This is a genomic window from Pseudomonas syringae group sp. 26L6, from assembly GCF_032587815.1.
GTDB lineage: Bacteria > Pseudomonadota > Gammaproteobacteria > Pseudomonadales > Pseudomonadaceae > Aquipseudomonas > Aquipseudomonas amygdali.
Map to the genome: position 1 here is coordinate 115,344 of NZ_JAWHPJ010000010.1, position 54,267 is coordinate 169,610.

Annotated in this window: 60 protein-coding genes and 1 pseudogene (1 of these 61 cut by a window edge); 27 read left to right on the plus strand and 34 right to left on the minus strand. The window is 57.1% G+C overall.

The window, feature by feature from the left end; genetic code table 11:
* Positions 1–26 precede the first annotated feature (26 nt).
* Positions 27–212 (minus strand): hypothetical protein, encoded by a 186-nt coding sequence (locus tag RYA97_RS04440; protein WP_004664555.1) that lies wholly within the window; start codon positions 210–212, stop codon positions 27–29.
* 1,184 nt (positions 213–1,396) lie between these two features.
* Between RYA97_RS04440 and rbsK the strand changes: the two genes are divergently transcribed.
* Genes rbsK through RYA97_RS04455 form a run of 3 tightly spaced genes read left to right on the plus strand, consistent with a single transcriptional unit; the run spans position 1,397 to position 4,748 of the window.
* Entirely contained in the window at positions 1,397–2,323 is a 927-nt protein-coding gene (rbsK, locus tag RYA97_RS04445; RefSeq protein ID WP_316891954.1) for a ribokinase, read from the plus strand.
* 29 nt (positions 2,324–2,352) lie between these two features.
* Entirely contained in the window at positions 2,353–3,684 is a 1,332-nt protein-coding gene (gene fucP, locus RYA97_RS04450; RefSeq protein ID WP_057401569.1) for an L-fucose:H+ symporter permease, read from the plus strand.
* Positions 3,681–4,748, plus strand: a complete 1,068-nt coding sequence (locus RYA97_RS04455; protein WP_316891955.1) for an aldose 1-epimerase family protein — start codon at positions 3,681–3,683, stop codon at positions 4,746–4,748. Before fucP ends, RYA97_RS04455 begins: the two co-directional genes overlap by 4 nt.
* A gap of 5 nt (positions 4,749–4,753) precedes the next feature.
* Here the strand turns inward: RYA97_RS04455 and deoR are convergent, their stop codons facing one another.
* Positions 4,754–5,524, minus strand: a complete 771-nt coding sequence (deoR, locus tag RYA97_RS04460; RefSeq protein WP_057404817.1) for a DNA-binding transcriptional repressor DeoR — start codon at positions 5,522–5,524, stop codon at positions 4,754–4,756.
* 102 nt (positions 5,525–5,626) lie between these two features.
* Between deoR and deoC the strand changes: the two genes are divergently transcribed.
* The gene (gene deoC / locus RYA97_RS04465; RefSeq protein WP_003436656.1) at positions 5,627–6,307 is read left to right on the plus strand and encodes a deoxyribose-phosphate aldolase; all 681 of its coding nucleotides are present in this window, start codon (positions 5,627–5,629) and stop codon (positions 6,305–6,307) included.
* Between the two features lie 34 nt (positions 6,308–6,341).
* On the opposite strand, the gene RYA97_RS04470 is transcribed toward deoC, so the two are convergent.
* The 3 genes and pseudogenes from RYA97_RS04470 to RYA97_RS04480 all read right to left on the minus strand — a co-directional run bounded on the left by RYA97_RS04470 (position 6,342) and on the right by RYA97_RS04480 (position 9,613).
* Positions 6,342–6,590, minus strand: a complete 249-nt coding sequence (locus tag RYA97_RS04470; RefSeq protein ID WP_005783010.1) for a hypothetical protein — start codon at positions 6,588–6,590, stop codon at positions 6,342–6,344.
* A gap of 375 nt (positions 6,591–6,965) precedes the next feature.
* Positions 6,966–8,009 carry a HEPN domain-containing protein gene (locus RYA97_RS04475; RefSeq protein ID WP_316891956.1) on the minus strand — a complete coding sequence of 348 codons (1,044 nt, stop codon included), beginning with the start codon at positions 8,007–8,009 and terminating at the stop codon, positions 6,966–6,968.
* A gap of 231 nt (positions 8,010–8,240) precedes the next feature.
* Positions 8,241–9,613 (minus strand): annotated as a pseudogene (locus RYA97_RS04480) (transposase).
* 280 nt (positions 9,614–9,893) lie between these two features.
* On the opposite strand from RYA97_RS04480, the gene RYA97_RS04485 reads away from it, so the two are divergent.
* The gene (locus RYA97_RS04485) at positions 9,894–10,598 is read left to right on the plus strand and encodes a DUF6602 domain-containing protein (protein WP_316891957.1); all 705 of its coding nucleotides are present in this window, start codon (positions 9,894–9,896) and stop codon (positions 10,596–10,598) included.
* A gap of 583 nt (positions 10,599–11,181) precedes the next feature.
* Here RYA97_RS04485 and RYA97_RS04490 read toward each other — a convergent pair.
* The 3 genes from RYA97_RS04490 to RYA97_RS04500 all read right to left on the minus strand — a co-directional run bounded on the left by RYA97_RS04490 (position 11,182) and on the right by RYA97_RS04500 (position 15,014).
* Positions 11,182–12,567 (minus strand): hypothetical protein, encoded by a 1,386-nt coding sequence (locus tag RYA97_RS04490; RefSeq protein WP_316891958.1) that lies wholly within the window; start codon positions 12,565–12,567, stop codon positions 11,182–11,184.
* Complete coding sequence (locus RYA97_RS04495; protein WP_316891959.1) at positions 12,564–14,228, minus strand: VPA1262 family N-terminal domain-containing protein; 1,665 nt, start codon at positions 14,226–14,228, stop codon at positions 12,564–12,566. The genes RYA97_RS04490 and RYA97_RS04495 overlap by 4 nt, the downstream gene beginning before the upstream one ends.
* A 528-nt stretch (positions 14,229–14,756) precedes the next feature.
* The gene (locus RYA97_RS04500) at positions 14,757–15,014 is read right to left on the minus strand and encodes a DUF1652 domain-containing protein (RefSeq protein WP_004661336.1); all 258 of its coding nucleotides are present in this window, start codon (positions 15,012–15,014) and stop codon (positions 14,757–14,759) included.
* 214 nt (positions 15,015–15,228) lie between these two features.
* Here RYA97_RS04500 and RYA97_RS04505 point away from each other — a divergent pair, with 214 nt between their 5' ends.
* The 3 genes from RYA97_RS04505 to RYA97_RS04515 all read left to right on the plus strand — a co-directional run bounded on the left by RYA97_RS04505 (position 15,229) and on the right by RYA97_RS04515 (position 16,959).
* Positions 15,229–15,732 (plus strand): cupin domain-containing protein, encoded by a 504-nt coding sequence (locus RYA97_RS04505; protein ID WP_219171198.1) that lies wholly within the window; start codon positions 15,229–15,231, stop codon positions 15,730–15,732.
* Between the two features lie 261 nt (positions 15,733–15,993).
* Positions 15,994–16,524 carry a hypothetical protein gene (locus RYA97_RS04510; RefSeq protein WP_316891960.1) on the plus strand — a complete coding sequence of 177 codons (531 nt, stop codon included), beginning with the start codon at positions 15,994–15,996 and terminating at the stop codon, positions 16,522–16,524.
* Between the two features lie 66 nt (positions 16,525–16,590).
* Positions 16,591–16,959 carry a c-type cytochrome gene (locus RYA97_RS04515; RefSeq protein WP_316891961.1) on the plus strand — a complete coding sequence of 123 codons (369 nt, stop codon included), beginning with the start codon at positions 16,591–16,593 and terminating at the stop codon, positions 16,957–16,959.
* 52 nt (positions 16,960–17,011) lie between these two features.
* Here RYA97_RS04515 and RYA97_RS04520 read toward each other — a convergent pair whose 3' ends face one another.
* Positions 17,012–17,182: a DUF6021 family protein gene (locus RYA97_RS04520; RefSeq protein WP_316891962.1), complete on the minus strand. Its 171-nt coding sequence runs from the start codon at positions 17,180–17,182 to the stop codon at positions 17,012–17,014.
* A 151-nt stretch (positions 17,183–17,333) separates the two neighbouring features.
* Here RYA97_RS04520 and RYA97_RS04525 point away from each other — a divergent pair, with 151 nt between their 5' ends.
* Positions 17,334–17,753, plus strand: coding sequence for a DUF4124 domain-containing protein (locus RYA97_RS04525; protein ID WP_005782994.1), 420 nt, complete (start codon positions 17,334–17,336; stop codon positions 17,751–17,753).
* Between the two features lies 1 nt (position 17,754).
* Here RYA97_RS04525 and RYA97_RS04530 read toward each other — a convergent pair whose 3' ends face one another.
* On the minus strand, positions 17,755–18,084 hold the full coding sequence (locus RYA97_RS04530; RefSeq protein WP_316891963.1) for an EthD family reductase: 330 nt from the start codon (positions 18,082–18,084) through the stop codon (positions 17,755–17,757).
* A 162-nt stretch (positions 18,085–18,246) separates the two neighbouring features.
* Between RYA97_RS04530 and RYA97_RS04535 the strand changes: the two genes are divergently transcribed.
* The 3 genes from RYA97_RS04535 to RYA97_RS04545 all read left to right on the plus strand — a co-directional run bounded on the left by RYA97_RS04535 (position 18,247) and on the right by RYA97_RS04545 (position 20,451).
* The gene (locus RYA97_RS04535) at positions 18,247–18,540 is read left to right on the plus strand and encodes a DUF6388 family protein (protein WP_004664517.1); all 294 of its coding nucleotides are present in this window, start codon (positions 18,247–18,249) and stop codon (positions 18,538–18,540) included.
* A gap of 125 nt (positions 18,541–18,665) precedes the next feature.
* Entirely contained in the window at positions 18,666–19,355 is a 690-nt protein-coding gene (locus tag RYA97_RS04540; protein WP_005744361.1) for a crotonase/enoyl-CoA hydratase family protein, read from the plus strand.
* A gap of 124 nt (positions 19,356–19,479) precedes the next feature.
* A complete protein-coding gene (locus RYA97_RS04545; RefSeq protein WP_004664514.1) occupies positions 19,480–20,451 on the plus strand; it encodes a magnesium and cobalt transport protein CorA in 972 nt (323 codons plus the stop codon).
* A 40-nt stretch (positions 20,452–20,491) separates the two neighbouring features.
* Here the strand turns inward: RYA97_RS04545 and RYA97_RS04550 are convergent, their stop codons facing one another.
* On the minus strand, positions 20,492–21,220 hold the full coding sequence (locus RYA97_RS04550; protein WP_316891964.1) for an amidotransferase: 729 nt from the start codon (positions 21,218–21,220) through the stop codon (positions 20,492–20,494).
* Between the two features lie 608 nt (positions 21,221–21,828).
* On the opposite strand from RYA97_RS04550, the gene RYA97_RS04555 reads away from it, so the two are divergent.
* On the plus strand, positions 21,829–22,200 hold the full coding sequence (locus RYA97_RS04555; RefSeq protein WP_002552861.1) for a rhodanese-like domain-containing protein: 372 nt from the start codon (positions 21,829–21,831) through the stop codon (positions 22,198–22,200).
* 59 nt (positions 22,201–22,259) lie between these two features.
* Here RYA97_RS04555 and RYA97_RS04560 read toward each other — a convergent pair whose 3' ends face one another.
* The 8 genes from RYA97_RS04560 to RYA97_RS04595 form a co-directional block, all read right to left on the minus strand.
* Entirely contained in the window at positions 22,260–23,090 is an 831-nt protein-coding gene (locus RYA97_RS04560; protein ID WP_002552860.1) for a transglutaminase domain-containing protein, read from the minus strand.
* On the minus strand, positions 23,087–24,046 hold the full coding sequence (locus tag RYA97_RS04565; RefSeq protein ID WP_003371559.1) for an alpha-E domain-containing protein: 960 nt from the start codon (positions 24,044–24,046) through the stop codon (positions 23,087–23,089). The genes RYA97_RS04560 and RYA97_RS04565 overlap by 4 nt, the downstream gene beginning before the upstream one ends.
* Positions 24,047–24,058: 12 nt before the next feature.
* A complete protein-coding gene (locus RYA97_RS04570) occupies positions 24,059–25,468 on the minus strand; it encodes a circularly permuted type 2 ATP-grasp protein (protein ID WP_002552858.1) in 1,410 nt (469 codons plus the stop codon).
* A 461-nt stretch (positions 25,469–25,929) separates the two neighbouring features.
* Entirely contained in the window at positions 25,930–26,271 is a 342-nt protein-coding gene (locus tag RYA97_RS04575; RefSeq protein ID WP_002552857.1) for a ribonuclease E inhibitor RraB, read from the minus strand.
* Between the two features lie 247 nt (positions 26,272–26,518).
* Positions 26,519–26,755, minus strand: a complete 237-nt coding sequence (locus RYA97_RS04580) for a hypothetical protein (RefSeq protein ID WP_002552856.1) — start codon at positions 26,753–26,755, stop codon at positions 26,519–26,521.
* A gap of 192 nt (positions 26,756–26,947) precedes the next feature.
* Positions 26,948–29,035: an LTA synthase family protein gene (locus RYA97_RS04585; protein WP_005782986.1), complete on the minus strand. Its 2,088-nt coding sequence runs from the start codon at positions 29,033–29,035 to the stop codon at positions 26,948–26,950.
* Between the two features lie 262 nt (positions 29,036–29,297).
* Positions 29,298–30,158 carry a polyamine aminopropyltransferase gene (speE, locus tag RYA97_RS04590; protein WP_005731500.1) on the minus strand — a complete coding sequence of 287 codons (861 nt, stop codon included), beginning with the start codon at positions 30,156–30,158 and terminating at the stop codon, positions 29,298–29,300.
* Between the two features lie 189 nt (positions 30,159–30,347).
* Positions 30,348–30,539 (minus strand): PLDc N-terminal domain-containing protein, encoded by a 192-nt coding sequence (locus RYA97_RS04595; RefSeq protein ID WP_002552853.1) that lies wholly within the window; start codon positions 30,537–30,539, stop codon positions 30,348–30,350.
* 152 nt (positions 30,540–30,691) lie between these two features.
* On the opposite strand from RYA97_RS04595, the gene RYA97_RS04600 reads away from it, so the two are divergent.
* Entirely contained in the window at positions 30,692–31,618 is a 927-nt protein-coding gene (locus RYA97_RS04600) for a ZIP family metal transporter (RefSeq protein ID WP_004665830.1), read from the plus strand.
* Here the strand turns inward: RYA97_RS04600 and RYA97_RS04605 are convergent.
* Entirely contained in the window at positions 31,615–32,133 is a 519-nt protein-coding gene (locus RYA97_RS04605) for a hypothetical protein (RefSeq protein ID WP_316891965.1), read from the minus strand. The genes RYA97_RS04600 and RYA97_RS04605 overlap by 4 nt on opposite strands.
* Positions 32,134–32,228: 95 nt before the next feature.
* Positions 32,229–32,774, minus strand: coding sequence for an ankyrin repeat domain-containing protein (locus RYA97_RS04610; protein WP_316891966.1), 546 nt, complete (start codon positions 32,772–32,774; stop codon positions 32,229–32,231).
* A gap of 346 nt (positions 32,775–33,120) precedes the next feature.
* On the opposite strand from RYA97_RS04610, the gene RYA97_RS04615 reads away from it, so the two are divergent.
* Positions 33,121–33,399, plus strand: a complete 279-nt coding sequence (locus tag RYA97_RS04615) for a DUF3509 domain-containing protein (protein ID WP_002552849.1) — start codon at positions 33,121–33,123, stop codon at positions 33,397–33,399.
* Between the two features lie 109 nt (positions 33,400–33,508).
* Here the strand turns inward: RYA97_RS04615 and RYA97_RS04620 are convergent, their stop codons facing one another.
* The 6 genes from RYA97_RS04620 to aroC all read right to left on the minus strand — a co-directional run bounded on the left by RYA97_RS04620 (position 33,509) and on the right by aroC (position 38,712).
* Entirely contained in the window at positions 33,509–34,231 is a 723-nt protein-coding gene (locus RYA97_RS04620; protein WP_316891967.1) for a helix-turn-helix transcriptional regulator, read from the minus strand.
* Positions 34,232–34,487: 256 nt separating this feature from the next.
* Positions 34,488–35,171: an acireductone synthase gene (mtnC, locus tag RYA97_RS04625; RefSeq protein ID WP_316891968.1), complete on the minus strand. Its 684-nt coding sequence runs from the start codon at positions 35,169–35,171 to the stop codon at positions 34,488–34,490.
* 16 nt (positions 35,172–35,187) lie between these two features.
* The gene (locus RYA97_RS04630) at positions 35,188–35,733 is read right to left on the minus strand and encodes an acireductone dioxygenase (RefSeq protein ID WP_316891969.1); all 546 of its coding nucleotides are present in this window, start codon (positions 35,731–35,733) and stop codon (positions 35,188–35,190) included.
* An 82-nt stretch (positions 35,734–35,815) separates the two neighbouring features.
* Complete coding sequence (locus RYA97_RS04635; RefSeq protein ID WP_005731490.1) at positions 35,816–36,430, minus strand: methylthioribulose 1-phosphate dehydratase; 615 nt, start codon at positions 36,428–36,430, stop codon at positions 35,816–35,818.
* Positions 36,427–37,590, minus strand: coding sequence for an MFS transporter (locus RYA97_RS04640; RefSeq protein WP_010197160.1), 1,164 nt, complete (start codon positions 37,588–37,590; stop codon positions 36,427–36,429). The genes RYA97_RS04635 and RYA97_RS04640 overlap by 4 nt, the downstream gene beginning before the upstream one ends.
* A gap of 30 nt (positions 37,591–37,620) precedes the next feature.
* The gene (gene aroC / locus RYA97_RS04645) at positions 37,621–38,712 is read right to left on the minus strand and encodes a chorismate synthase (RefSeq protein ID WP_316891970.1); all 1,092 of its coding nucleotides are present in this window, start codon (positions 38,710–38,712) and stop codon (positions 37,621–37,623) included.
* Between the two features lie 141 nt (positions 38,713–38,853).
* Here aroC and RYA97_RS04650 point away from each other — a divergent pair, with 141 nt between their 5' ends.
* Both RYA97_RS04650 and RYA97_RS04655 read left to right on the plus strand, forming a co-directional pair.
* Positions 38,854–39,882: an alpha/beta hydrolase gene (locus RYA97_RS04650; RefSeq protein ID WP_002552842.1), complete on the plus strand. Its 1,029-nt coding sequence runs from the start codon at positions 38,854–38,856 to the stop codon at positions 39,880–39,882.
* A 101-nt stretch (positions 39,883–39,983) separates the two neighbouring features.
* Positions 39,984–40,787, plus strand: a complete 804-nt coding sequence (locus tag RYA97_RS04655; RefSeq protein WP_004665837.1) for a hypothetical protein — start codon at positions 39,984–39,986, stop codon at positions 40,785–40,787.
* 44 nt (positions 40,788–40,831) lie between these two features.
* Here RYA97_RS04655 and prmB read toward each other — a convergent pair whose 3' ends face one another.
* On the minus strand, positions 40,832–41,740 hold the full coding sequence (gene prmB, locus RYA97_RS04660) for a 50S ribosomal protein L3 N(5)-glutamine methyltransferase (RefSeq protein ID WP_005744348.1): 909 nt from the start codon (positions 41,738–41,740) through the stop codon (positions 40,832–40,834).
* 262 nt (positions 41,741–42,002) lie between these two features.
* On the opposite strand from prmB, the gene RYA97_RS04665 reads away from it, so the two are divergent.
* The 5 genes from RYA97_RS04665 to RYA97_RS04685 all read left to right on the plus strand — a co-directional run bounded on the left by RYA97_RS04665 (position 42,003) and on the right by RYA97_RS04685 (position 45,115).
* Positions 42,003–42,593, plus strand: a complete 591-nt coding sequence (locus RYA97_RS04665) for a cysteine hydrolase family protein (protein WP_002552839.1) — start codon at positions 42,003–42,005, stop codon at positions 42,591–42,593.
* 154 nt (positions 42,594–42,747) lie between these two features.
* Positions 42,748–43,065 (plus strand): hypothetical protein, encoded by a 318-nt coding sequence (locus tag RYA97_RS04670; protein WP_002552838.1) that lies wholly within the window; start codon positions 42,748–42,750, stop codon positions 43,063–43,065.
* 45 nt (positions 43,066–43,110) lie between these two features.
* Positions 43,111–43,668, plus strand: a complete 558-nt coding sequence (locus RYA97_RS04675) for a Smr/MutS family protein (protein ID WP_005755898.1) — start codon at positions 43,111–43,113, stop codon at positions 43,666–43,668.
* A gap of 448 nt (positions 43,669–44,116) precedes the next feature.
* Positions 44,117–44,662: a GTP cyclohydrolase I FolE gene (gene folE, locus RYA97_RS04680; RefSeq protein WP_002552836.1), complete on the plus strand. Its 546-nt coding sequence runs from the start codon at positions 44,117–44,119 to the stop codon at positions 44,660–44,662.
* A gap of 75 nt (positions 44,663–44,737) precedes the next feature.
* Positions 44,738–45,115, plus strand: coding sequence for a glutathione S-transferase N-terminal domain-containing protein (locus RYA97_RS04685; RefSeq protein ID WP_004658436.1), 378 nt, complete (start codon positions 44,738–44,740; stop codon positions 45,113–45,115).
* A gap of 21 nt (positions 45,116–45,136) precedes the next feature.
* Here the strand turns inward: RYA97_RS04685 and RYA97_RS04690 are convergent, their stop codons facing one another.
* Genes RYA97_RS04690 through RYA97_RS04700 form a run of 3 tightly spaced genes read right to left on the minus strand, consistent with a single transcriptional unit; the run spans position 45,137 to position 47,361 of the window.
* Complete coding sequence (locus RYA97_RS04690; protein ID WP_005782962.1) at positions 45,137–45,523, minus strand: lysozyme inhibitor LprI family protein; 387 nt, start codon at positions 45,521–45,523, stop codon at positions 45,137–45,139.
* 30 nt (positions 45,524–45,553) lie between these two features.
* A complete protein-coding gene (locus tag RYA97_RS04695; RefSeq protein ID WP_002552833.1) occupies positions 45,554–46,156 on the minus strand; it encodes a glutathione S-transferase family protein in 603 nt (200 codons plus the stop codon).
* 38 nt (positions 46,157–46,194) lie between these two features.
* Positions 46,195–47,361: a PLP-dependent aminotransferase family protein gene (locus tag RYA97_RS04700; protein ID WP_005782957.1), complete on the minus strand. Its 1,167-nt coding sequence runs from the start codon at positions 47,359–47,361 to the stop codon at positions 46,195–46,197.
* A gap of 82 nt (positions 47,362–47,443) precedes the next feature.
* Here RYA97_RS04700 and RYA97_RS04705 point away from each other — a divergent pair, with 82 nt between their 5' ends.
* Both RYA97_RS04705 and RYA97_RS04710 read left to right on the plus strand, forming a co-directional pair.
* Entirely contained in the window at positions 47,444–47,914 is a 471-nt protein-coding gene (locus RYA97_RS04705) for a MarR family transcriptional regulator (RefSeq protein ID WP_004658431.1), read from the plus strand.
* A gap of 116 nt (positions 47,915–48,030) precedes the next feature.
* Entirely contained in the window at positions 48,031–49,224 is a 1,194-nt protein-coding gene (locus RYA97_RS04710) for a benzoate/H(+) symporter BenE family transporter (protein ID WP_046832702.1), read from the plus strand.
* A gap of 30 nt (positions 49,225–49,254) precedes the next feature.
* Here RYA97_RS04710 and RYA97_RS04715 read toward each other — a convergent pair whose 3' ends face one another.
* Entirely contained in the window at positions 49,255–50,190 is a 936-nt protein-coding gene (locus tag RYA97_RS04715) for an LD-carboxypeptidase (RefSeq protein WP_316891971.1), read from the minus strand.
* Positions 50,191–50,421: 231 nt separating this feature from the next.
* Between RYA97_RS04715 and RYA97_RS04720 the strand changes: the two genes are divergently transcribed.
* Positions 50,422–51,429, plus strand: coding sequence for an NADP-dependent oxidoreductase (locus RYA97_RS04720; protein ID WP_010197167.1), 1,008 nt, complete (start codon positions 50,422–50,424; stop codon positions 51,427–51,429).
* 67 nt (positions 51,430–51,496) lie between these two features.
* Here the strand turns inward: RYA97_RS04720 and pyrF are convergent, their stop codons facing one another.
* Positions 51,497–52,195 (minus strand): orotidine-5'-phosphate decarboxylase, encoded by a 699-nt coding sequence (gene pyrF, locus RYA97_RS04725; RefSeq protein ID WP_031599498.1) that lies wholly within the window; start codon positions 52,193–52,195, stop codon positions 51,497–51,499.
* Between the two features lie 291 nt (positions 52,196–52,486).
* Here pyrF and eat point away from each other — a divergent pair, with 291 nt between their 5' ends.
* Both eat and RYA97_RS04735 read left to right on the plus strand, forming a co-directional pair.
* Complete coding sequence (gene eat, locus RYA97_RS04730) at positions 52,487–53,851, plus strand: ethanolamine permease (RefSeq protein WP_005782953.1); 1,365 nt, start codon at positions 52,487–52,489, stop codon at positions 53,849–53,851.
* Between the two features lie 119 nt (positions 53,852–53,970).
* On the plus strand, positions 53,971–54,138 hold the full coding sequence (locus RYA97_RS04735; protein WP_002552826.1) for a DUF2897 family protein: 168 nt from the start codon (positions 53,971–53,973) through the stop codon (positions 54,136–54,138).
* Positions 54,139–54,174: 36 nt separating this feature from the next.
* Here RYA97_RS04735 and RYA97_RS04740 read toward each other — a convergent pair whose 3' ends face one another.
* Positions 54,175–54,267 carry the 3' portion of a substrate-binding periplasmic protein gene (locus RYA97_RS04740; protein ID WP_005782951.1) on the minus strand. It continues 744 nt past the right edge of the window, so only the last 93 of its 837 coding nucleotides appear in the window; the start codon falls outside the window, past its right edge; the stop codon is at positions 54,175–54,177.

The window sequence follows — 54,267 nt, forward strand, 5'->3', positions numbered from 1 at the left end:
CGCATATCGCGTGTATCGTAAAAAACTCAACCTTCGCCGCCACCGCCGCACGAAATCAGTTCAATAAGTCCCATTTGATACCATTTATTCTGGCAACTCCACCCGTGTTCAAATGTAAACGCACTTGCAGTGCCGCTGAATGCAACGCCCAATGCGAGCGCCAAGGCGATTCCAATATTTCGCGAACGCACTTTCTTCATATTGTCTTTCATAAATGCTCCATAGTTTTAGCAGGTAATGCGAGCCTGTAAAGGCTGCATGAACGTCACAATACCCTACCGACTTTAACGCTTTATTGTCGGCACTCAAGGTACACTGCAGCGGCCCTAAACTGTGACCAGGCAAACAGCGACCCTAAGTCAGCTGTATGATTTTTGATTTAGAGATGCGCTTCTCTATGGCACATTTGAGTACTGAAACCCAATACGATCAATAGCACAAATGGGCTAATAGCCTCATGCCACAAGGTCAGGCAGCACACGCGTCCCGGTGTCAGAATATTTGTCGCCTCTCCGGTTTTTCCTAGGGTTTTTCTGAAAAGTACTAGATTGCCGTCAGAAATCGCGTCCACAAGCTTTTCTGATTGTCAGATCCTGTTTCTGCCGTCTTGGCTGCACCGCTTTGCGGATCTAGAAGATGACGTACTACGGCCCCGATGGATCGTTGAATTGCAGGGTGTATGCCCAATTTCGTAGCGCCTTGGTCTGGCTCACTTTGCACTTCGGTGAATCAGACCAAGGATCAATACTGGCAGCTGCTTGGGCAGCCGATAACGGATCGGACAGAATGTGCGTGGTCGCTGGCTGGTCGGATCAATAATCGGTTCGCCGGCAGGATGTTTCTCCGCGCTGTATTTGCGCGAAAAGCAGTGATATGAAAACGTGACGTGCACTGCAAAATTTTCCTGGCCAACCTACTGACGATTTCGAAGAAAAACGACATGTTCAAAAGAGTCGACCAAAAGCTGTCGGTCAGATGTGTCCAAGAAATTGTTGACGACTTAAAAAGCGGTCAGGTGCAACCGACTAAAACATCCAAGTTGCACTAATTTAGACACCCTTTTCCTTCCGAGGTCTATATCGGGCAGGTTCGAATCCCTGCTTCACCGCCATACTTGAAACACACAAAACCCCTGAATTCGTTTAAGAATTTCAGGGGTTTAGTGGTTTCTGGGCCTGAAAAAATGGTCGTGGGATCGATTGCTTAGCAGCAGGCCTCACACGCGGCACACCCCCTTTCTCCGATCCGGAACGGCCACCGAAACGCCCAGCAGGCGTTTTGATAGCGCACGTTCACATCAAAAAATAAAGATTGAATTATCACAAAAAATGTTATTTAAATAACATAAATAAAGGCCGCCGATGCTTCCGTCGGCGCTGGTGAGGTCAAAATAACAATGAGCAAGATTGCAGTCATCGGCAGCAACATGGTCGACCTGATCACTTACATCGAACGCATGCCAGCCCAAGGCGAAACGCTCGAAGCACCGCGCTTTGCCATGGGCTGCGGTGGCAAGGGCGCCAACCAGGCCGCCGCTGCGGCGCTGTTGGGTGCCGACGTACTGATGCTCAGCAAGGTCGGCGACGATGCTTTTGCCGATACCACCCTGGCCAATTTTCAACGGTTGGGCATTGATACGCGCTTTGTCGAACGGGTGCCGGGCGTGTCGAGCGGCGTGGCGCCGATCTTCGTTCAGGAGAACTCCCACAACAGCATCCTCATCGTCAAAGGCGCCAATGCCCACCTGAGCCCGGCCGATATCGACCGTGCCGAGGCGCAGCTGCGCGATTGCGCTTTGATTGTGCTGCAACTGGAAGTCGAGCTGGCGACCGTTTACCACGCCATCGCCTTCGCTCACCGGCATGCCATCCCGGTACTGCTCAACCCCGCCCCAGCCTTGGCCGGCCTGAGCCGCGAGCACTTGGCGCAGCTGGATTTCCTGATCCCCAACGAAAGCGAGCTGGCACTGATCAGCGGCCAGCCGGTCACGTGCGCCGAGGAAGCGGCTCAGGCTGCACGCCAATTGGTCGCGCTTGGCGTGCGCCACGTCATCGTCACCCTGGGCGAACAAGGGGCGTTGTACGTCGGCAACGAAGGCGAATGGCAGGTGCCAGGGGTCAAGGTTCAGGCGCGTGACACCACCGGTGCCGGTGACGCTTTCATTGGCTGTTTCGCCCGACACTGGAGCCAGGACGGCAATATTCGCCAGGCCATGCAGCAGGCGGTGGCCTACTCCGCCTGCTCGGTCACCGGCCTCGGCACGCAATCTTCTTACCCCGATGCGTCCACGTTTGCGCGATTCCTCGATGCATCGGCCAACTGACACTCACCAGCATCTCGCGGAGAACAATAATGAATAAGCCTGCGCTGCAACAAACCCCGGACGGGTTCTACCTGAACCGCACGCCGTGGTTCGCCTTCCTCCTGCTCTGTAGCATCTTCGCCCTTTGGGCGGCGGCCGCGAGCATGAACGACGTGCTGATCGCGCACTTTAAGAAAGCCTTCATGCTCAGCGACTTCCAGACCGCTTTCGTCCAGTCGGCGTTCTACCTGGGCTACTTTTTCGTCGCCATTCCGGCGGCACTGGTGGTGCGCCGCTTCAGCTACAAGACCACCATCCTCATCGGCCTGATGCTGTACCTGTTCGGCTGCGCCCTGTTCTTTCCGGCGGCGTCGACCGCCAAGTACGGCATGTTCCTGATGGCGCTGTTCGTCATCGCCGCCGGCCTGTCGTTTCTCGAGACCGCGTGCAACACCTATTCGACACTGATGGGGCCACGGGAAACCGGCACACGGCGCCTGAACATCTCGCAGACCTTCCACCCGTTCGGTGCCATGACCGGGGTGTACGTCGGCAGCTTCGTGATGTTCAAGGACACCGACGCCACCAGCGAACAGCTGGCCCAGATGAGCGCCAGTGAGGCAGCGGCGCAGCAATTGCAGATGATCCAGTCGACCCTGCTGCCGTACAAATGGATGATCGCGGTACTCATATTGATGTTCATTCTGATCGCCATCACCCGCTTCCCCGCGTGCAAGGGCAACAGCACAGTCAGCGAACCGCGGACCAGCATCGGCCAGAGCCTTGGCCGTCTGCGACGCAATCCGCGCTTCTGCTTCGGTGTACTGGCGCAGTTCCTCTACGTCGGCGCGCAGGTCGGGGTGTGGAGCTTCACTATTCGCCTGGCCATGCAAATGGGCGGCATGAACGAGCGCAGTGCCTCGTGGTTCCTGCTGACCACCTTTGCCGCCTATTTTATCGGCAAGATGATCGCCAACCTGCTGATGCGCAAAATGCACCCGGCCAAAGTTCTCGCGGTGTATGGCGTGCTGTGCATCGTGCTACTGGCCTACACCATTCTGGTGCCGAACATCACCGCAGTGTATGCCGCCGTGGGGGTCAGTGTGTTTCTCGGGCCTTGCTGGCCGACCATCTATGGTCTGACCATCGACGGGCTCGGCGAGGACACCGGTGTCGGCGGCTCGTTGCTGGTGATGAGCATCGTCGGCGGTGGCGTGATGCCGATCTTCCAGGGCCTGCTCAGCGATGCCAATGGCGGCAACATGCAGATTGCCTATAGCGTGCCGCTGCTGTGCTTCGTGGTCATCGTGATGTACGCAGTGCACTGCATGCGTCAGCCGCAACCGGTGCTGGGTGGCTCGGCCACGGCGGTGGCACAATGATTAGCGAAACGTTGCGCCTGCCGCTCTACCCACAGCTCTGGGACCAGACCAGCAGGCTGCTGCTCGAGTCAGCGAATTTCAGCGTGCGTGCCTGGACCTACCCCAGCGGCGTCAAGGCGCTGTCTCTGGAAAACAGCCGCGGCAAGCTGGTAATCCTGCCCTGGCAGGGGCAAATGATCTGGTCGGCCGAATTCGACGGCGTTGATTTGACCATGCTTAATATGTTCACCCAGCCGCGGCCCAGTGCCAGCGTGATCGGCACTTACGGCTGCTTCATGTTTCACAGCGGCCTGTTGCGCAACGGTTGCCCGGGGCCCGAGGATGATCATGCGCTGCACGGCGAAATGCCCTGCGCACCGATGGACGATGCCTGGCTGCAAGCAGGCGAAGACGAGCACGGCGCTTATCTGCGCCTCGGCGGCACCTGTGAATACGTGCAGGGCTTTGGCGACCATTACCGAGCCAGCCCGAGCGTGACCCTGCGCCCGGCCAGCGGGCTGTTCGAGATCGACATGCAGGTGGTCAATCTGGCCGGCAAGGCCATGGACCTGATGTACATGGCGCACATGAACTACGCCTACGTCGAAGACGCCCTCCTCACCCAGCCGCTGGGCTGCGAGCGCACACGGGTGCGCACCAGCGTGCCGGCCCATGTGCGGCCGACGCCGGCCTGGAGCGCCTACATCGCCGAACTCAGCCAAGACCCGACTCGCCTCAAGGTGCTCGACTCGCCCGCGCTGTATGACCCGGAGATCGTCTGCTTTTTCGACGATGTGCGCAGCGACGCCCAAGGACAGGCACACTTCTTCCTTGATCATCCCGACGGCGCGGCGTTCTACACCCACTACACCCCCCGACAATTTGAACATGCCGCGCGCTGGATCCTGCATAACACCGATCAGCAGGTGGCGGCCTTCGTCCTGCCCGCCACCTGCGAACCGGAGGGCTACCGCGCTGAACTCGCCAAAGGCAACGTGCGCAGCCTTGCGCCCGGTGCCAGCGCCGAGTTCAGCGTGACCACAGGTTACCTGAGCGCAGCCGAACGCCGGGCGCTGCAACCGTGATGTCTCTAGATTACAAGCTGCGCCCCGCCAGCCTCGATGGCCTCGCGGTAGCTACGCGGGATTTTCTTGTCGCTGACCACGCAATGGAAATCGCTCAAGGCACCGAAGTGTGCAGTGCGAACGGCGTCGAATTTGGAATTATCAGCCAGCAGCAGGCTTTGCCGGGCCTGGCGCATGACCTTCTGCTTGACCTCCACCTCGTGAAAATTGAAGCAGGTGACGCCGCAGTCCAGGCTGACCCCGGCCGCCGAGACAAAAGCCCAGGTCAGGCGCACACCATCGAGGATGCTGGTTTCGGCATGGCTCTCGAACACCTGGTTCTTGCGGTGGAATACACCGCCGCACAGGACGATGCTGCAGTTGGGTTTCTGCTGCAGCTTGAGCAGCACGTTGAGCGAGTTGCACACCGCGGTGAACTCCAGCTCGTCGGGGATGAAGTCGACTACGAAAGGGATCGTCGTGCCACAGTCGAAAAAAACCGTGTCGCCAGGACTGATGAAAGCAGCGGCCAGCTTGCCGATGCGGCGCTTCTCCTCGACATGGCGGGTGCCCTGCTCGCTGACCCGGTAATCCCCCGGTTCAGGATCATCGTGGGCACGGGTGATGTAGCCGCCCAACAGCCGTAACTGCCCGGGGTGTCGGCTGAGGTCGCGACGCAAGGTCATTTCGGACACATCGAGCAGCGCCGCCATCTCCCGCAGATGGATGGCTTTCTGATCCTGGAGGGCCTGTTGAATCTGTTTGATGCGGTCGGTTTTCTTGACGTCCACGGGCATCCCGGCAATCCGTTGTTGGTGTCGCTAGAGTAACACCAAGTGTTAATTTTATAACTTACGGGTATCCACCCAAGTGTTTTTAATGATGACAGGAATCCTTTGATGAATTCACTCGAACCCGCTGCACTGGCCCAGGCCATCGACCACACCTTGCTGGCCGCGGATGCCAGCCGAGAGCAGATTGCCACACTTTGCGCCGAAGCCCGGGAACACGGCTTCTACTCGGTGTGCGTGAACTCCAGCCAAGTGCCTTTTGCCGCTCGACAACTGGCCGGGTCTGCCGTAAAGGTCTGCGCGGTGGTGGGCTTTCCGCTGGGCGCCGGGCTGAGTGCCAGCAAGGCGTCGGAAGCAGCCCTGACGATCGCCGCTGGAGCGCAGGAAATCGACATGGTGCTGAACATCGGCTGGCTCAAGGACGGCCTGTTCGATGAGGTCCGCGATGATATCGCCGCGGTGCTACAGGCCTGTGGCAAGGTGCCTCTCAAGGTGATCCTGGAAACCTGCCTGCTCGATGAGGCGCAAAAGGTCCGCGCCTGCGAGATCTGCCGCGAGCTGGGCGTGGCATTCGTTAAAACCTCCACAGGCTTCAGCCGCAGTGGCGCAACGCTTGAGGATGTGGCACTGATGCGCCGCGTAGTAGGCCCCGACATCGGCGTCAAGGCGTCTGGCGGAGTACGTGACGTGGCCACGGCCAGAGCGATGATCGAAGCCGGCGCAACACGCCTGGGCACCAGTTCCGGGATTGCGATCGTGACAGGCGCGGGTACGGGGGCAGGCTATTGAGTCCGCGGGCTTTGAACATCAAAGCCCGCTGCACTTAGCTCAGATCGATCACGCCGGTCATAGCCGTGAAATGGCTTTGCTTGTGCTGAACCTTGTCGAGAACCTGCGCAGGGGTCGACTCACGGAACACCACCATGTGCCCGACGTCCTTGCCGCCCTCGGTCACGCGCTCGATATCGTTGATCATCCAGGTGGTCAGCTCTTCGGCAGTAATGCCCAGTTCGGACGCCACTCGTTGGTGTAGGCGCTCGGCGTCGTGTTGATTGAGTTGATCGCTGTTCATGGGGCTGGCTCCTTAAAGGGATGTTAGGTTCAGTCCCCGTGGGGGCTTCACAGTTCAGTCGGTTTTGAGCGGGATGGGAACGATCTGTCATTTCGGCTTTGCACCAGGCTCCCGACACTCCGGGTATTTGCATATTTATCTTGCGCCGGGAGGCTTCAGGGAGGCTGTAAACCGAGAAAGCAATCAGCCGGAAGACCATCTTAATTCCATGACTGCGATACTGACTCATGGCCGATCAACTTCAGCTACAAGCAATGTCAGCTTTGGATCGTTTGTGGCCCCTCGCGACATGCAGCAATCGGTCAAAAGCGGACCTAACGGAATGCCTACCAAATTGGGGGCTATTCATGCTGTAAAATTGGAAATCAAGACCCTCTACACGGAAAAATCATCTGGCAACACGCCAGAAATTTCCTCTTTAATTTTGAGTCCGTACCAACCATTCTCCACTAAGACTTGCAGTGACAAAACAACTAAATTGAAGCCGAATTGCGATACATCAAGAAGCTTGCTGAAATCCTCGTTTAATCTTTGATCCATGATTTCATTTTTCATAGGGTGGTGCACTCTGTACCCGCCGTGCACAAAAGAACTTCGGTAGTCGTACATTTCACGCAAGCGTTTCTTCAATATTCCTTTGCCATGAGTATCTAGCTTTAAGAGTGTTGAGATCCGCTCAACTAGATTAGTAAACCCTTCTCCTACTTTTGTACCATAAATGGCCTCTAACGCATGAAAGGCCCAAATAATCCAAACTACATCGACATCTGTCCCGCAGCAAATATGCAAAACTGAAAAAATTGCTTTCTCTACGCCAGACTCGGCTCTTTGCCTGCCCCCCACATTAAGTTTCTTGTACCAATAAAAAACCGATGATAGAGGTAATATTCGAGGAGCGAACAGTGAGTCCCCTGCCAGAAAACTTCTAAAGCCTGATTCAAAACAATCTGCTGAAAGTCGCAACTCAGTAACTGACCCTCTTCCTGCATCGATACGTACACCAAGAAAATCGCACACACCTGGACGGGCAATATTTAGGACAAAAAAAACATCATATAGAAACTGCTCAACAAAATAGCCGACATACCATTGTTGCCGACCGAGATTCTCACCACCCTCCAAAGTTACCTTTACCACAAACTCCAATTCTGGAAACAAAGCAGATTCGATTTGTTCTATTGATAAATTACGACTTAGCCCCACAACATTGAGCGATTCCGTATTGGTTTTGTACACCTCGAAAAAAGGGAAAAAGTCGCACTCGACTTTAACTTTTACGTCGCCATGCATATAGTACCAAGGCCCAATCACGCTGATGGCTTGCCTAAATAATTTCATATCTCCAGACTTAACCTCCTCCCGCTGCTCATGCTCATCCAGTCGCCCCCATCCGCTGCTGCGAACCGTCACTAATGACATCACTACGCTCCCCCCCATATCGCAAGTCATAATTTAGAAGATATCAGACACTACGAGAGGCGGTTATCGGCCGATTCTGTTGAAAAAGTCGGAATTTCAGGCTGGAAGAAGGCGACGTTGGCCTTCGTTTCAGAACCTGGTCACCACGTTGCGTGGCTTTCCAGTTCTGCGTTGACCGTTGCAGCTTGGTTAATAGGTTAATTTGAGGGTTTTTGCTGGCTCCGGGCGCACCTATCCCGTAGTCGGTGGCTCTTGAGAGGTCAGTTTCGCCAGTCGTCTTAGATTCTGTACCGCAGCCGCCAAGGTGAACTCGTCGTTCGCACCGGTCATTCCTCGTAGCATTAATCGATCCAGTTTCAGGATTCGTTTGAGATGAGCGAACAACATTTCGACCTTTTTGCGCTCATGGCGAGAGCACACGTATTGCGGTGTTGCGGCAATTCGCCGAGCAACATTGCGTGCCGCCTCATGGACGCTACGGGCGATTTTTCGGAACGAGGTGTTTGGGCAGCAGCGCTCTTTCATTGAGCATTTAGAGAAGTCTGTTTGCCTGGATCGAAAGATGATGGTGTCGGCTTTAGTGACATGTGAGCGCTGGTTCTTGAAGGCCCGCCACTTGCTGCGCAGGGCGTGCCCCGTGGGGCAACGATATTCCTGCGCTTCTTCATTCCCTTGAAAATCACTGATCGAGAGACTCTCGTTCTTACGCTCGGTTTTGTCCCAAACCGGCACATGCGGCTCGATGTCTTTTTCGTTCACCATCCAGGCCAGCATCGGTGCGGTTCCGTAAGCGGTATCGCCGATGAGCCGATCCGGCTTGATGTCGAACTGTTCTTCGACCCGCTCGATCATGGTCTTGGTGCTCTCGACCTCGGCGGTTCGATGCGCTGGGGTCGGTTCCACATCCATGATCACGCCATGCTCGACATCAATCAGATAGTTCGTCGAGTAGGCGAAAAACGCCGGGCCTCCTGGCGCTGCGGTCCAACGAGAAAGTGGATCAGTCACTGACAGGCGCTTAGGCAGTGCTTCGCCTAATGCTTCTTCATCCAGCGCTTCAAGGTACTCACGCACGGCGCGAGTACTCAGCGCCGGATCGCGCCAGTTGATTTCATCATCGCCAGGTACGCCACGTTGCCGACTGGCATCTGCCTTGATGACGCTGGCGTCGACCGCAAACCCTTCGCCCTTGACCAGACCTGCGTCCATGCAGCGACGCAGCACCTCGTTGAACAGCCAGCGAAACAGCGAGCTGTCACGAAAGCGACCATGCCGATTCTTGGAAAACGTAGAGTGATTGGGGACTTCGTCTTCGAGGCTTAAGCGGCAGAACCAGCGATACGCCAGGTTCAAATGAGCCTCTTCGCACAACCGACGTTCGGAGCGAATACCGTAGCAGTAGCCCACCACCAACAGGCGATTCATCAGTTCGGGATCAATCGATGGGCGCCCGATTGGGCTATAAAAATCGGCGAGATAATGGCGCAGATCGCTTAGATCGAGGCATCGATCACTGATACACAGGAGGTGATTGGCCGGGATTTGATCTTCAATATTGAGCGAGTAAAACAGTCTTTTTGTCCGCTCGACAATTGTCCCATCATGCTGCGAATCCTCCCGCTGGCAGATGGCCTGATTTTGCCGCGGGCCAGGCAGGAGATCTATTTTTTCAACAGAATCGGCCGTTTTTCGCCTTTCGTGAGCGGCAGCTTTGGGTCAAGAGTTGCCTGGGGCGAGAGGCGACTATCGACCTGTAATGGTCGTCGGTGAAGGATAGCAAAGGCCAATGGCAGACGGCGGGGGTTGGCGGTTTTCTGCCAGTTGAAGTTACTCCTAATCTTCGCCAGAATCTAGGGTCAAGTAATCCAAAAAAAAGAGCTGCCAATGAAACCGTTAGTCGAGTACTGCCAAGGAGCTGTTAAAGCATTAAATGCTCAATATGAAATGAGCAACGTGCTAGGTCACTCGGCCACTGCGGGGTCGGCTCGCGAGCGTCTTATCCAAGATTTTCTTATTGCGCACCTACCAGAAATGACCAGCATTGTAAGTGGGATGATTATTGACTCGAGTGGAAAGCGCTCAAAACAACAAGACATTGTTCTGATGTTGCGATCCATGCCAAGATTACCATTTGCCAGCGGGCATGATCTTATATTCCAGGAAGGAACCGTAGCAACTTTCGAAATTAAAACCCAAATTACGCCATCAATTCTCGACGCTATTGCGCACAACATTGAAAGTGTTAACACACTAGTACCAAGCACTCTAGAGGGTTTTGAGTTAGGCAATCTAGACTGGCCATCTTCAAGAATCTTAAACGTTGTTCTCACCTATGGAGGCTCAAGTTTGGATGCCATTAAGCGCAAACTAGTAGGACTGTCCACTACCGGCCAGCCAGATGTCTATTTTGATCTTACTAAAGGAATTCTTATCAAGAACGATGGAGTACTATTTGATAAGAGCGGTTCCGAATCTTACCTTCAGTTCAACGAAGCGGGAGTCGGTCTAGCCCGCTTACTTACGTTACTTTCAAAAGTAACTGGTCGATTAGTAATGCGCGGTGTGAATTGGGAGGCATATATGTCTTGATCATTAGCTTTACCGCGTTACCGATTGACGTTATAGATATTTTTCCAGATTTTCGCTGACATAATACTCATACGCAACTACGCCCGCTTTTGGCCTAGAGCTGGCTCTCTGCTGGGAAGCATCGCTTGGATGCTTCTGCCAAACGTATGGAATAGGATGCATTCAGGTCAGACCGGAGATCGCGTGCAAATGCATTGCCGTTACTGCATGCCGACGATCGCGCGATGCTGTGTTCTTCGTCAGGAGCCTTGCTCAGCGAACCTGTGAGCAAAGTCTTTCGTCTTCGTTATAGCCACTGCGAGACGATAGGCGGGGGACCTGCGGTTCGGGCGTCTGCTAAGTGGTGTTGCCCTGGCCGTGGCATCCAGATGGCTGCAACAGGATGTCGATCATGTGGGCAATCCTTTGAACCGGCGCTTTTGCGACGCCTCATAGAACTCAATCCCCATGTCGGATAACCGCCAGTATATCAACCGCGGTTTTTCGACACAAAGCTGCCACACATGTAGGACAGCTTGCGACCACTAGCCAGCGCAGCTGCAGCGATCCAATTACAGCCATGCGCGCCTCAGTAGCTGTGAGGTTAATTTTCTCCCCATCTGCTCTGCCAATAAGGCGAAGAGATCGCATCAGGTATTTCGGTTGACAACTCCGCTGACCACGAGCCACTGTGCCTTCCTCGAAGGGCTGCATGATACAGGCGATACCTCAGACGCAGTTTATCCAGTGCGATGTCGAACTCTCCTTTGGAAGAAAACCATCGCTGCTGCAATCGCTGAAGCTCGAGATTCATCTGCTCCAACCACTCCCCTAGCTGCTTATCGTGACACCCCTCCACCAGCCATCCGATGACCGCATAATCAACAATAGACGTTTGCCTTCCTAGTCCGGGATTATCGTTGGTTAGTCCAGCTTGCCACTGCTCCCATCGCTCATAGGCAAAATGCCAGCACATAACTCGAATTTCAGGAGAAGCATTTGCTTGCAAAGTCTCCAGGCAGACTGTTATTACTTCGCCACAATCCGGCGAATGGGTGATACCCAGCGTATCAACGTACCGTTTTAGATGCTCAGTGCTAACTAAAGCTAAAACACGCCCTAAACCTCTTTGAAGCCAAGGGTAGCGGACGGGGTACTTATTAAAGGCATGAAGAATTGCGCTCCAAACGTTCAAGTCGTCCGCAGCTTTAGTCAAAAGCGCGGCGACAGCCTCATCAGTGATAAGGGATACGTTATCCACTGAAGCTAGTGCGGTAAAAATGGCGCGACTAGTTCCGGATAGCGCAGCTATGAAGAATGCCTCTGTGCCCTTTATCTGATTCAGGATTATGGCCGTTCCCAGCCATGTTTCGGTGAGCGCGACAACCCTAGCGAGCACATCAGGTGCAATTACCACTAATCCGCTGATAGCTTGCGCGAAAGCCATGTCTACCTTGGGGACCATAAATCTTCCTGTATCCCTCAACAAATCAGTCCAGTTTTCCTCGCTGTCTGCTTTTATGAGCCGCTCGTACATCTCGCGCTCCCATACCGGCGTGTCCTCGGGGATGCTGAAATAGACTTTTCGCGACCGAATCTCGTGTGCCAGTGCTTTCTTGAATTCTTCGGTTGCTGGCTCCCACTCTATCAATCCGTGCCAGACATCTACGCAACTCGACCAAGCCATGCAAGAAGCGAGAAATGCATTCATACGTATCCGCGATGTAGTACCATCGACACTGTTCAAAAGAGCGTATTCATCTAATAGCCATGAGAATCTCTCTGCAAGGGTCTGCTGATGTTCTGTTGATCCGCTCACCTCTTCAAGTAATTGTAGAGAGCCCGACAAGTCCTTTCTTACCATCACAGATATGTGTTCCAGAACTTCCTGACTGAAATCGCTCGCGGTGCCGAGATAGCACTCTAAGTTGGGCATCAGTGACGCAGCAGGCTGGGCTAGAGAAATCATGTCAACGAAGGAGATCTTCATGTGCTGCTCCAAATCGTATGCTCATTTTGGTCCAGCGCTGTCCATAGATCTTGAAAGCTCCTAGCTATCATCGCTGCGTTAGATACCTTCTGGAGAACGTGGTGTGCCGTACCGAGACTGTTGATGGATGTCCCTAATGACCAAGCCAATGGGCCACTGGGGTGATTAGGGAATATCACGAACCGATCATGGAATGACCAGCCTTGGGGCCCGCTGCGGATTTTGTATTGCAAGTTGAGCCCAAAGCGATTTCCTGCATGCTTGTCCAACACGGCTTGCTGTTGCTGCACATAGGCCATGTCCTTGTAGTCACTAACAAGCTGTTGTTCTTTCGCCTCGCTGCCATTGGTAATGGCACGCAGCGGAGCCTGCGAACTCGGTGCCCAAAATAGAGTTTCAAGGAGATCAGCGGCAGATAAGTAAGGATCCCAGAGGTCCACCCCAGCGGCACCATGTCGAGTAATCAGCAGACGGAGATCGTCCATCGCACGGTCACGGTCCGATGGAGCGCGCTCACCACCGTAATACTGGACAAAGTCTCGACTTTCAGCGAGACGATTAGCTTCCTCTAGTTGGGTTCGGCGCGCTCGCCACTCTCGACTGACATCGTATGATTTAACACCCACTCGCATCGGGGGTAGGTGATGTATCACGGCGACTCTCGCAGCGCGTTCAGGTTTGTTTAGCGAGGCAGACGTTGTGAACAGACGTGGCTCGGATTCGTTGAGTAACGGCCTCAGTTCGGCGCTCAGCATATGCCCCGTCGGGACACTCGCGAACAATAGTCGCCCAGTTTGCTGATCCCACAGCTCCATCTCCAAGGGGTGGCCATGAATGTCGATGTCGATGACGGCTGAGTCAATAAATCCGGAAACAAAACCTGTAGCAACTAATGTTGTGTCATGTGCGGCTCTAATCGTAGCAGCTAGCGGGCGTGGTTCAATACCTGGGCGCCAGGTAGCACTCAGTGTTACCGGCCCTCTTGCCGACTCAACGTGCCACTGTACATCGACCACTGATACCGGTATCTGGATTACCACATCGCCGAGAAAGTCCGCCAATTGTGCAAAGTGCATCGGAAGGTATTGCTGTACATAATTTGATAGGGACTGAATGAGCTGTCGATCTTCAAAGAACCTTGTGAACCTTTCTTTATTTTGATCGCACAATCGCAGGACGTGAGATCCACCCCAGAAGTTGTTTTTGAGGATCGCGTTGATGGGCACGTCGTCACTGCTGTTGGCCGCTGCGAAAACCGGTGCAGTAGGCTTGAGCTGTCCCATGCCAAGCTCCTTTCCGCTAAGCATCCACGCTCCCTCCGACTGATATTGTTCAACTGCGACATGAACACTATCGATGGGGCGAACACAGTGAGAAACACAGAAGTTCCAGCCAGGTAGTTCCTTCAGCTTGATTCTGTCAGTATTCAGAAGAACTGCGGGTTCCTCAAATACGGTTCCCTCAATCCCAATGGCTTCGGCGACTGCAATGGTCAGCACATTGATCGGCGTACCACCTCTGGGAACACCGACAATTTCATACACGCTGAAAGCGTTATATGTGCCGATAAGTGACGGCGATAACAAATCTTCAAGCTCGCGTCTCATCTCGATAAATCCGAAAGGGCGGCTGTCCGGAATCAGTTGGTCATTCGGCATCATCGGTAACCCTAGCTCCTATATCTTGACTAACGAATGGTATTCATAGCACAGGAAGTCCCGCAAATGGGCTAGGGATGCATTAACCTGTAGAAATCAATACAGCCCGCACGTAAAGCTGAATCGATTTATTGAATTAAGGTAGTGTTAGTTGACATCATTCAGAGACCCCATCTATGACCGTATCCTGGACTCTTCAACGCTCTGAAATTCGGCGTCCGTTTTCGCGGGCGACCTGCCCCTGTTCGTGCATCGTTAAGTGATGAGAGGGGCAGCGTGAAGAAAATGGGATATGTGGGGGGCGTCTTTGCCTGCGACTCCGTAGCTTTCCCCAATCGGCATCACAAGCTAGCGGAGCACTTGAATTGGAGTTACGTTGGCATCGGCATACCACTTGAGATAGCGCAAACCCCTAAAATTTAAAAAAACTCATGAGCTTTGTATTTTTTGTCGTTTGAAAAACTGCATCAGCCTTGTCTCTCTGTTTCCGGCGCACCTGATGCGCAGTAATGGATTGTGAGCCCCAGCCCCCTACGCCAACCGCCTCATGGACAAATCCATCAACCCCATCAGATCTCTCTGTTCTCTCAGCGAAAGCACCAGCCGCGCGATGGAGCGGCTGCTTTCTACCTCGGACAAGGACAGCCCCTTTACATACAGCTGGATATCACCCGACTCGGGGTGGAGGAGCTTCACTGAAAAGGTTTCATCCAGCGCGACAACGCACTCGCACTTTGACGGCAGAAAGGCCGTTTCAAGAACGCGTTGAATATCGGGTTTTGAAAACATGGTGCGTCCTCTGCAAAGGGCTGGATCGTGATGTAAAGAGTAGACGAGTTTTAGGTGAATAGGTTTCCGAGCTGCGCAACTGCTGCACACGGCGCGGCGGGCTTTTTGTGGCGACTGCCCGGGACTGTTTTTTCTGATCAAGGTAACTGCCTGCAACGCATCACGCTGTCTGGTCTAAAGTACCCTCTTCTGAACTCCCCGAGCCTCGACCGACATGAATGAACGCGCACGTGAACTGGCGTCTCGTCTGATTCGCAATTTCAACGAGGCTCCCCTCGCACATGAAGTTCGTGAACCTCTCTATGAAAGCTCGGCAGCCCGCCTGGGCACAGGCACGGCGGCACAAAAGCTCGGGGCCTCGATTGATGTCGTGGCGCCGGGCAAGCGCTCGTGCCCTTATCACTTTCATCATGCGCAGGAAGAGATGTTCGTGATCATCGAGGGCGAAGGCAGTTTGCGTGTCGCAGGCGAGATGCTGCCGATCCGGACGGGTGACATCGTGTTTATCCCGGCGGGCTCCGAATACCCTCATCAGATAATCAACACCTCGCAGGCCCCGCTGAAGTACCTGTCGATCAGCACCCGGGAAACACCGGAGGTCTGTGAATACCCCGACTCGGGGAAGTATCAGGCGATGGTTTCAGTGCAGGGAACCCGGGTGTTTACCGCCAATCAGCGGACCACTGAAAACCTCGATTACTGGGAAGGCGAGCCCTGATTTCAATTGTTCATAAATTGTATCCGGCAGTTCACGCTTTTTTCACGTTCGCGGGTTTATTGTTAACTCAATTCCCAGCAAGACCTTAAGCCCGCTACCCCCCATCGCGGGCTTTTCTTTGTCTGCGATTTGAGCATGCAGCGTCTGGCATGGGTCAAAAGACATCAGGGACACGACTGCTCAAGCAAGCGTCGGGCAGACAGGGAACATCATGCAGAAAACGATTTCCAAGCCCTACCTCCCGGATGAAACCCTGCAATCATGAAAAATACCCTGAAAAAACTGCTCATCGCCGTTGCGTGTCTGGCGGCTGCTCCCGCGTTCGCTGCGTGTCAGATGACGCCGGTGGCGTATGACATGCCTTCGCAACGTTTGGACGAGGCCTTGCAGCAACTGGCGCATCGATCCGGCTGCCCGGTGAAGGTCGACCTGGGCGCTGACAGCAGCAGAAAGGTCAAGAAATTCAAGGGTACGTTCACGCCGGATCAGGCGCTTTGGCTGGTGTTGAAGAAAACCGGGCTGGAGGGCTATGTCGAAAACGACGGGCTCACCGTTGATCGTCGAGGCCAGGATTTCGTAAACCAGCGAGCAACTGAGCTACGCACGGCTATCGATGAGGCTGGCGCACGGATGGAGGCGAGAAAGAAGAAGCGCTTCCTTCATCAACTGGACACCATCGAGTCCGGCGCGAAGAAAGTGGTCCTTGAACAGAGCTTCGTCAGTGCCGCAGAGATGGCGAGTTACAAGCGTGACTTCGACGAGTTGTCGAGCCAGATACCTGACAGCAAGTGAACCTCCGATAATTGCGCTAACATTCGTCGCTTTTGACCAGACGGCCGCACGCGCTGTGGGATATCGATGAGAAAAACTGCCTTATTCATAGTGGCGCTGGCACTGCAACCGCTGGCTTATGGCGCAGGTAATGCAGAGGCCGGAAAAGCAGTCTTTACCCGCCTCTGCTCCGGCTGTCACAAGATCGGCCCTTCTGCACGCAGCGCATTTGGCCCACCCCTTAACGGCATTATTGGTCGTCAGGCAGGGCAACAGGAAGGCTACATCTACACCGACGCGATGAAAAACTCGGGACTGGTCTGGACGCGTGAAGAGTTGCGCACGTATATCAAAGACCCAGGCGAAGTCGTGCCTGGCACGCGGATGAAACTGTGGTGGATGGGCAACGATGAGCGAATGGAAGACCTGCTCGAATACCTGGACGCAAACAAATAATACGGACAGGTAGATAAACCGCCCTCGGTGTTTACCGAGGGCAGTCGCTCAGTTACTTATCCGGGGTGTACGGCGGGTAATCATCCTTGCTGCCCTTGTCAGTGGCTGGAGTCTTGGCGGGCTCGCTCGGATCGATTTGCGGGTCCTGGGTTCTCGGTGACTCTTCGTCAAAACCCGGATCATTCTTGTCTTCGTTGCTGCTGCCTGGCTTGGTGCCGGTCATGTGAGCCTCCACTGGTTAAATTCAGAACCTGATAGTCAGAAAGCGGATCAACATAGCCGTGCGATATGTCTGACGAACGGGGCCTGACAGCAAGGAGATATGGCGACACCCATAGGCAAATGGTAGCCTTGCGCCATGTAAGGAGAGAACCATGAAAAGGCTTTCAATCACGCTGGCAGTGTTAGCGCTGCTGGGTGCAGGCACGGCGTACGGCGAGATCTTCAAATGCACATCAGCGCAGGGACAGGTGAGCTATGCGTCGATCCCCTGTGACAACGCTGCACAGAGCGCGCTGCAGCGCCAGGGCCCGCCGAACATGCGGCGCGAGGGTGAGCCTATCGATTATGTTCACCAGACCAATCTCAAGGCCACTGAATACCTGAAGATCAGTGGCCGCACCCACGTGACGGTCTACGAGACGGAACGCTACAAGGCGTATCAACGAAACCGCCCGCCACCGCCGAACATCCCTTCGCAGTGCCAGAGCCCACGTTACGACAGCCAGTGCTTTGATCCGTCGGGTGGCATGTCTTCAAAAAAACAAGCGGCTCGCCAGGACGCCGCTCGATAAGCTATCGCGCGGTTTTCACATCGGCACGCACTTCGCTGATCTGTATCTCCGGGATCAGGTCGGTGTAGTTGGTGATGTCGGCATTGATCTGCTTTGAATGCGGCCCCATGCCGGCTTCAAAGTCTTCAATGGAATTGCAATAGATGTGGCACATGCCGATATACCGAGGCTCCGAGCCCGGCGTTGCTCCGCCTATGCCTCTGTCGACGCTGTAGCCCTTGCAGTAACTGCCCATCAGCTCTTGCACCAGCGGCAAGTGTTTGTCGCGATAGTAATCGTGGTCGAAACGGGCACCCTCTTCATACGCATACAGCACACTGACTTTGATCATCTCGATAGGCTCCTGAGTGAAGGATCAATACATTCGTCTGAGCACTTTAGCGATTATTGCGGCCGGGTGCTGACATCAATGACGTGCTCCCTCACAATCACGCCGTCTTGCCCCCTGCCCTGAAAAGCGGCCGGGCTATCGAAACGTTTTGAGGAACCCCGCATGAATACGCTTGAGTGGAACGAGGCCGCGCTGGCGAAATACCTCGCTACCCATCCGACCTTGAAGGACGAAATCAGCGCGTTGAGCCCGAAAGAGCAAAAGCAGCAATTACAGTGGGCTTTTGAAGATGAGGCCGAGAGCCAGGGCATCGAGACCTGGGAACTGGCGCTGGAACTGATTGCCGAGTCGCCCGAACAGTTGCAGAGCATGCGCCTTGAAGCACACCGCCAGGTGGCCGAGGCGCTGGGCATGGACTGGGAAGAATATTGCGGCTTCAATGATATCCAGCCATGACCCGAGCCGCCGTTGAGGGTAAATCGGCCATTGATTGGCGATCTACCGAGTGACTCATCAGTCAGCGCTTTACCTGTTCCTTATGGGTGAGTAACGTTTGCTCACTTCAATAAAGGAATCACGTCATGAGTGATCTGGTCTCGTACCATCTGGACGACGGTGTCGCCACGCTGACCCTGAACAACGGCAAGGTCAATGCCATTTCCCCGGACGTAATCATCGCGTTCAATGCTGCGCTGGATCAGGCCGAACAGGACCGGGCAATCGTGATCGTCACTGGACAGCCCGGCATTCTCTCGGGCGGCTACGACCTCAAGGTGATGACCTCGAGCGCCGAAGCGGCGATCAATCTGGTTGCTCAGGGCTCCACCCTGGCGCGCAGAATGCTGTCACACCCCTTCCCGATCATTGTCGCCTGCCCCGGTCACGCGGTTGCCAAGGGTGCCTTTTTGCTGCTGTCCGCCGATTATCGAATCGGTGTCGCAGGGCCATTCAGTATCGGATTGAACGAAGTGCAGATCGGCATGACCATGCACCACGCCGGCATCGAACTGGCGCGTGACCGGTTGCGTAAATCAGCCTTCAATCGCTCGGTGATCAATGCCGAAATGTTCGACCCTGAAGGAGCGATGGCCGCCGGCTTCCTGGACAAGGTGGTCAGCGTCGATGAACTGCAAGGCACCGCACTTGCGGTCGCCGCACAGTTGAAGAAGATCAACATGAGCGCGCACAAGAAGACCAAACTCAAGGTCAGAAAAGCCTTGCTCGATACACTGGATGCAGCTATCGAGCAGGATAGGCAACACATGCTGTGATACCCAATCGAAGCCCGCCCGCGCGGGCTTTTGTTTACCGGCGAACTCATACGCATTTGATCAATCTGATCAGCTACCGCGCATGTTTTTTGCGCCACTGACATATTGAAGAAGCGATAGCGCCATGGGTCGAGTTGTTGCAGCAGCGGTGTACAGCAAAGGCAAAAAAGTCCGCGACATTACCCTTGATGAGGGTGCCGCCTGGGCCGCCAAACCCGATCATTTCGTCTGGATCGGCCTGGAGCAGCCCAGTAATGAGGAACTGACCAGCCTGAAAGAACAGTTCAACCTGCATGAACTGGCCCTTGAAGATGCCATGGAGGTTCACAGCCGTCCAAAGCTGGAAACCTTTGGCGATGCGCTGTTTATCGTGACCTACGCGCCGGTACGCGAAAACGGCAAGCTGCTGTTCATCGAAACCCATATCTTCGCGGGCAAGGGCTATGTCATCACCTCGCGCAACGGCCATTCCAAGTCCTACGGGCTGGTGCGTCAGCGCTGCGAGGCCAGGCCGCTGCTGCTGGAGCACGGCGAAGACTTCGTGCTCTACGCCCTCCTGGACTTCGTCACCGAGAACTATCAACCGGTGACCGAAGCCATCCATGCCGAACTTGAACTGTTGGAGCAAAGTGTCATCGGCGGCTCATTGCGCGAGTCCGACATCCAGCACATTCATGCACTGCGCCGTGACCTTTTGCGCATGCGCCGTTATGTAGCGCCGATGGTGGAAGTGGGTGAAGAACTGCAGAGACTCAGTTTCCCGTTCATCGACAAGAACATGCGCCCCTACTTTCGCGACGTGGAAATTCATGTCAAACGGCAGATGGAAGACCTGGGCAACCTGTGTGACATCGCCAGCCAGACAATCGAAATCGGCCTGTTGCTGGAGTCTTCGAGGCAAAGCATCGTGCAGCGCAAGTTTGCTGGCTGGGCAGCGATACTGGCCTTTCCAACCGCAATTGCCGGCATTTACGGCATGAACTTCGAGAACATGCCGGAGCTCAAGTGGGAATACGGCTACTTCATCGTGCTGGGCGTCATTCTGGGCGGGTGTACGGCGCTGTTTGCCAGCTTCAAGCGCTCTGGCTGGCTATAGCACCGCCACTGCATTCCCGTTCAAACAGCCATGCGCCGGATCAGACAGACTGTTTTTCCGGCTTGTGCGCCACAAAGCGCATCATCCATTCTGCCACCGTCGTCCCATGATGGTCGTGATCCAGGCTGGCAACACCCTGTTGGTAAACCTGTTCGCCCAGCGCTTCCTGACGAAGATCAAGCAAGGTCCGGGAAAACTCGTGAATGAACTCGGGATGGCCCTGGAAACACAGCACCTGATCATTGATATGGTAGGCCGCAAATGGACAGAACTCGCTGGATGCAAGCACCGTTGCGTTCTCGGGCAGCGCGGTCACCTGATCCTGATGGCTGATCAGCAACGTGAGCTTGTCCATTGCTGGCGTCATCCACGGTCTGGCGGGTGCCAATTGATAGTGATGAATACCCACACCCCAACCCTGCACGGCACGCTCGGTCCTGCCGCCCAGGAGCAAGGCCAGCAACTGGTGACCGAAGCAGATACCCAGCAGTTTTTCGCCGCGCTGATACAGCTTCAGCAGATAAACCTTCAAGGTCTGAATCCAGGGGTCAGTGCCAAACGAGTCTGCCTTGCTGCCGGTCACCAGATAAGCATCGAACTGCTCGTCTGCAGATGGATAGTCCCCTTGCACCACGTTGTAAACCGTCAGCTCTGCAGCGATTGGCTGGCGAGCGAAGAGCAATTCGAACATCCGCCCGTACCCCTGATATTGCTCGACCAGTTCCGGTCGCAGGTTGTCGGTTTCCAGAATACAGATGCGTAAAGACATAAAAGAGGCCCTGAAACAATGATGAGGCAATAGCGCACGGGCAGAGCCTGCCTTGAAGGCATCGGCAAATCAAGCAGCACCCCGCGCCTTGTCGGAGGTTTAATGCACGTAGGAAAAGTCTGACCCGGACGAACGGTGCAAAGCTGACCGATGTGAATGAAGCGTCTAGCAAAGGCCTGAGCCTCTGGCGAGCAGTTGATTGATAACGTTAAGTTGCATAAGTAGACGTTTAAGTTCCCAACCGTTCTAAGGCTTGGGGCACCTCGGCTCTATTGTTAAATCTGTAACAGGAGGCGCGCAAAATCCTTTCAGCGCTCGGGCCAGCGGTCAAATGACCGGGTCCACCTGTTCAATGCGCACCCATGCCAGCGGTCGACTCTCTGCGTTGCGGAATAGACCTGCTTATGTCGCTCAGGAATAACAACAAAAGGCGGTCAGCCATGTTCAAGTTCAAACACTCCAAAGTACGTCAGGCGGGATTAATCCTCTTTACCACTGCGCTGTTATTGATCGTGCCTAACCTGAACAGGTTGTTCGGCTGATCTGACACGCTTTCGGTCAGTGTGTAACTGTGCCACTCTTTCCACTCGACTGAAGGAGACGCGCCTATGCGCCAATGGATTGCTGTTTTTGCACTTGTCAGCAGCTTCGCAGCCCACGCGGGCATGGTAGATCAGGCTGCAGCTGTGGCTGCGCTCAAGGAAGGCAAACTGGCGATGGATGTACGCAGCCAGACCGACTATGACGCTGGCACGGTATTGAATGCGGTACGGGTCGATGACCGGCGGCTGGTCAATCAGATGAAGCAGGTGCTCAACGACCGCAATGCGGTTTTCGTTATTTTCAGCAGCACCGACAGCAAAGCCGACAAGGCTCAGGAAAAGCTCAGGGCGGCGGGCTATTTCAGCGTCATCAATGGCGGTAATTACGAAGAGCTGCACAACGCGCTCTACAGCACCACCGACGACCCTGCCGAATAAGCAATGGCCGGAGTTTGAATTCCGGCCATTTCAGTGAAGCGCAGGTCAGTGCGTTAAAGCTACTGATGCTGCGCCTGGACCTGCACGCGGGTTTTCACTTTTGGCGTACCGGTCATGGGTGAAACCACGACCTTGGCGTGCATCTGTTCAGACCCGCCACCCCGGCGCATGCCCCGCACCGGGCAAGCATCCAGATAGTCCAGCCCTACCGCCAGCTTCAAATGACGCTCGGGAATGGCCAGCTGGTTGGTGACATCAAAACTGTACCAGGCGTCATCTATCCAGGCTTCGGCCCAGGCGTGACTGGATAAATGTTCGCTGTCTTCGCTGCACAGGTAACCGGATACATAACGTGCCGGCACCCCAAGACTGCGGGCGCAGGCCAGGAAGGCGTGGGTATGGTCCTGACAGACTCCCGAGCGTCCGGCGAAGGCTTGGGCGGCACTGGTGTCGACTTCGGTCGCACCCTGCGTGTAAGTCATGTGCTGGTTGAGCGCCTGCATCAGGTCGATCAATGCGCTACGGTCAGCGCGCTTGCGACATTCTCTGGCTGCGAAACTGCGAATCGCTTCGTCAGGCTCGGTCAGCCGGGTAACGCGCAAAAACGGTAACGCCGACTGGCTTTCGTGCTCGGCCTCGCGGGTTTCGTCGATTTCCACCTGCCCGCGCGCGCCGATGATGATCGCTTCGTGCGGCTCTTCAAGGCTCAGGACGTGCAGGATATTGCCGAAAGGATCAATCTGCGCGCGCACCGGGCGCGGCAACGTCAATTGCCAGCTAAGCACTTGCTGGCGCTCACTGTCGTGAGGCGTCAGGCGCAGATACTGGATACTCGAGCGCACCTGGTCATCGTAGTGATAGGTGGTCTCATGGCTTATCGAAAGTCTCATGCAGCCTCCAGGTACGAAGTGTGAATGGCATCACCCAGTTGGGCCAGCAGCGGAATGAATTCGTTCAACCACTCGTGCAGGCCTTCAGCCAGGATCTCGTCGATGCTGGTGTAGCGCAATCTCGCGTCCATCTCGGCGGCCATGCGCTGCGCAGGTCGGCCATTGACGCCGGGCAGACTGGCCAGAATGACGTCCATCTCTTCCAGACAGGCGCGCAACGAGCGCGGAATGTCAGCACGCAGCAGCAACAGTTCGGCAACCTGACGCGCGCCTGGCGCATCCCGATAGACTTCAGTGTAAGCCTCGAACGAAGACAGTGCGCGCAACAAGGCGCTCCACTGGTAGTACCCGGCAGCCGAGTTGTCCGCCGCAGCATTGGCCTGTGGCCCACGCAGTTCGAGCATCTCATAGCGGGCGTCGAGCATGCGCATGGTGTTGTCAGCGCGCTCGATGAACGTCCCCAGACGAATGAAACGGAACGCATCGTTACGCATGATGGTGCCGTAGGTCGCACCACGGAACAGGTGCGAACGCTCCTTGACCCACTCGCAAAAGCGACTCATGCCGTAACGGGTCAGACCCTGTTGAGCAATGCCGCGAATTTCCAGCCAGGTGGAGTTGATGTTCTCCCACATGTCGGCAGTGATACGCCCGCGCACGGCATGCGCACTGGCCCTTGCGGCGCCCAGGCAGCTGTAGATGCTGGCCGGGTTGGTCGCGTCCAGCGCGAAAAAATGCAGCATGCGCTCGGCATGCAGTTCACCATGACGCTCGATGTAGGTTTCCAGCGTTCCGGTAATCAGCAACGGCATGGCTATTTCATCCAGCCCGTCGCCCCGCCCGTCCTGCGGCATCAGCGACAGCGAATAGCTCACGTCCAGCATTCGGGCGAGGTTCTCCGCTCGCTCCAGGTAACGTGACATCCAGAAAAGATCAGAGGCAGTTCTACTTAACATTGGCAGGCATCCTTAATCCTCGACCACCCAGGTGTCTTTGGTTCCGCCACCCTGTGACGAATTGACCACCAGTGAGCCTTCACGCAAGGCCACTCGGGTAAGCCCGCCAGGTACGACGCGGGTTTCGCGACCGGACAGAACAAAGGGGCGCAGATCGATATGTCGCGGGGCTATGCCATTTTCGACGAAGGTCGGACAGGTCGACAGGCACAAGGTGGGTTGGGCGATGTACGCATGCGGCTTGGCCTTGAGGCGTGCCCGGAAGGCTTCGATCTCGGCGGCGGTCGCTGCAGGGCCGACCAGCATGCCGTAGCCCCCGGAGCCCTGGGTTTCCTTGACGACCAGATCGCCCAGGTTGGCCAGCACATGTGACAGCTCTTCCGGCTTGCGGCACTGCCAGGTCGGCACGTTCTTGAGAATTGGCTCTTCGTCCAGATAGAAACGAATCATGTCGGTGACGTAGGGGTAAACCGACTTGTCATCGGCAACGCCGGTACCAATGGCATTGGCCAGAACCACATTGCCGGAGCGATACGCGGCCAGAAGTCCGGGAACGCCCAGCATGGAATCAGGGTTGAACGCCAGCGGATCAAGGAATGCATCGTCAAGCCGACGGTAGATTACATCGACAGCCTTGGGACCGTCGGTGGTACGCATGAACACGCGGTCGTCGCGGACAAACAGATCGGCACCTTCAACCAGCTCGACCCCCATCTCGCGAGCCAGAAACGCATGCTCGAAAAAGGCGCTGTTGAAACGCCCGGGCGTCAGTACCACGACACTCGGGTTGTCCAGATGGCTGGAACTCTTGAGCGTGTCGAGCAACAGATTCGGATAGTGATCGATCGGAGCAATGCGCTGAGCCGAGAACAGCTCGGGGAACAAACGCATCATCATCTTGCGGTCTTCGAGCATGTAGCTCACGCCGCTCGGGGTTCGCAGGTTGTCCTCCAGCACGTAATACGTGCCATCACCGTCGCGCACCAGATCGACGCCGGAAATGTGCGAATACAAATCGCGGTGCAGGTTCAGGCCCTGCATCGCCAACTGATATTGCTCGTTGGCCAGCACCTGTTCGGCAGGAATTATCCCGGCCTTGATAATCCGCTGGTCGTGATAAAGATCCGCCAGAAACATGTTCAGCGCCTTGACGCGCTGTATACAGCCACGCTCGACAACACGCCATTCGCTGGCGGGGATGCTGCGCGGGATGGTATCGAAGGGGATAAGCCGCTCGGTGCCCTGCTCATCACCATAGAGTGTGAACGTGATCCCGGCACGGTGAAACAGCAGATCGGCTTCGCGCCTGCGTTGAGCCAAAAGCTCGGGAGGCGTATCACCCAGCCAGCGGGCGAACTCCCGATAGTGCGGACGGACTACGCCGCCCGCATCGTACATCTCGTCATAAAAGGTGCGGATCATGCCGTACTCCTTGTCACCATGGACACCAAGACCATCGCAAAGCCCGTGCCACCGGCATAAACGCTTTGATTTCAAAAGGTTAGGTAAACACTCGACGTTCTACGCACCATTCCTGTGCACTAAACGCCCAAGCCGATTATTTCGCGCCTCATTCGGAAGCGTCATTCAACCGTGAAATCTATGATCAGCATAGTCAGAGTTGATTTCCGCCAACAACATTAGTTCGCCACACTCCACAGCAACCGAGCAAACAGGGCACCAAACGCCGTTTTTGCGCTAACCGTTATTTTGTCCAGCAGGCGAAGAACGCGTGCGGATTTTAAACAGACTTCCCTTTGCGCCACTCATTTGAGTGGCTTTTTTTTGACCACTGTTTATGAGCGCGAAGCAAAAACAGAACCGGCCGATCCAGAACGTATCCCGAATCAGCCGGTAATGTGTTGCCTGACAATCAAAAGCCGTCAAGCGTGCAGTCTTCTGATCTCCTGAGTAACACCCCAACCTTCGACCTCACCGTCCATGGGCGAAATCACCATCTGAAAGTCCTGCTCGAAATCACCGATACCGTCATAAGTGGCGTACATCACTTTGCTCAACTGCAAGTGCCAGTTACCGTCATCACGTACGTTTACCTGAGTATTGAGGGATTCACCGCGAAATTGCTCTGCAGCCTGCCGTGCCCGCTCCTCATCCGGGAAGATGGCGTAAAACTCGATGGGATAGATTCGCGCGAAATCAAAACCGCCTTCTTTCATGCGGCGCAGTACGTTACTGCTGATGTCCTCTTGATAGGCTGTGCTCATGAAACGTCCTCCTATGCAACGATAGATAGAGTTTCAACTCTTCCAGAGCGACCGCCGAATCATCGGGGCCGCCGCACGACAGATAATCCGGCGTGGGGAATCAAGCATGTAGCTGACCAGACCAGGCTTGGCACAGGTCGGGTATCGAGATGTCAGAGGCCGTTTGAACAGCCTCATCTGCAGAGTAGACCCATCGTGGGCAGGATGCCAAGTGGTTGCCACGAAAAGCTTTTTGAATCACCGCAGGTCAGGCAACTTCTGTAATGGAAATGATCCGCACACTGTTATGGTCTTTAAGCGTTTTAACCGTAGGCTCGTCGGTGCGCCCGTCAAGATCATTGAGATCCAGCTCATCGGTGACTGGATACAGGTCCTTGCGCAGGAAACGCGCGGCCTCCTCCTCACTGGGACGCTCGTCAAAACCAGCCTCACGGAGTTGCTGCACACCATCCTTGTCCAGATACGAAATGGCCCACTGTTTCATCAATGCCTCCAGAACGAAGCCAGGCACTCTGGCTTATGTGATAAGGACCTTTTGGCCCTCGCATTCGTTCCAACGAATTACGCCGGACAGCCCGCGATGACGGGCAAAACAAAAGGCCCTCGCAATGGATGCCGAGGGCCTTTTGTGTGCTGCTGATCCGACTTGCCGGGTACCCGGACAAGTCAGTCATGGTCAGTTACGGTTCTTGCTGGCCTCGACACCGGCGGTGTTGTCCAGAAGGCTCTTGGTGGCGGTCTGCAGGAAGCTTTCCAGCTTGCGCTTGAGCTCCTGAGTGTCAGGTGCATCAGGCACTTCTTCGGCAGACGGCTTGGCACCCAGTGTGTAGGTCAACAGCTTGGCCGGCATTTCTGTCGGCTCGATCAGAATGCGGTTGCCGCTGATGATCGCGACCACCTGCTCACTGCCCGACGGCTTGATCACACCGAAGCCCTTGTCACCCTCAGGCAGGTTCAGCAGATCGCGGCCCCAGCACTGGTTGCGGTTCAGGCCACCCAGACGCCCCATGATGGTTGGCACGACGTCAACCTGTGTGCCGACAATGCTGCTGCGCTGGCCGAATTTCTCTTGTACCCCAGGCCCGATGAGCAGCAATGGCACGTTGAAACGCCCCAGGTCCATTTCAGTCAACTGCTTGTCATTGCCGAAACCGTGGTCGCCCAGCACCACGAACAGGGTGTTCTTGTAGTAAGGCTCTTTTTTGGCCTTCTCGAAGAACTGACCCAGCGCCCAGTCGGCATAACGCATGGCGGTCAAATGCTCATCCAGCGAGCCGTGCCCGGTCACGCGCTCGACGGGCAGCGGGTCCGGCAACGCATACGGCGTGTGGTTGGACAGGGTCTGCAGCAGCGCATAGAACGGCTTGCCATCCTGACGGGCTTTGAGCTCCTGGGCGCCACGGTCGAACATGTCCTGGTCGGAAACGCCCCAGGTCGGATCGGAGAACACCGGATTGACGAAGTCCTCGCGACCAACAAAGTTGGTCATGCCCTGGTTGCTGAAGAAGCCCGACTGGTTGTCCCAGGCGAAGTTGCCGTTATAGACATAGACGTCATCGTAGTTGCGACCCGCGCTCAGCAATTGCGGAAGGCCCGACAGCTTATGGCTGCCCTCTGGCGTCTGCATCAGGTACTCAAAGCCCGGCAGGTTCGGGAAGCACGCCATGGTGGCGAACATGCCCTGATGGGTGTGGGTACCGTTGGAGAAGAAGTGGTCGAACAACAGCCCCTCTTTCGAAAGCTTGTCGAAATACGGCGTGATGTTGGCATCGTTGCCCAGCGCCCCTACCGAGTGACCGGCGAAGCTTTCCATCAGGATCACGACCACGTTGCGGATCGGCAAGGTGTTCTCTGCCGGTGGCGTGAAGTCACGACGCACAGCGGCAATATCGGGTTCCACCAGCTTGTCATGCGAGGTCAGCAGCATGTCGCGCACCGTCTGCTGCGCCTCGGCCTGTGGCAGCGTGGCTTTCCAGATGTTGTCGCGATCTTCGGACATACGGCTCTTGGCCGCCGTAATCAGGGTCAGTGTGCCGTTCAGGCCCAGCTGGTTGGCGAAGTTGGAGTCGGTGGTGTAAGCGTCACCCCAACGCAGCGGTGGGCCCTGGCGCAGGGTGCCACGGATGCACACCACCATAACCAGCAATACCAGCACGAAAACGCCAACACGCATGTACCACGGCGCAACTGTACTGACCGTCTGGGTGCCCTTCGTCGTTACGAGGCGTGGCCGCGTCAGGCGGTCGATGCCCTTGAACACCAGGCTCAACAGCCAGGTCACGATTGCCCAGGCGAGCAGGTAGCGAACCACCGGAAAGCCATACCAGAGCATGCTCAGGACAGTCTTGGGGTCTTCCTTGACATATTGAAACACCAGACCGTTCAGGCGCTGGTGAAACTCACGGTAGAAGTCCATTTCCATCAAGCCGAAGAACAGCGTGATGCTGCCGACCAAGGTCAGCCAGAACCGGAAAAACCCGCGTGCAGCCATGGCCCGGGCGCTGAACAGCGACAGCACCAGCGGAATGAGCAGATACATGGTCAGGCGCAGGTCGAAGCGCGTGCCGTTAAACAGTGCTTCAAGGAATGTCGAGGCTGGCGTGTCGCCAATCATCTCGCGGTTGTAGACCAGCAGACCGATACGCAACAGCGTGTACATCACCATCAAAGCGAAACCGCTGAGCAGGATGTAAGCCAGATGCGATTTGACAGTCGGGTTCAGCAGGCGGGCTTGCCGATGAATCTGGGCGTCCGTTTTAGCCATGGTTGTCAGGATCCGGTGGATTCAGGGGTAGGTTCAGGGTGCAGCACCGCCCTTCACCAAGGGCGGGCGGCGTACGACAGGGCGCAGATATTACTTGATTGCGGGTCACCAGGGGCCGGGGCGGCCCATGAATACGCGTGCCTGTTCAGCTTCGCGCGCAATTCTGGGAAAGAAAGTGTGAAATTTCTGTCGCCAGTTGCGCGCTTCAACGCCTCTCAGGCGGCGTTAGGGCTGACCCGGCCGCTAACGTCAGATCTATTGATCAGTCGTTGCTGGCCTTGCTCACAGCCTGCAGTACGTACTGCGGCAAGGCGAATGCGCCAATGTGAACTTCCGGGTTGTAATAGCGCGTAACAATACCGCTGCCCATGAAGCGCTGACGCAGGGTTTCCAGTGGCAGTTTGCGGTAGCTCTTGTCAGTGGCGCCCCAGGCAAAAGTCATTGCACCGCCGATGTAGGTCGGGATGGCGGCCTGATAGAAATGCCAATCGGCAAACAGGCCATTCATGCGTCCTGCAGTGGTCTGCACACCGCTCAGTTGCATGAAGGGCGTACCGTTCTGGGTAACCAGAATGCCGCCCTCGTTCAGGCAGCGATGACAGGCCTGATAAAAGTTCTCCGAAAACAGCACTTCGCCCGGACCGATAGGATCAGTGGAGTCGGAGATGATCACGTCGAACTTCTCTTCGGTCGTCGCGACAAAGCGCATGCCGTCGTCGATGACCAGGTTCAAGCGCGAATCGTCAAAAGCGCCACTGGAGTGATTGGGCAGGAACTCCTTGCACATCTCGACCACCGTGGCGTCGATCTCGACCATGGTGATGTGCTCGACGGTCAGGTGCTTGGCGACTTCGCGCAGCATGCCGCCATCGCCGCCGCCAATGATCAGTACACGTTTGGCAGCGCCGTGGGCCAGAATCGGCACGTGAGTGAGCATTTCGTGATAGATGAACTCATCCGCCTCGGTGGTCTGGATCACGCCGTCCAGCGCCATGACGCGGCCCATGCGCGGGTTCTGGAAGATCACCAGATGCTGGTGTTCGGTACGCACTTCGTGCAGCATTTTTTCCATACGAAAGCGCTGGCCGTAGCCTTCGTACAACGTTTCCTGATAATCGCTCATGGGTAAGCTCCCGCTGGGTACTGATGACAGGACGGCCGACCGCCCACAACAAAGGCGCGCATTCTACGTCGAGGAACATGACAGGTCGAACCTCTGTGCAGCGTCTTGCTTGCAAATGCCCTGGCCCATGAACGAAAAACGCCTGATTACCCAGGGTAATCAAGCGTTCGCTGCCAACCTTCCGGCGTGTCAGATTCGCACGTTGCCGCGCGGTCCGAGGATTGCCCAGATGATCAGGCCCACAACAGGCAACAGCACGATCAACAATACCCAGAGAATTTTCTTGCCGGTCTCGGCGCCGCTTTTCAAGACATTGATGATGGCCCAGATATCGAGCGCCAGAATGATCAAGCCGACCAGGCCGTTGAAACTAGAACCCATGGTGTTGCCCCTAATTGAATGCTTACCTTCCTAGGATAGTTGCGCCGTTCGGGGGTTCCGTTGAACCAACCTTATATTCTCAGGCTCCCAACGGGGGTCGACTTCGCATTTCATTCATTATCGCTTTCACCCTCACACAGGTAGCCGTCTTCATGCCAACGCCCGCACAACCCCGAACGCCTTGGGCGACATGGTTTAACCATCTTCAGGGCAGCCCGCTGGTGAGCCTGGGTTTCGCCCTTGCTCTGCTGATCGTCGTCGGCCTCGGCGGCATCAGTCTTTACAACGCCTTCTATGGCACTAGCCAGGTCAACTTCAATCATGCACTGCTGGGCGGTACGGCCGGCTTCCTGGCGACGGCGCTGGGTGCAGTCATGGCGGTCGCCCTGCGCAACGTTTCGCAACGCGCTCAAGACATCATGCTCGGTTTTGCTGCCGGCATGATGCTGGCTGCCAGCTCGTTCTCGCTGATACTGCCAGGGCTGGAGGCCGCCCGGGGCATAACCGACAGCGGCCCTTGGGCCGCTGCGACGGTGGTGACCGGTCTGGGCCTGGGTGTGCTGTTGATGCTTGGGCTGGACAAGTTCACCCCGCACGAGCATGAAAGCGTGGGCCGTCAGGGTCCTCATTCAGAGCGAATCAGCCGGGTCTGGCTGTTTGTCCTGGCGATTACCCTGCATAACCTGCCGGAGGGCATGGCGATAGGTGTGAGCTTCGCCAGCGGCGACATGAACGTCGGCCTGCCGTTGACTACTGCCATTGCTATTCAGGACATCCCTGAGGGCCTGGCCATTGCGCTGGCCCTGCGTGCTACCGGGCTGTCGGCATTCAAGGCAATGCTGGTGGCCATCGGTTCAGGACTCATGGAGCCGCTGGGCGCGCTGGTGGGCCTGGGTATTTCCAGCGGGTTTGCCATCGCCTACCCGCTCAGCATGGGGCTGGCGGCAGGTGCGATGATCTTCGTGGTGTCCCATGAAGTCATCCCGGAAACCCACCGCAACGGCCATCAGACCTCGGCGACGCTCGGCCTGATGGGCGGCTTCGCGGTAATGATGTTTCTCGACACGGCGCTGGGTTAACCGCGCAATGCCTGCAAAGCGGGTGCGGCATGGATGCCGGCCAACGCCGCCAGTTCAAGCACCCGCGCCTCGTCACGGCCGTACACCAGCACCGCCTGCAGTTCGTCATCCAGCGGCTGGCTGAAGTTCATCAGCACATAGCCGCCCATGTCCTTGTTCATGCTGCTCAATTGAATCTGAATCCGGTTGAGCGCTACCAGTGGTTCGACCTTGGCCAATTGTTTCGGCTTGATGTTGAACGTCACGTCCTTGCCGAATGACTGCACGATCTGCTCGAACAGGTCCATATAACTGTCGGCCTGAAACAGCACGGTTTCCGGCAGACTGCCCACCACCACCCATTCGCCCAGCGGAATCGGAAAGGTGTCGTCGTAGTTGATATCAGGGTTGGCGGCCAGAAAAGTCTGAGGGTCGGCATACGCCTGCGCGGCTTCATCGGCAATACGCACGATTTCGTCGTCGCCCATGCAGCCGGAGCTGACTTTGCTGATTAATTCGACCAGTGAGTCTTTCATGGGAGCGATCCTGATAACGGGCAAAAAAAGAGGCGCGAAGGATAACGGTAAATCCATCGCGCCTCTATGTGTTCATGCCCTGAAGGCACTCAGCATCAGGACCGGGCCGGCTGCACACCCAGTTTGATCAGTTGATCAATGGTGACAGTCGCACCCATTGCCTGAGCGGCACCCAGTGCCGTGATGCCCTTGGCATCAGTGGCATGCGGGTCCGCGCCCTGACTGATCAGGTAATCGACTATCTCGTTGCGATTGAACATGGCCGCCATCATCAACGCAGTACGACCATCGGCAGAGGAGCCGTCAACGTCTGCACCGGCCTCGACCAGCAGCCTCACCACCGCCAGATCGCCCTTGAACGCGGCACCGGCGATAGGGCTCTGACCATTGTCGTTGCGAATTTCCGGATCGGCCTTGTGATCAAGCAGCACCCGGACCGCATCCGCATGACAGTGATAACTGGCCAGCATCAGCAGCGTGTCGCCCTTGTGGTTGCGCAAGTCTGCAGGCAGGCCCTTTTCAAGCAGACGCTCCAACATGACTGCATTTCCCTGGCGAGCCACATCGAATACCTGCTCGGCGAACTCGGCGGCTTCGTCTTCAGTCATGGTTTGCGAAGCGCTGATATTTGTATCGGTCATTAACTACTCCTTGGCGCACGGTACTCCGGGCATGCGTTGACCCGGCGTCGATACACACACTGACCTCAAGTCTCGCCAGCTGTTCGATCAGCATGGATATGGATGCGCAATACCTGCTCCTGATCACCGCAAGCCATGCAATCCCCCTTCTGCCCGATACCCATCGTGCAGGAAACGGCAAAATGCAGGGCGCACGAAGGGTGTTCATGCAAAATGCACGAAGCCTTAAAATAGACAATATTTCAAGTTGTTGATTTTAAAGGATTTATTTTAAGTCAAAGACTGGCACAGACACTGCAATAGTACTTCCAAGCTTATTATCCCATGAGCAATGGAGCCGCCTGACATGACTTTTATTCAAGAAAAATTCGCTTCCGTATTCTCCGACTACACCGTTACCACCCAGCCACGTCCTGATGGTGGTGTTCTGTTGTCACTGCGTACTCACGATGGCAAGCAGATCCGTCGCTCCGTGTCTTATGCTCAGTTGCACACTCCGGTCCAGCTGGAATGGGTAATCAGTGCTATCCGCCGCGACCTCGCTGCACAAGCCAGCGAGTTGCCAGCTATTTCGATGCTGCAAAGTCAGCACCGCTTCGACCTGCCGACTTACCACACCCGTTGATTTTCCCGCCGCCTTGACAGGCGGCACCCGCTGTACGCTCTCATCCCTTGTTTGCCGCGATTACACCTTGTTCTCGCGGCTTTTTTTTGCCCGCGTTTTCAGGTGTCGATTACCTGATCAAACCCCGGCAAAGCGCTTCGCCTACCGCCTGCGCCCTATTGGCGACACCGAGCTTGGAATAGATGGTCTTGAGGTGATACTTCACCGTCGACTCCGACACGTCGCGGATCATTGAGATCTCCCAGGCAGTTTTTCCATCCCTGGCCCACTGCAGTACCTCCAGTTCCCGATGGGTCAAACCGCGAGAGCAGAACTTCAAACCCCGCGCAACGCTGTGCAGCACCGGCATGAGACTGCTCATGAGGTATTTTTGTTCAGCGGAGATCGCTCGCCCCACTTCACCCAGCGTACAAACCGACGTCACGCTGTCGGCACCACGGCAATGGTTCATGTAGCCGTAGGAAATGGCCGGAAGCAGTTCGCACGTATCGACGATTTCTTCGTAACACGCTGACACCGGATACTGTCTGAATGCATCCTGCCAGTTCACAAATCCGAACTGATTGCGATAACAGCGGATGACCGGATCCTGGGTGATGAACTCGCGCTGGCGGTAAGCCTTGCCCCAGGCATCATCGACATTGCAGGTAATGAACGTCAGCAGCACCGGCCCTTTGAACTGATAGAACATCGCCCGCTCACTGTTGCATTCGCGCCTTAGCCATTCGAGGGCATTCTCGATAGCGGTCTGGCCATCGAGTTCGCTGATCGTGCTCACCATCTGCTGTATCAATAAGTCCCTGCTTGCGCTTTCTGTAATGGCACTGCACATCGCTGCCGCTCCTTATGCGCCCGTGAATCGGTACAGGTGTTGTCCGTGACTCAGGGGACGATGGGCGCAGAACTTACACGAATAATCGCGTTGAAGAATGACGAGCAGAACAAACAGACTCAACGCACTTTCAGGTAGGCAACGTCCCACTCAAAAACAGGACGCTCCAGACAGAAAATAGCGTGCAAGCCTTGCGGCGGGCAGATTTTCATACCGCGGCATCAGGACAATGCCGCGCACGACAGGCTGATGTCGTTTAGAACGAAGCAGGGTCAATGAGCGCGAAACTGCTCACATATCTGTGACCCGCAAGCACCCCGCCGTCACGCGCCAGACCGCAGGTGACCATGCCAGCGGCCTGCGCTGCGTCGAGCTCTTCGACGATATCCGAGAGGAACAGAATGTGCTCGGCAGGACACTCGATTGCCTGCGCAATCGTCCGGTAGGACTGCGCTTCGCGCTTGGGGCCGGACGTCGTATCGAAGTAACCACTGAACAGACCGGACAGATCGCCCGCCTCGGAACAGCCGAAAATCAATTGCTGAGCCTGAATTGAGCCCGAGGAATAAACGTAAAGCCTGTAGCCCTGTTGATGCCAGTGTTTCAAGGCATCGACAGCATCCGGGTAAACATGGCCCTTGAGCTGTCCGGCGTTATAGCCCTGCTCCCAGACCATGCCCTGCAACGCCTTGAGCGGCGTGGCCTTGCGGTCTTCGGCAATCCATTCCAGCAGTATTGCAATAACCCGCTCGACATCGGCATCAGGCTCGCCGGCCTCGCTGCGTACCGCTTGCAGCTGCGACGCCACTGCCGGTTGTCCGGCGTTTTGCCGAGCAAACCCGGGCAGGTGCTTTTTGGCAAACGGAAACAGCACGTCGAAAACAAAACTCACTGCGCTGGTGGTGCCTTCAATATCCGTGAGGATAGCTTTGATGGGCATCAGAATCGGGCTCCTGTCAGTCTTCCAGCCGTGGAAAACGGCCAGCAATGTCTTCACCGGTAAAATTCGCCACCCAGCCTTCCGGATTGTTGAACAGGCGGATGGCAACGAAATGCGGGTTTTCGCCCATATCGAACCAGTGCCGGGCGCCGGCCGGTACGGAAATCAGGTCGTTCTTTTCGCACAGCACGGCGTATACGTAGTCGTCGATGTGCAATGTGAACAAGCCCCGCCCGGCTACGAAAAAGCGCACTTCGTCCTCGCCATGCCGATGCTCTTCAAGAAATTTGGCGCGCAATTCGGCTTTCTGCGGGTGGTCACTGTTGAGGCTGATGACGTCCACGGTGACATAACCATGCTCGGTCATCAGCTTGTCGATCTGGGTACGATAGGCGCTGATCACTTCTTCCTGGCTGGCACCGGGGGTAATCGGCGCTGCCGCTTCCCAGCGGTCGAACGCCACGCCGTGCTCGGCCAGCGTCGAAGCAATATCTTCCAGATGGGTCAGCACCTTGTTGGGCGTGTCAGGGCTTGAAACGTGATAAACGGACAGGCTGCTCATGGCATGAATCCTCGGTTTGGGGCACCACCTTCCGGCTTTTACAGGCAGGTCAGGCTTACAGGCTGGTTTTAATACGACGTTTTCAACGGTTCAATACCGCGCGCATTTTAAGTTCGCATTCAAACAGAAACTCGAACGCTTCGATCTGGCGCAAGGCGTCGCTCATTTTTGCCCCCCAGGTGTAGAGACCGTGACCGCGGATCAGGTAACCAGCGCACTCGGGATGGGCGTCCAGCCAAGGCTGCACCTTTGCGGCGAGACGGGCAATATCCTGATCGTTGTCGAAAATCGGTACCACGACCTGCGACTGATGAGTGACCACGCCGTGAAAGGCCTTTTGCAGCTCGTAATCCTCGAACACCAGATGATCGGCGGCAGTCAGCCTCGACAGCACCGTCGCATTCACCGAGTGGGTGTGCAGCACCGCGCCGACCTGTGGCCTGCTGCTGTACAACTGGGTGTGCAGCAAGGTTTCAGCAGACGGCTTTTTCCCGGGCTCCAGGCTGTTGCCTGCCATATCGGTAGCCAGCACATCGTCAGGACCCAACTGGCCCTTGTGCCTGCCCGATACGGTCAGCAGCGCCTCGGTGGCTGAAAGACGCGCGGAGTAATTGCTGCTGGTGGCAGGCGACCAGCCGCGGCCATACAGGAAGCGCCCGGCCTCGATTATTTCCACGCTAAGTTGTTCGCGGCTCATACACCTTCCTCTTTCTTGGGTGTGATAATCATGATGGCTGCGGCAAAGGCTACAAGGCTGGCAATGGCAAACGTCCAGGCTGGCCCCAGCGCGTTCCAGCTGTAACCGGAATACAGAGCGCCCAACGCGCCACCCACGCCGGACAACGCGGCATACAGTGCCTGCCCCTGTCCTTGCTGACGCGGGCCAAAGCTACTTTGCACGAAATGAATGGCAGCGGCGTGAAAGCTGCCGAACGTGGCGGCGTGCATCACCTGGGCAATCAGCAGCGCGGTCAGGTGATCGGCAAACAGTCCCAGCAGCAGCCAGCGCAATGCGGCCAGCAGAAAACTGGCGAACAGTACCTGGCGCACGGAGAAACGCTGCAGAATCCGGCTCATGACCATGAACATCAGCACTTCAGCCACCACACCGACCGCCCATAGCAGGCCGATCAGGCCACGGCTGTAACCGAGCGCTTCGAGGTGCAAGGTCAAAAAGGTGTAATACGGCCCATGGCTGAGCACCATCAGCGCGACACTGAGGTAGAACGCCAAGACACCAGGACGCGCCAGTTGCCTGAGAAAGCCGCCCGACACGGTTTCACGGCTCGACGGTGAGGGATGCGCATTCGGCACCCACCAGCTGCTGACAACGATACCGGCCATGATCGCCAGCGCGATGTAAGGAAACAGATCCAGACTGAACCATTCGAACACCCGTCCCAGCACCACGACCGCCAGAATGAAACCGATCGAGCCCCACAGCCGGATCTGGCTGTAACGCGAGGTCTGGCCTTGCAGGTGCGCGAGGGTGATGACTTCGAACTGCGGCAGGATGGCATGCCAGAAGAACGCATAGAACGCCATGACCATCGCCAGCCAGGCATAGCTTTTTTCGAACAGAATCAGCGAAAACGCCAACAATGTGCAGATGGCACCAGACCGCACAATGGTCAGACGCCAACCAGTGTGATCACCCAGCCACCCCCAGAGATTGGGCGCAACGCAGCGCATCAGCATAGGGATGGCGATCAGTTCGCCTATGCGTGAGCTGGAAAAACCCAAGTGATGAAGATAAAGGGCCATGAACGGCGCAGACAGGCCGAGCAAAGCGAAATAGCACACGTAGAACCCGGACAGCCGCCAGTAAGGAAGCTGTCCGCCGGATGTTTGCGTCACGCTAGCAGTCCGCGACCGTGACAGCGCGCATTACAACTGTCCCAGCACAGGCGTGTTGACGCTGACATCGGCGTTCTGACCGCGATGACGCAGCAGATGATCAAGCAACACGATGGCCATCATCGCCTCGGCAATTGGCGTGGCGCGAATGCCGACACACGGGTCGTGCCGGCCTTTGGTGATGACGTCAGCCGCGTTGCCATCGGTATCGATCGAACGCCCCGGCGTGGTGATGCTGGAGGTTGGTTTGAGCGCCAGATGCGCAATGATCGGCTGGCCGGAGGAAATGCCGCCAAGAATGCCGCCCGCCTGATTGGACAGGAAACCCTGTGGGGTCATCTCGTCGCGGTGCTCGGTGCCGCGCTGTGCAACGCAGTCGAAACCGGCACCGATCTCCACGCCCTTGACCGCATTGATGCTCATCAGCGCGTGTGCCAGCTCGGCGTCCAGACGATCAAAGATCGGCTCGCCGAGGCCGGGCATTACGCCTTCGGCCACTACCGTTATTTTCGCCCCGACCGAGTCCTGATCACGTCGCAGCTGGTCCATGTAGGCTTCCAGTTCCAGCACCTTGTCAGGGTCGGGGCAGAAAAACGCGTTGTCTTCGACCGAATCCCAGGTCTTGAACGGGATCTGGATCGGGCCCAGCTGGCTCATGTAGCCGCGAATGACGATGCCCTGGGTTGCCAGGTATTTCTTGGCAATCGCCCCCGCTGCCACGCGCATGGCGGTTTCCCGTGCCGAACTGCGGCCGCCGCCGCGGTAATCGCGAATACCGTACTTGTGGTGGTAGGTGTAATCGGCATGGGCCGGACGGAACAGGTCCTTGATGGCCGAATAGTCCTTGGACTTCTGGTCTGTGTTGCGGATCAGCAGGCCTATGGAGGCACCGGTGGTTTTGCCCTCGAAGACGCCAGACAGGATCTCGACCTCATCGGCCTCCTGACGCTGCGTGGTATGACGGCTGGTGCCTGGCTTGCGCCGGTCCAGATCACGCTGCAGGTCTTGCAGGTCCAGCTCCAGCCCCGGCGGGCAGCCGTCGACGATAGCGACCAGCGCCGGGCCGTGGCTTTCGCCGGCAGTGGTGACAGTGAACAGCTTGCCGAAAGTGTTGCCGGACATGCGGGCGCTCCGAAAAATCAGCCAAAAAACCAGATCGTTAAACCAAGCGCGCCAGTATACGCAGGCTCGCGGTTCAGTTCATCCTCGAACCTTCTGTCACGCCGCGCGTCCAAGCGAGACTCTCCCCATGATGGCCTTGCGATGTTATCCGGTAATTCCCTGCTTCGAGTACCAAACGCGCTGCGTCTGCTGGCCCTGCCGATAACATTGACCCTGAGCCTAATCGCCGGAACAGCCAGTGCTGCGGCGCCCAGCGTGGTGCAGCGGCCGATCACGGTGGATACCGAAAACGGCAAACTGTACGGCACTCTGCTGATGCCCCGTTCGGACAAACCGGTCCCGGTGGTGCTGATCATCGCCGGTTCCGGCCCCACCGACCGCGACGGCAACAACCCTGAGGGTGGACGCAACGACAGCATGAAACGCCTGGCGGTGGTTCTGGCTAAAAACAATATCGCCAGCGTGCGCTACGACAAACGCGGCGTCGCAGCCAGCAAGGCAGTCACGCCGGATGAACGCAACCTGAGCGTCGAGCGCTACGTGGCCGATGTTCAACTCTGGGCCAGAGCGCTCAAAGCCAACCCGCGCCTTGGCCAGCTGATTCTTCTGGGCCACAGCGAGGGTGCGCTGGTGGCGACGCTGGCGGCTGAAAAAGTGGGTGCAGCGGCGCTGATTTCCGTGGCGGGCACCGGACGGCCTGTCGATCAGGTGCTGCGCGAACAATTTCAGGAGCGCTTGCCACCGGATCTGCTGCAACGCAGCAATCAGTTGCTCGATGAACTGAAGGCGGGCAAGACCGACGACAACGTGCCCGCCGAGCTGGAAGTGGTATTTCGCCCCAGTGTCCAGCCGTATCTGATCTCGCTGTTTCGCCAGGACCCCGCCGCAGCCTTCGCTGCAGTGCACATTCCGGCGCTCATCGTTCAGGGGCGCAACGACATTCAGGTGGGCGTGGGCGATGCCCTGCTGCTGCAAAAAGCCAGACCGGATGCCGAACTGGCCCTGATCGACGGAATGAATCATGTGCTGCGTATCGTGCCAGACGACTTACAGCAGCAGTTGTTGTCCTACCGCAACCCGACCCAGCCGCTGGCCAGTGAAGTGACCAAGCGGATCCTGGCCTTCATCAAGGCCCTGCCCCAACCAGGAAAAAAATCTGACGTCAGATAATTGCAAACCCTTCAGTCTTCGGATATCTGGCCGATAGCGGTTTGCTGGCTTCTTGTTCCGTTGCAAGTATCCCGGTGCAAGGCCCAGGAAAGGACACCATTATGACTGACGCGAATATCATGACTGAAACCACTGCAGCACCCGAAAGCGTAGAAGCCGAGGTTCAGGCACCGCCGCAGCCGTGGGAAGACGTTCTGCCCGAGAACTTTCAGATGTTGCGTCTGGCACCACAGCCTACCGACCGCGCCACCGGCGGACGGCCCTTGCGTTTTGTGCAGTTTGGTCGTGCCGAGCGGCACAGCAAGGAATTGAGCCTGCTGCGCATCAATGTGCAGCTGCCAGGCCAACGGGTCCGCAAGGAGCAGAACAATCTGGATGTCTGGGCCGATCACGAAAAGCGCACTGTGCGCTTCGGTCCCGAATCAGGCTTGCAGATCGAGCCGTGGAACCGCGGCATCGGTCGTTTCATGATCGCCCATGCCGTGCATTGGGCGCAGAAAAGATGGTCATCCTACAAGATTGAAGGCGTAGCGCTGGCGAGCAAGGACGGCCTGAACGAAGACACACGCCTGCGTCGTGACCACTTTCTGCGCACCTTGGGTTTTGAAGTAGCGTACGCCGATGCCCAGCACATGAAAGGCACCATCAAGGACGTACACGTCGGCAACCTGCACAGCACCTGGAACAACGACAAGGTGCAGATCATCGAAATTCTCGAAGCCTCGCAAATGCTGGAAAAGGCCGAGAAGAACCTGATCGAACAGGAAGTGACCATTCGCCAGCACGAGGACCGTGTCGGCAAGTACAAGCGCGAGGACGCCGGTCTGCGCTTCACGATTGCCTGCCTGGTGACCTTCGCGGTGTTTCAGGCGGGACTGTTGATCTGGATCGCGACCCACCGATAAAAAAAGGAGCTGATCTCAGCTCCCCCTTCTCTCAGTCTTCCCTATCAAACCTTCGACTGGAACAACGCCTGATGGTTGCGGCACTGTTCTGCTGTGAGCATGAACACCCCGTGACCACCGCGCTGGAAATCCAGCCAGGCGAAATCGACTTCCGGGTACAGCGCCTGCACGTGTACCTGGCTGTTGCCTACTTCGACGATCAGCAAGCCTTTCTCGTTCAGGTGATCGGCTGCCTGCGCAAGCATACGGCGTACCAGGTTCAGACCATCGCTGCCACAGGCCAGCGCCAGCTCAGGCTCATGCTGATACTCGTCGGGCATGTCGGCAAAGTCTTCGGCGTCCACATAGGGCGGGTTGGACACGATCAGGTCGAAGCGCTGCCCCGGCAAACCGTCGAACCCGTCGCCCTGCACGGTGTAGACGTGATCCTCCATACCGTGACGCTCGATGTTCTGGTTAGCCACCTCCAGTGCGTCGTAGGACAAGTCGGCCAGGGCCACCTCGGCTTCGGGAAACACCTCGGCACAGGCGATACCGATGCAACCGGAGCCGGTGCACAGGTCCAGAATCCGGGCTGGTTCGTTGGCCAGCCAGGGCGCGAAACGCTCTTCGATCAGCTCGGCAATAGGTGAACGCGGGATCAATACACGGTCATCGACAATGAACGACATACCGCAAAACCAGGCTTCGCCCAGCAGATACGGCGTTGGCACACGGTCATCGATTCGGCGTTTGATCAGGCGTTGCAGTTCGGATATTTCATCGACTTCCAGGCGGCAATCCAGGTAGCTGTCGGCGATTTCCCAAGGCAGATGCAATGCGCCCAGCACCAACTGCCGCGCTTCATCCCAGGCATTGTCGGTGCCATGACCGAAAAATACGTCTTCCTCGTGAAAGCGGCTGACGGCCCACCGTATATGGTCGCGCACGGTACGCAAACGGGAAGTGATCATGGACAAACTCCTTGGAAAGGCGACGAGCTGCTGTAAGACGAGCCACGGTGAAAAGTCTGGTTCCGAACAATGCACATTCTTCGTACCCGATAGGCATGGAAGTTTCCATGATTCGCGTACTGCCATCAAGGCAAACCGCCAGCCACCCCCACCGCCAACTGCCCTGCAGGCCATAAAAACCGTGGCTTGCGATGGTTGCCATTCCCAGAACGCCTCAGCCAGAGGACAATGTCACAAAAGCCCCACACCAAGGAGCCCGTGAATGTCCGATTTAAAGACCATGTTCCAACTCAGCGGCCGGGTGCATGCGCCCGCCAATTTGAGCAATGCGACGCTGATCATCATCGATGCCCAGAAAGAATACCTCAGCGGCCCGCTGGCCCTGACAGGCGTCGACGAAGCCCTGGCCAACATCTGCCAATTGGTCGAGAAGGCCCGTGCGGTCAAGTGCCCGATTGTTCATATTCGCCATCTGGGCACTGTGGGCGGCCTGTTCGACCCACAGGGCGAGCGCGGTCAACTGGTGCCGGAGCTGTTGCCGAAGGACGACGAACATCTGGTCGAAAAACGCCTGCCCAACGCTTTCAACGGCACCGGGCTGCATGATCTTCTGCAAAAGCTGGGTCATCTGGACCTGATCGTCTGCGGCTTCATGAGCCACTCGAGCATCAGCACCACGGTTCGCGCTACCAAGGACTATGGTTATCGCTGCACACTGGTCGACGATGCCTGCGCAACCCGCGACTTGCCGAGCCCGCACGGCGTCGTCAGCGCGCAGGTGGTGCATAGAACCGAGATGGCGATCATGGCCGACAACTTCGCCACACTGGCGCTGACCAAAGACCTGATCTGATCTGATCTGCGCCGGAACGAGTGGTTGTGTGGGCGTATTCACATAACCGCCTATCCCTTGCCGGCTCGTATCATCCCGGAGGCGGGAACCACCCCTTCTTCTCCGGGTCACAGCGCCGATACTCCATTGAGCCGATACCTATTGAGGAAAAGGCATGAAAACGTCAGATGGTTTCGATGCACGTCGCCTGCGCCCCAGGGGTCAGGGCAACTGGGGCAAACGCATCGGTACGCTGATCGCGCTGCTTCTTTTAGCGTCAGGCGTGTTGCTGACCGTTGCCGGAGTTTCCAGCCTGACCGTTCACCCGCAGATGCTCGGGGAGCTGAATGCCAGCCCTGGAGGCGCCGCATTTGTCGCCGTCGGCGGGTTGCTGGTGCTTTATCTGGGTGTCTGGCTATGGCGCCGCTGCCGCCGTCAACGCAGTGCTAGCGGCTTGAGTATCTCGGCTCACCTGATGAAAAAACACAACTGACCCTGGCGCTTGAACGGTTAGAATGGCTTCCTTCGCGGAGGCCCCATGCAAGACGACGATTTTTCCCTGTTCAGAAGCGAAACGCGCGGCGTAAAGCCGCTCAAGCATGAACACGCCGATGTCGGCAAACCCAAGACCGATCGAAAAATGCTGGCCCGCCTGCGTCAGTCGGCGACTGTGCGCACCGATTCGGTGACCGTCGACGGCTTGTCGGATCAATTCGTGATCGATGTCGGTCCGGAAGATATCCTGAGCTGGTCGCGCGACGGCGTGCAGGAAGGCCAGATGCGCAAGCTCAAACTCGGGCAGATCAGCTTCGAAGGCAGCCTGGACTTACACGGCATGAGCGTGGAAGTGGCGCGTGAGACGCTGTGGGAGTTTCTGGCTGAAGCGACTCGACTGGAAATACGCTGCGTACGTGTCACCCACGGCAAGGCGGTACGCCTCGACGGCAAGCGCCCCATGATCAAGAGCCACGTCAACACCTGGCTGCGTCAGCATTCGCAGGTACTGGGCTTTTGTTCATGCCTGGCCAAACATGGCGGTGCGGGTGCGGTGTACGTGATACTCAGACGCACCATGATGGAAGGACGCGACGAGTAATCCTCCTCGCGCCCCTCTTGCCGGACAGCAATCTGCTGCCCGGCGTATTACTCAGCGCGGGCCAGGACCGCCGGGGCCACCAGGTCCACCCCCTTCATGATGGCCACCGCCGCCGCCATGTCCGCCCGGACCAGGCCAAAACGGCCAGCAGCCGGAAACCGACGACAGTACGATTGCGAACAACGCTATTTTTGCTACTCGACTCAACATCCGGATTCACTCTCTCGACAGGCAATTGATTAATAACCTGCACAGTCAGACAGCGCCGCACCGGGGAAGTGGGTAGCGATCTGGTCGCCAACGTGTAAGCGCTACGATACAAAACGCATAACGCCCGGTTGATTTGCAGCGCTGCCGTGCACCCGCACTCTTGCGTAAGTTACTATGTGCGCCGTCGGCGACGGGCCTGCCCTCGCACCCATCGAAACCCACACGGAAACACACCCCTGTGACACTGGAACAGAATTACACCGCCATACTCGGGCAATTGGGCGAGGACGTCTCGCGCGAAGGTCTGCTGGACACCCCCAAACGCGCCGCCAAGGCCATGCAGTACCTGTGTCGCGGTTACGCGCAAACGCTGGAAGAAGTCACCAACGGCGCGCTGTTCAGCTCCGATGCCAGTGAAATGGTCATGGTCAAGGACATCGAGCTGTACTCGCTCTGTGAGCATCATCTGCTGCCGTTCATTGGCAAGGCACATGTCGCCTACATTCCCAACGGCAAGGTGCTGGGCCTGTCGAAGGTGGCGCGGATCGTTGATATGTACGCCCGCCGTCTGCAGATCCAGGAAAACCTCAGCCGTCAGATCGCCGAGGCCATCCAGCAGGTTACCGGTGCACTGGGTGTGGCGGTGGTGATCGAAGCCAAGCACATGTGCATGATGATGCGCGGTGTCGAGAAGCAGAACTCGGCCATGATCACGTCAGTGATGCTCGGCGAATTCCGTGAAAATGCTGCCACTCGCAGTGAGTTTCTCAGCCTGATCAAGTGACCCGTTCAGCCAGCGTTCACGTGCCCTGGCGCACGCTGAACGTCCGGCCGATTTTCGCCACTGTCCGCAAGAGGTATGACCGTGTTCATGAAAGCGTTAAGAGTCGGCCTTGGCCAGCTCGTCATCGGTATCGACTTCCTGACCCGCCCGAGCAGGAAAAAGCGCGATCCGCAGGCCCAGGCGGCTGTCGCTGAGGCGGCTCAAGACCTGACGCTGTACCAGTTCCACGCCTGCCCGTTCTGCGTGAAAACCCGTCGCACCCTGCACCGTCTCAATGTTCCTGTCGCTTTGCGCGATGCGAAGAACAACGAGCTTGACCGTCAGACGCTGCTTAACGAGGGCGGCAAAATCAAAGTGCCTTGCCTGCGAATCGAAGAAGGCGACAAAACCGTTTGGATGTACGAATCCAAGGTCATTATCGACTACCTGAATCAGCGGTTCGGCGCGATCTGAACACCTCGTGCCCGACGTGCCTCAACGCGGGCAACCTTCCTCGCGGCAGGCGACATAGGCTTGCAATTGCTTGAGGCGCACGCGGGTCTGGTCAGCCAGGCATTGCGATTGCAGCAACGGCCATATGGAGCCTGAATCCTCGGGCTTGCCAGCCTGATACAGGCAATCGGCGTCACGCAGGGCTATCCACTTCAGTTGTGCATCCTTGAACGCCTGCTTTTTAGCCGGCGTCTTCAGCCACGTCATCTGCGCCTTGTACTGCTTGTTGAGATCAGCATCGAGCGCCGACAGCTCATTGGCAGCACACTGATTCATGCTGGCCTGATTGGCATCGCAATCCTGAGCCTGTGCCGAGCAGCCGATACCCAGCGCGATGAAAGCGGCCAGAAGTGCTATTGAAACACGCATAAATTTCCTTTTATTCAGCCAATGGGTGCATCAATCCAGCATACCGACATAACCCGGTTGCGCCTTGACCCGATCCAGCCAGCGCCGAATTCCGGTGTAAGGTGCCAGATCGAAACCGCCCTGATGAGCGACATGGGTATAGGCGTACAGGGCGATATCGGCGATGGAGAAATTCTCACCGACCAGAAACGGTGTGCGATCAAGCTGCTGCTCCATGACCGCCAGCGCTCGATAACCGGATTTCTGCATGGCCCGATACTCGGTCATGCGTTCAGCCGGCAAGCCCAGATAGAACTGGATGAAGCGGGCAACCGCCACCGACGGCTCATGGCTGTACTGCTCGAAAAACTGCCATTGCAGAACCTGGGTGCGCAGCCGCGGTTCGCTCGGAAGATACCTGGAACCATCAGCCAGAAAATTGAGAATCGCATTGGACTCCCATAGGCAAGTGCCGTCTTCCAGTTCCAACACGGGGATCTTGCCGTTTGGGTTCTTCTCCAGAAAAGCCGGGGTCTGGGTTTCGCCATTAAGAATATCGACCGGCACCCACTCGTACTCACTGCCCAACAGGTTAAGCATCAACTTGACCTTGTAGCAGTTGCCCGAGTTGTAATCGCCATAAACCTTGTACATCGCCTGCTCCCTCGATATGCCTGTATTGCCGGCTCTGATCAAGCGGCTTTCAGATTCTGTGCCGCACGGACCACGGACGCCAGTCGTTTTATGCCTTCATTCAGACGCGCCGGGTCGATATGACTGAAATTGAGGCGCAGATGGCCGTGATTGGCGTCCGGGTCAGCAAAAAAAGGTTCGCCCGGCATGAACGCGACGTCCTGCGCCAACGCGGCATCCAGCAAGGTACGGGTGTCCAGCGGCTGTTTCAGGGTCAGCCAGAAGAACAATCCACCTTGCGGGCTGTTCCACTCGGCCAAGTCTGAAAAATGCGTCTGCAAGGCATCCTCGAATGCATCCCGGCGACCACGGTAGAACTCGCACAGCGTCAGCAGATGTTCACGATAGTGCTCAGTGCCAATCCACTGCAAGGCCTGCCATTGGCCAAGGCGATTGGTATGTAGATCGGCGGACTGCTTCAGGCGCAACAGGTGCGGAAACAGATCGGGACTGGCGATCAGATAACCTACACGCAGGCCGGGCAATAGCGTTTTGGAGACCGTGCCGGTGTAGATCCAGCTTGCTGTCTTCAGGCCGCTGACAATCGGCCTGGCACTGCCGCCGTCAAAACTCAACTCGCGGTACGGCTCATCCTCGATCAACGTGACGCCGAACTCGTCAAGCAAAGCCGCAACCGCATCGCGGCTGGCCTGGCTGTAGCGCACTGCCGAGGGGTTCTGGAACGTCGGGATCAGGTAGGCGAATGCGGGCCTGTGCTGCTCCAGGCGCTGGCGCATGGTAATCAGGTCCGGGCCTTCGGCCTGCAGGGGCACGGTGATGCAGTCGGCACCAAACAGCTGAAATATCTGCAGCGCCGCCAGGTAGGTGGGTGCTTCAAGCAGAATCTCGGTGCCTTTGTCGATGTAGAGCTTGGCCGCAAGGTCCAGCGTCTGTTGAGAACCACTGACCACCATGACCTGACTGGCATCGCAAGCAATACCCAGGGCGCGGGCGTCGGCAGCCAGCGCTTCGCGCAGCGCAGGTTCGCCCTCGCTCATGCCGTACTGGCCCAGAGAAACAGGCATGTCAGCCCACTCGACTTTGGGCAGCATCGACTCGGCAGGCAGGCCACCGGCGAACGACATCACTTGCGGGCGCTGAGCGGCGGCGAGGATCTCGCGAATCAGAGAACTTTTCAGACGGGAAACGCGTTCGGAAAAAGCCATGGCACTTACCTGTAGCCGAGACGAAGGAAAATAAGTCAAACTTGTTGACTCAAATTACGACGCCCACCCCGGATACGTCAACATGCTTGACTTAAAAAAACCTGCCAATCAACAAATGGCCATGGAAGCCTTCTTCTTCGGCTATCAGGCTTTCACCGCCAAGGCTGATGAAATGCTGGCCAAGCGCGGCTTCAGTCGCGTGCATCAGCGCATTGTATTTTTCATCGCTCGCTATCCCGAACTGAGCGTCAAGGAACTGCTCACGGTATTGGGCGTGAGCAAGCAGGCGCTCAATGCCCCGTTGCGCCAACTGATCGGCATGGACCTGGTACACAGCACCGCCCCGGAAACCGACAAACGCAAACGACTACTCGGGCTCACCGATGAAGGCGCCCGTTTCGAGCAGGCGTTGCGGCGTGAACAGGTCAAGCTGCTGCAACGCGTGTTCGCCGAAGCGGGTCAGGAAGCGGTGGATGGCTGGATGACAGTCAACCTGGCGCTGGGCCAGACACTGCAATCCGGTGCGTGTCCAATCGGGACTGACGTCGAATAAATACCACTGTCGCAACTGTGCTGGCATTTACTCATATCGCTGTATCGTAAAGCCGAGCGGTCATGCGTTTAGGCTTGGCGTCCTTTGCTACCTGCCCGCTTCAAGGAACGCCCTGCATGAACGAAACCCTCAAGGCACCATTGCGCCCGCTGACCGACTCATCGCCGTCTGCGGTGGTTGCCGGCTTCATTGCTATGATGACTGGCTGCACCAGCTCACTGGTGCTGATGTTTCAGGCCGGACAGGCGGCGGGGCTGAGCAGCGTGCAGATCTCATCCTGGCTGTGGGCGTTGTTCATGGGCATGGCGGTGTGCAGCATCGGCCTTTCGTTGCGCTACCGCATGCCGATTACTGTCGCGTGGTCCACACCCGGTGCCGCACTGCTGATCACCAGTCTGGGTGGTGTGGCATACCCGCAGGCGATTGGCGCGTTCATGACCAGCGCGCTGCTGGTCATCCTGTGCGGCGTAACGGGCAGCTTCGAACGTATCGTGCGGCGTTTGCCAGCCTCGCTGGCTGCGGCCTTGCTGGCGGGAATCCTGTTCAGGATCGGCAGTGAAATCTTCATCGCCGCCCAGCACCGCACCGGCCTGGTGTTGGGCATGTTTTTCACGTATCTGGTGGTGAAGCGTCTTTCCCCACGCTACTCGGTGCTGCTCGCACTGCTGGTCGGCATCGGGATATCGGGCGCGCTGGGCTTGCTGAACTTCAGCGGTCTGGCGCTGCAAGTCGCCATGCCGGTCTGGACCACTCCCGAGTTTTCCTGGGCCGCGACGGTCAGCATCGGCATTCCGCTGTTCGTGGTGGCCATGACCTCACAGAACATGCCGGGTGTGGCGGTGTTGCGAGCCGACGGTTACTACCCGCCTACCTCACCGCTGATATCGGTAACAGGCTTTGCTTCTTTGCTTACCGCACCGTTCGGCTGCCACGGCATCAACCTGGCCGCCATCAGCGCCGCCATCTGTACCAGCCCTCATGCGCACGAAGACGAGTCCAAACGCTACACAGCGGCGATCTGGGCCGGGATTTTCTACGCAATCGCCGGGATTTTCGGCGCCACGCTGGCAGGTCTGCTCAGTGCGTTCCCCACGGAGCTGATGATCTCGATTGCCGCACTGGCGCTGCTCGGTTCGATCACCAATGGCCTGACCGTGGCCATGGCCGAGCCCCGCGAGCGCGAACCCGCTCTTATCACGTTTATGGTGACGGCCTCAGGGCTGACGCTGTTTTCCATAGGTTCGGCATTCTGGGGCATTGTTGCGGGCCTGCTGACCATGCTGATTCTCAATGCACGCAAGGCCGGATAAGCCTGCCTCAAGCCCACGTCATAAGAACGATCAACTACGGGCAGTGGCTGACACCAGCAAGGTTCCGGCATCTGCATCGAGTATTGCCTGCGTTCCCAAGGGCACGGCCTGATTGAGATCTCCATGCCCTACCGGCAAGCCGCCCAGCACCGGAATGCCCATACTGCCCAGCCGTTCCAGCAGCACATCGGCGGGGCTGATGGTGCCGCCGGTGTTCGCGGCCGGGGTGAACTCGCCCACCGCGACACCCGCCAGACGCGCAAGGATGCCGCAGTTACCCAGATGGGTCAGCATGCGGTCAACCCGATAGGCCGGTTCGTTGACCTCTTCGATGAGCAAAATCGCACCGGTCATGTCGGGCATGAACGGCGTACCCACCGAGGTATCGAGGATGCACAGATTGCCGCCCAGCAACAGGCCCTGCGCGCTGCCGCCGGTTCTGACCTTCGCCGTTGGTGAGGCATGATCGGCCTTGAGCAATACCGGCTCGGTACTCATCAGCACATGGTGCATGCCGCTGACGAACAGGCCACCGCGTTCCAGCTGCGAGGCGACCGGGCCATGAATAGTGGCCAGACGCGCATGGTTCCATAGCGCACCATGCAGTGCGGTGATATCGGAAAAGCCGGTCACCAGCTTGGGGTCACGACGCACAGCGTCCATATCCACCTGCTGGACAATTCGCTGCACGCCATAGCCGCCGCGGTTGCAAATGACCGCACGGATCTCCGGATCAGCCAGTGCGGCGTTAAGGTCAGCAAGCCGCTCCTCGTCGGTTCCCGAATAGAATGAGTATTTGCCCAGTGCATGCGGATAGACACGCGGACGCAGCCCCCACCCCTTGAGTACCGCGACCGCAGCGTCGATTTTGCCGGGGTCAACAGGCCCGGCAGGCGATACCAACGCCACGGCGTCGCCAGCACGCAGGACCTGAGGGTGAAGCGTCTGTGGAGAAGTAGCTGGCATTACGGTTATCCAGACGTTTGTCGAGCGATGAATCTAGAGCACCGGCGTAAGTGACTCAAGCCCTATCGGCATTCAGCCTGCGTCATCTGCAGATCCGTCTGAACGCCAAAGCCGCATCGGACTCCTATCAATCACATGGATCAAACAGCATTCGCTTGATGATCGCTTCTTGCCTGAGCAACGCGGCGAGCGTTTGAATCCATCTTTGAACCATTTTCTGGAGACCCTGCCATGACTGATCTTTCCAACCGCCAGTTCCTGCTCGCCAAGCGTCCGTCGGGCGATGTGCGCCGTGAAGACTTCACCTATCAAGAGGCTCCGGTTACCGCACTTGCCGAAGGCCAGATACTGGTCAGGAACAAATACCTGTCGCTGGACCCGGCGATGCGTGGCTGGATGAATGACGGAAAATCCTACATTCCGGCCGTAAAGCTGGGCGAAGTGATGCGCGCCCTGGGCGTAGGCGAAGTGCTCGAATCGAAAAACCCGAAATTTGCCGTAGGCGACCATCTGCAAGGCGCACTTGGCGTTCAGGATTACTTCGTGGGCGAGCCAAAAGGCTTTTACAAGGTCGATACCAGCCTTGCCCCGCTACCGCTTTATCTGTCTGCTCTGGGCATGACCGGCATGACTGCCTACCTGGCGCTGCTGGATGTCGGCCAGCCAAAAAGCGGTGATACCGTAGTGATTTCCGGTGCAGCGGGTGCTGTCGGCAGCGTCGCCGGACAAATTGCCAAGCTCAAGGGCTGCCGGGTTGTCGGCATCGCAGGAGGCGCAGAAAAATGCCGTTTACTGACCGAAGAACTGGGCTTCGATGCAGCCATCGACTATAAGTCCGAAGACGTTATGGATGGTTTGAAGCGCCACTGTCCGGATGGCGTGAACGTGTACTTCGACAACGTTGGCGGCGACATTCTGGACGCGGCGCTCAGCCAGCTGGCGGTCGGCGCGCGCGTGGTGATCTGCGGTGCCATCAGTCAGTACAACAACACCACGGCGATCAAAGGCCCGGCCAACTACATGTCACTGCTGGTCAACCGTGCACGCATGGAAGGCTTCATCGTACTGGACCACCCCGAGCGCTTCGCTGAAGCCGGTGAGGTGATGGCGGGCTGGATCAAGGAAGGCAAGCTCAAGAGCAAGGAGCATATCGTCGACGGTCTCGAGACTTTCCCGGAGACCTTCCAGATGCTGTTCAGCGGTGAGAACCAGGGCAAGCTGATCTTGAAAGTGGAATAAAGCCCGCGGACCGGACACCTCACGCTTCGGCGTGGGGTGCCTTGCGCGACGCTGTGCGTCCGTCCGCTTAAGCCAGCTCGGCAACCACTGCAGCCAGGGCCTTCGCCGGGTCAGCTGCCTGGCTGATCGGGCGGCCGATAACGAGGTAATCGGAGCCGGCATCCAGGGCCTGGCGCGGGGTCAGAATGCGCCGCTGATCGTCCTGCGCACTGCCCGCCGGGCGGATACCGGGCGTCACCAGTTGCAACGACGGGTGAGCCGCTTTCAGGGCCTGCGCTTCCAGCGCCGAACAGACCAGACCGTCCATACCGGCCTTCTCGGCCAGCGCTGCAAGGCGCAGCACCTGCACCTGCGGATCAATATCCAGGCCGATACCGGCAAGGTCTTCCCGCTCCATGCTGGTCAGAACGGTCACGCCAATCAGCAGTGGCTGAGGACCGCTGCGCTGCTCGAGGACTTCGCGGCAGGCCGTCATCATGCGTAGCCCGCCTGAACAGTGCACGTTGACCATCCATACGCCCATCTCGGCAGCGGCCTTGACCGCCATCGCCGTGGTATTGGGGATATCGTGGAATTTGAGATCAAGAAACACCTCGAAACCCTTGTTGCGCAGGGTCTCGACGATATCGGCCGCACAACTGGTGAACAGCTCCTTGCCGACCTTGACCCTGCACAGTTTGGGATCGAGCTGATCAGCCAAACGCAAGGCGGCTTCACGGGTCGGAAAATCCAGGGCGACGATGACGGGAGTCTGGCAGGCGGACATGAGCGTGGTCTCAGGTAAGTCGAAATCGGCGCGCATTGTAGCCGAACCGGCGAGCAGACGGGACCCGTAGATCGGCATTTAGCCAGTCGCGTCCATAAAAAGTCATGATTCCCTGCACCCGCAGCGACCACTGCTTCGATGGCCTGCACCAAACCTGCACAACCCGATGAATCGGTTCACTGCAGCGTTCTGTAAACGACCCGTTTTGAAGCAACACGACAATGATCAGTGCACTGGCACGGCCTCTGCAACAGGATGTTTCAACGATTACCGAATCTCAGGGAGATGACCATGAGCACGCAACTCAAGCCAACGCTGGGCACGATTCATCTATGGGGGATCGCTGTCGGGCTGGTGATTTCCGGCGAGTACTTTGGCTGGAGTTACGGCTGGGGCGTGGCGGGTACACTGGGCTTTTTGGTAACAGCCTTGATGGTTGCGACCATGTACACCTGCTTCATCTTCAGCTTTACCGAGCTCACTACGGCCATCCCGCACGCGGGCGGCCCATTTGCCTATAGCCGCCGCGCCTTTGGCGAAAAAGGCGGGCTGATCGCCGGTATGGCCACGCTGATCGAATTCGTATTCGCGCCACCGGCCATTGCCATGGCAATCGGTGCGTACCTTAACGTGCAATACCCGGGGCTTGACCCTAAGCATGCGGCTGTCGGCGCTTACATCGTGTTCATGGCACTCAACATCGTGGGCGTAAAGCTGGCAGCAACCTTTGAGCTGGTCGTGTGCATTCTCGCCGTGGCCGAGCTGCTGGTGTTCATGGGGGTGGTCGCACCTGCATTCAGCTTCAGCAACTTCGCCCTCAACGGCTGGGCCGGTTCCCAGACCTTCGGGCCGGAAGCGATTGCCGGCATGTTCGCCGCCATCCCCTTTGCGATCTGGTTCTTCCTGGCCATTGAAGGCGCTGCAATGGCCGCCGAAGAAGCCAAGGACCCGAAACGCACCATCCCGAAGGCCTACATCAGCGGCATTCTGACCTTGGTGATACTGGCGATCGGCGTCATGCTGTTTGCCGGTGGCGTGGGTGACTGGCGCACCCTGGCCAACATCAACGACCCACTGCCGCAAGCAATGAAAGCCGTGGTCGGTGACAGCTCCGGCTGGCTGCACATGCTGGTGTGGATCGGCCTGTTCGGTCTGGTCGCCAGCTTCCACGGCATCATCATGGGTTACTCGCGCCAGTTCTTCGCCCTCGCCCGTGCCGGTTACCTGCCTGCCTCGCTGGCCAAGCTGTCACGCTTTCAGACACCGCACCGGGCGATCATCGCAGGTGGCCTGATCGGCATCGCCGCCATCTACAGCGATGGCCTAGTCAACCTGAGCGGCATGACACTCACCGCCGCGATGATCACCATGGCTGTTTTCGGCGCTATCGTCATGTACATCATGAGCATGCTCAGCCTGTTCAAGCTGCGCAAGATCGAGCCTGACCTTGAGCGCAGCTTCCGCGCGCCAGGCTACCCGGTGGTGCCCGGCATTGCGCTGGCTCTGGCAATCGTGTGTCTGGTGGCAATGGCCTGGTTCAACATGCTGATCGGCCTGATTTTCCTCGGGCTGATGGCCATAGGTTTTATCTACTTCAGCCTGACCGCCAAATCGCGCGCCGATGCACCGACCGACGCGATGCTGACCGGGCAATAATTCAGAGACTTTCCGGGGTTGCGTGCAAAGGGTTTTGCACGCAACCCGATCAGGGCGCATACACTTGAACCATTGAGCAGCCTCGCTGCTCAAACCGGTATCACAACAAGGAGAGCGCTATGCCCTGGTATGCCTGGTTAATTCTGCTCGTAGCCATCGGCTCGATCGTCGGCGGTCTTATGATGCTGCGCGATACAGCCAAGAAATTGCCCCTCACCGAAGAACAGCTCAAGCGCGTCCATGAGCGCAATGCAGAAATGGATGCCAAGGAAGCCAAGGACCGTTAAATAAGTCCGGGTGGCAGGCTGAAAACCTGCCCCTGCCTATTTCCCGATCTCTGCGCTGACCGAAAGCACCTTGATATGAAGCGGCTGAAAGATCGTCTCCAACTCGCCGTCCGCGCGTAACTTCTCCAG

What these genes read in the sequence shown, in the direction of transcription:
- RYA97_RS04440 (WP_004664555.1), bottom strand. Translation starts at nt 212, where the DNA reads ATGAAAGACAATATGAAGAAAGTGCGTTCGCGAAATATTGGAATCGCC.
- rbsK (WP_316891954.1), top strand. Translation starts at nt 1,397, where the DNA reads ATGAGCAAGATTGCAGTCATCGGCAGCAACATGGTCGACCTGATCACT.
- fucP (WP_057401569.1), top strand. Translation starts at nt 2,353, where the DNA reads ATGAATAAGCCTGCGCTGCAACAAACCCCGGACGGGTTCTACCTGAAC.
- RYA97_RS04455 (WP_316891955.1), top strand. Translation starts at nt 3,681, where the DNA reads ATGATTAGCGAAACGTTGCGCCTGCCGCTCTACCCACAGCTCTGGGAC.
- deoR (WP_057404817.1), bottom strand. Translation starts at nt 5,524, where the DNA reads ATGCCCGTGGACGTCAAGAAAACCGACCGCATCAAACAGATTCAACAG.
- deoC (WP_003436656.1), top strand. Translation starts at nt 5,627, where the DNA reads ATGAATTCACTCGAACCCGCTGCACTGGCCCAGGCCATCGACCACACC.
- RYA97_RS04470 (WP_005783010.1), bottom strand. Translation starts at nt 6,590, where the DNA reads ATGAACAGCGATCAACTCAATCAACACGACGCCGAGCGCCTACACCAA.
- RYA97_RS04475 (WP_316891956.1), bottom strand. Translation starts at nt 8,009, where the DNA reads ATGTCATTAGTGACGGTTCGCAGCAGCGGATGGGGGCGACTGGATGAG.
- RYA97_RS04485 (WP_316891957.1), top strand. Translation starts at nt 9,894, where the DNA reads ATGAAACCGTTAGTCGAGTACTGCCAAGGAGCTGTTAAAGCATTAAAT.
- RYA97_RS04490 (WP_316891958.1), bottom strand. Translation starts at nt 12,567, where the DNA reads ATGAAGATCTCCTTCGTTGACATGATTTCTCTAGCCCAGCCTGCTGCG.
- RYA97_RS04495 (WP_316891959.1), bottom strand. Translation starts at nt 14,228, where the DNA reads ATGATGCCGAATGACCAACTGATTCCGGACAGCCGCCCTTTCGGATTT.
- RYA97_RS04500 (WP_004661336.1), bottom strand. Translation starts at nt 15,014, where the DNA reads ATGTTTTCAAAACCCGATATTCAACGCGTTCTTGAAACGGCCTTTCTG.
- RYA97_RS04505 (WP_219171198.1), top strand. Translation starts at nt 15,229, where the DNA reads ATGAATGAACGCGCACGTGAACTGGCGTCTCGTCTGATTCGCAATTTC.
- RYA97_RS04510 (WP_316891960.1), top strand. Translation starts at nt 15,994, where the DNA reads ATGAAAAATACCCTGAAAAAACTGCTCATCGCCGTTGCGTGTCTGGCG.
- RYA97_RS04515 (WP_316891961.1), top strand. Translation starts at nt 16,591, where the DNA reads ATGAGAAAAACTGCCTTATTCATAGTGGCGCTGGCACTGCAACCGCTG.
- RYA97_RS04520 (WP_316891962.1), bottom strand. Translation starts at nt 17,182, where the DNA reads ATGACCGGCACCAAGCCAGGCAGCAGCAACGAAGACAAGAATGATCCG.
- RYA97_RS04525 (WP_005782994.1), top strand. Translation starts at nt 17,334, where the DNA reads ATGAAAAGGCTTTCAATCACGCTGGCAGTGTTAGCGCTGCTGGGTGCA.
- RYA97_RS04530 (WP_316891963.1), bottom strand. Translation starts at nt 18,084, where the DNA reads ATGATCAAAGTCAGTGTGCTGTATGCGTATGAAGAGGGTGCCCGTTTC.
- RYA97_RS04535 (WP_004664517.1), top strand. Translation starts at nt 18,247, where the DNA reads ATGAATACGCTTGAGTGGAACGAGGCCGCGCTGGCGAAATACCTCGCT.
- RYA97_RS04540 (WP_005744361.1), top strand. Translation starts at nt 18,666, where the DNA reads ATGAGTGATCTGGTCTCGTACCATCTGGACGACGGTGTCGCCACGCTG.
- RYA97_RS04545 (WP_004664514.1), top strand. Translation starts at nt 19,480, where the DNA reads ATGGGTCGAGTTGTTGCAGCAGCGGTGTACAGCAAAGGCAAAAAAGTC.
- RYA97_RS04550 (WP_316891964.1), bottom strand. Translation starts at nt 21,220, where the DNA reads ATGTCTTTACGCATCTGTATTCTGGAAACCGACAACCTGCGACCGGAA.
- RYA97_RS04555 (WP_002552861.1), top strand. Translation starts at nt 21,829, where the DNA reads ATGCGCCAATGGATTGCTGTTTTTGCACTTGTCAGCAGCTTCGCAGCC.
- RYA97_RS04560 (WP_002552860.1), bottom strand. Translation starts at nt 23,090, where the DNA reads ATGAGACTTTCGATAAGCCATGAGACCACCTATCACTACGATGACCAG.
- RYA97_RS04565 (WP_003371559.1), bottom strand. Translation starts at nt 24,046, where the DNA reads ATGTTAAGTAGAACTGCCTCTGATCTTTTCTGGATGTCACGTTACCTG.
- RYA97_RS04570 (WP_002552858.1), bottom strand. Translation starts at nt 25,468, where the DNA reads ATGATCCGCACCTTTTATGACGAGATGTACGATGCGGGCGGCGTAGTC.
- RYA97_RS04575 (WP_002552857.1), bottom strand. Translation starts at nt 26,271, where the DNA reads ATGAGCACAGCCTATCAAGAGGACATCAGCAGTAACGTACTGCGCCGC.
- RYA97_RS04580 (WP_002552856.1), bottom strand. Translation starts at nt 26,755, where the DNA reads ATGAAACAGTGGGCCATTTCGTATCTGGACAAGGATGGTGTGCAGCAA.
- RYA97_RS04585 (WP_005782986.1), bottom strand. Translation starts at nt 29,035, where the DNA reads ATGGCTAAAACGGACGCCCAGATTCATCGGCAAGCCCGCCTGCTGAAC.
- speE (WP_005731500.1), bottom strand. Translation starts at nt 30,158, where the DNA reads ATGAGCGATTATCAGGAAACGTTGTACGAAGGCTACGGCCAGCGCTTT.
- RYA97_RS04595 (WP_002552853.1), bottom strand. Translation starts at nt 30,539, where the DNA reads ATGGGTTCTAGTTTCAACGGCCTGGTCGGCTTGATCATTCTGGCGCTC.
- RYA97_RS04600 (WP_004665830.1), top strand. Translation starts at nt 30,692, where the DNA reads ATGCCAACGCCCGCACAACCCCGAACGCCTTGGGCGACATGGTTTAAC.
- RYA97_RS04605 (WP_316891965.1), bottom strand. Translation starts at nt 32,133, where the DNA reads ATGAAAGACTCACTGGTCGAATTAATCAGCAAAGTCAGCTCCGGCTGC.
- RYA97_RS04610 (WP_316891966.1), bottom strand. Translation starts at nt 32,774, where the DNA reads ATGACCGATACAAATATCAGCGCTTCGCAAACCATGACTGAAGACGAA.
- RYA97_RS04615 (WP_002552849.1), top strand. Translation starts at nt 33,121, where the DNA reads ATGACTTTTATTCAAGAAAAATTCGCTTCCGTATTCTCCGACTACACC.
- RYA97_RS04620 (WP_316891967.1), bottom strand. Translation starts at nt 34,231, where the DNA reads ATGTGCAGTGCCATTACAGAAAGCGCAAGCAGGGACTTATTGATACAG.
- mtnC (WP_316891968.1), bottom strand. Translation starts at nt 35,171, where the DNA reads ATGCCCATCAAAGCTATCCTCACGGATATTGAAGGCACCACCAGCGCA.
- RYA97_RS04630 (WP_316891969.1), bottom strand. Translation starts at nt 35,733, where the DNA reads ATGAGCAGCCTGTCCGTTTATCACGTTTCAAGCCCTGACACGCCCAAC.
- RYA97_RS04635 (WP_005731490.1), bottom strand. Translation starts at nt 36,430, where the DNA reads ATGAGCCGCGAACAACTTAGCGTGGAAATAATCGAGGCCGGGCGCTTC.
- aroC (WP_316891970.1), bottom strand. Translation starts at nt 38,712, where the DNA reads ATGTCCGGCAACACTTTCGGCAAGCTGTTCACTGTCACCACTGCCGGC.
- RYA97_RS04650 (WP_002552842.1), top strand. Translation starts at nt 38,854, where the DNA reads ATGTTATCCGGTAATTCCCTGCTTCGAGTACCAAACGCGCTGCGTCTG.
- RYA97_RS04655 (WP_004665837.1), top strand. Translation starts at nt 39,984, where the DNA reads ATGACTGACGCGAATATCATGACTGAAACCACTGCAGCACCCGAAAGC.
- prmB (WP_005744348.1), bottom strand. Translation starts at nt 41,740, where the DNA reads ATGATCACTTCCCGTTTGCGTACCGTGCGCGACCATATACGGTGGGCC.
- RYA97_RS04665 (WP_002552839.1), top strand. Translation starts at nt 42,003, where the DNA reads ATGTCCGATTTAAAGACCATGTTCCAACTCAGCGGCCGGGTGCATGCG.
- RYA97_RS04670 (WP_002552838.1), top strand. Translation starts at nt 42,748, where the DNA reads ATGAAAACGTCAGATGGTTTCGATGCACGTCGCCTGCGCCCCAGGGGT.
- RYA97_RS04675 (WP_005755898.1), top strand. Translation starts at nt 43,111, where the DNA reads ATGCAAGACGACGATTTTTCCCTGTTCAGAAGCGAAACGCGCGGCGTA.
- RYA97_RS04685 (WP_004658436.1), top strand. Translation starts at nt 44,738, where the DNA reads ATGACCGTGTTCATGAAAGCGTTAAGAGTCGGCCTTGGCCAGCTCGTC.
- RYA97_RS04690 (WP_005782962.1), bottom strand. Translation starts at nt 45,523, where the DNA reads ATGCGTGTTTCAATAGCACTTCTGGCCGCTTTCATCGCGCTGGGTATC.
- RYA97_RS04695 (WP_002552833.1), bottom strand. Translation starts at nt 46,156, where the DNA reads ATGTACAAGGTTTATGGCGATTACAACTCGGGCAACTGCTACAAGGTC.
- RYA97_RS04700 (WP_005782957.1), bottom strand. Translation starts at nt 47,361, where the DNA reads ATGGCTTTTTCCGAACGCGTTTCCCGTCTGAAAAGTTCTCTGATTCGC.
- RYA97_RS04705 (WP_004658431.1), top strand. Translation starts at nt 47,444, where the DNA reads ATGCTTGACTTAAAAAAACCTGCCAATCAACAAATGGCCATGGAAGCC.
- RYA97_RS04710 (WP_046832702.1), top strand. Translation starts at nt 48,031, where the DNA reads ATGAACGAAACCCTCAAGGCACCATTGCGCCCGCTGACCGACTCATCG.
- RYA97_RS04715 (WP_316891971.1), bottom strand. Translation starts at nt 50,190, where the DNA reads ATGCCAGCTACTTCTCCACAGACGCTTCACCCTCAGGTCCTGCGTGCT.
- RYA97_RS04720 (WP_010197167.1), top strand. Translation starts at nt 50,422, where the DNA reads ATGACTGATCTTTCCAACCGCCAGTTCCTGCTCGCCAAGCGTCCGTCG.
- pyrF (WP_031599498.1), bottom strand. Translation starts at nt 52,195, where the DNA reads ATGTCCGCCTGCCAGACTCCCGTCATCGTCGCCCTGGATTTTCCGACC.
- eat (WP_005782953.1), top strand. Translation starts at nt 52,487, where the DNA reads ATGAGCACGCAACTCAAGCCAACGCTGGGCACGATTCATCTATGGGGG.
- RYA97_RS04735 (WP_002552826.1), top strand. Translation starts at nt 53,971, where the DNA reads ATGCCCTGGTATGCCTGGTTAATTCTGCTCGTAGCCATCGGCTCGATC.